We start from the raw sequence: 57671 nt of genomic DNA, 5'->3' as shown, positions 1-57671 counted from the left end.
CGCCATAATCTTCTGGTACCTCAATGCCTAATAATCCAAGTTCCCCAGCTTTCTCAAATAATTGACGAGAAACTTTATAGTTATGTTGTTCAATATTCTCCATTTGTGGAACAATTTCTTGTTTAACGAATTGTTCTGTCGTTTTTGCGATTAAATCTTCATCACCTGAAAAATCTTCTGGTGTAAAGTAAGTATGATTTATATCTTTATTAAGTGAAAAAAATTCATCCCATGGTAACTTCGTTTTCTCCATATGTATCCCCCTATCATTCGGCTTTCATAGCTTTTTGCTTATGCTCGTCTACGATGAGTGGAATATCTTTTTTGAAAATAGAAGGCGATAATTTTTCACATCAAGCATTTTATTTTGCCAAAGATGTATTTTCATCGCCTTCGCTGCTTTATCTATTGATCTTCTGATAATACTGTTTTTGCAATACCAGTATCTAACTCTTCAAAGTCATGATATGAAATTGTTTCGTATAATTCACTTCTCGTTTGCATATTAGAAAGTGCATCTTTTTGAGAACCTGTTTCTTTAATTAAAGCAAACACATTTTCATATGCTTTCGCTGCAACGCGAAGTGAAGTTACAGGATAAATAACCATTTGGAAGCCCATATTCGCAAATTCCTCTGCACTATAATATGGAGTTTTTCCGAATTCAGTCATATTCGCAAGCAAAGGTGCATTTACCTTACTATTAAATAGACGGAATTCTTCCTCTGATTGAAGCGCTTCGGGGAAAATTGCGTCTGCACCTGCTTTTACATATGCATTTGCTCTTTCAATTGCTTCATCTAATCCTTCAACGCCGCGAGCATCAGTACGTGCTACAATGTATAAGCTCGGTGCAACTTCTTTAATCGCTTTAATTTTTTGAACCAATTCTTCTGTAGTAACAAGTTTCTTACCATTTAAATGTCCACATTTTTTTGGTAATTGCTGATCTTCAATTTGGACAGCTGCTACTTTCGCTTCCACCATTTCTACAGCTGTTCTCGCCACATTTAGTACACCACCAAATCCTGTATCAATGTCAACAAGAACAGGTAAGTCTGTAGCTCTTACTAAATCTCTTGCTCTCTCAGCCACTTCAGTAGACGTCACGATACCTAAATCTGGTAAGCCTTTACTTGCAGTATAAGCAGCTCCTGATAAATAAAGAGCTGAAAAACCTGTATTTTTTGCAACAAGAGCTGCCATTGCATCATGAGCACCTGGAATTTGCAAAATTTCATTTGCTTCTACTAAAGCTCGGAATCGATTCGCAAGCTCCTCTTGTGTTGACTGCTTTTTCACAACCCAAGCCATTCTAAATTCCCCCTATTATTAAATTAAGAATAGATCTACAAATTCGTTTACATTCATATTTTCTAGTTTTTCTTCATTTAAACAAACTTCATGAATTTGTTCTTGTTGCTTACTAGAATAATGACCTGCCATATTTGCAGTGAATTTTTGAACAACTTTTGGAATTGCTTCGTCTCTACGGAAGCGGTGACCAAGTGGATATTCACATTCCACATTTTCTGTTACTGTGCCATCTTTAAAGTGAACTTGAACAGCGTTGGCGATTGAGCGCTTGTTCGGGTCAAGGTAATCTAAACTGTACTGTTTGTTTTCAACAACAACCATCTTATTACGTAATTCATCTACACGTGGATCGTTTGCTACTGCATCTTCATAATCGTCTGCAACGATATCTCCTTTTAATAAACCAATTGCCGTAATGTATTGTAAGCAATGATCACGATCAGCTGGGTTATTTAATGGACCTTCTTTATCAATAATACGAATTGCTGATTCATGAGTTGTAATTGTAATACGGTCAATTTCATCTAATCTCTCTTTAATTTCCGGATGCAACTTCACTGCACATTCTGCAGCCGTTTGTGCATGGAATTCTGCTGGATATGACACTTTAAATAATACATTTTCCATTACATATGACTCTAGTGGTCTTGCTAATTTTAATTCTTGTTTATTGAATAATACATCTTGGAATCCCCATCCTGGCGCAGATAATGCTGTTGGATAACCCATTTCACCTTTTAGAGCAGTCATTGCAAGATGAACACCGCGGCTCGTTGCGTCACCTGCAGCCCATGATTTACGTGAGCCCGTATTTGGAGCATGACGATATGTACGAAGACTAGAATTATCAATCCACGCATGTGATAATGCATTAAAGATTTCTTCACGTGTTCCGCCAAGCATTTTCGCAATTACTGCAGTTGTTGCTACTTTTACATATAATACATGGTCAAGACCAACTCTGTTTAAGCTGTTTTCTAAAGCAAGCACGCCTTGAATTTCATGTGCTTTAATCATCATTTCTAATACTTCACGTACTTTTAAAGCTTCTTTTCCTTCTGAAATACGAACACGGCTAATATAATCTGCAACTGCTAAAATTCCGCCTAGGTTATCAGATGGATGTCCCCACTCTGCTGCAAGCCAAGTATCGTTATAGTCTAACCAACGGATCATACATCCGATATTAAATGCACCTTTTACTGGATCTAGTACATAAGACGTACCTGGTACACGTGTACCATTTGGCACGATTGTTCCTGGCACAACTGGTCCTAGTAATTTCGTACATTCTGGATATTGCAGTGCTAAAATTCCACATCCAAGTGTATCAAGTAATACGTAACGAGCTGTACTGAATGCTTCTGCACTAGTAACCTCTTTATTTAATACATAATCGGTAATCTCTTCTAATAATGCATCTTTTTGCTTAATTTCATTTGTTTTAATCATGCTATTCTTCCCTTTCTGTCGAAAATTCGTTATTATTAATGATGGGTGTCGGTCAAACACCCATCTGGCGGGCGGCGCTAACAACTCCCCAGTTGTTCTTATTTACTAAGTACATGTCGCTCGCCAATATAATTTACACGTGGACGGAACAAACGATTATTTGCATGTTGCTCAATAACGTGCGCACATAACCCCACTGTTCTAGAGCTAAAGAAGATTGGTGTGTAAAGTTGAATTGGAATACCTAGCATCCAATATACTGGAGCTGCATAATAATCAAGATTTGGATAAATTCCTTTTTCTTTTTCCATAATCTTTTCTCCAGCTTCACACATTTCATATAGTGTATAATCACCTTTTACATCACATAACTGTTTTAAAGCTTCCTTCATCATAAGTGCTCTTGGATCCATCTTCTTCATATAAACACGGTGTCCAAAGCCCATAATTTTTTCTTTGTTATATAGTTTCTTCTGTAATAACTCTTCAAATTTCTCAACATTACCAGCTTCTAAAAGCATGTACATAACCGCTTCATTTGCACCGCCATGTAAACTTCCTTTTAAAGATGCAACTGCACCTGTTAGAGCACCGTATAAATCTGATTGTGTTGATGCAATAACGCGAGCTGTAAATGTAGAGTTTGGCATTTCATGCTCACTATATAAAACAAGGGAACGATCAAAGATCTTTTCCTCAAGTTCAGTTGGTTTTTTACCAGTTAACATATAGAAGAAATTCGCACTATAAGATAATTCTTTAAGAGGTTCAATTGGCTCCTCATTATTTAAAATATGATAGCTATTCGCTACAATGTTTGGCACTTTACTTAACAGCTTGTACCCTCGGCTTTTATTCACTTCTAACGAGCGGTTTTCGATATCATTATCGTAACCAGCTAACGCTGATACACCTGTACGTAATCCATCCATGGGATGCGTCTCTTTAGGCAATGCCTTTAGTACGTTGAATACACCTTCTGGTACTGCATATTCTTCTTTTAATTTCTTTTCAAGTGTTGCTTTTTCATCTTCATTCGGTAGATGTTCCTCCAATAAAAGGTGCACAATGTCTAAATACTCTTTTGTTTTTGAGAGTTCGATTAAGTCATACCCTTGAATTACAATTTCACCTTTTACTGTGTCAAGAAACGAGATTTTCGTCTCCGCTGCCACTATACCATCTAATCCCGGGGAAAATTTTTCTTCAGCTTTCATCATTATTTCCTCCAATCCTAATAGATCTTCGTGCACATAACTGTAAGCCTTTACAATATTGTGAAACTACATTTCTATTTCAATGTATCAGAGTTTTTAGAAGATTTCAATTTATTTTATAATGATAAGTTTCCTACACTTTTCTTACTGTAACAATACAATTTTCTGAAAATAATTCTTATATTTTATAAAGAAAGGATAGACTTCTTTGCGTATTTTCAAAAACAAGATATAAAGATTTTTCATATAACACCGCCAAATATACAATTATTCTAATTTTATTTGAGAAATAGAAAAAACGAGCTGTACATAAATACAGCTCGTTACTATATGATATTTATTTCACTATCTCTTAAATATAATTTTTATATAAAACTTATTCATTTTTAATAAAGTTATTATTTTACATAATTAAATTAAATTTCTTCCATTTCCTCATGATAACTTACAAATAAATCATAGTTTTGAAAATACCAAAGATCATCAGAATCTACAAAAAATATAATACCTTCCTTCTCAACTGACACTATTTCGCCATCGGGTTTCTCAGCAACAACCCCTAAAGAATATCCGGGCTGAATTGAACTATCCCCTCCGTACCTTACAGTAAAACGTACAGATGCACCGTGCTTTATACGTAATTCTTCCTGGAACCATTGCAGAGCTTTACGATCAATTGAAATTCTCATCTTTATTCCTCCAGTTTACGCAAACTCTTTTTTTCCTAATCGTTGTTTTACAAAGAAGACGAAAATAATTAAGGCTATCAATGCTGAAATTGCACTCCCTGAAAATAAAATACGATAACCAAACATTTGTGAAACAACTCCAAGTAAAATAGCACCTAATCCGATTCCTAAATCAAACGCTGTAAAAAATGAAGCATTTGCAACTCCTCTTTTACTCGGATCGACAATTGTAAGCATTGCCGCTTGCAAAGCTGGCTGCGCTGAACCAAATCCAATACCGTATAATGTTGCTGCGATAATTACACCTATCAAACCATTTGAGATAGTTAAAACAACTATAGCTAAAATAGTAATACATAATGCTGGAAGTATGATGAATACTTCTCCATACTTATCTAATAGTTTCCCTGAAATTGGTCTTACAATTGTTAATGCAATTGCATATACAAGAAAGAAAGTTCCCGGATTCACATGAATTGATGATGCAAATAACGGTAAAAAGGTTGTTATTCCTCCATATGCAAACGATAAAAAGAATACTACAATCGTGATTGTTAATACGGATTTCTCAAATAGCTGCATCTTCCCTTTTTCTTTTTGTGGCGTAAATGGCATCTTCGTTATTAATGATAATACGACTGCCATAAAAGATAACAACGTCGCTAATAAAAATAGACCATCAAATGAATAATTTTGCACAACCCATAATCCAATCATAGGTCCGATCGCCATTGCAATTGTCATCGCCATCCCATACCAACCCATACCTTCACCGCGGCGTGAATCTGGAATAATATCCGTTATTGCTGTTCCAACAGCTGTTGTAGAAACAGCCCATGTTACTCCGTGAATAACACGTAAAACAGCTAAAAGGACAATAGTCGATGCTATATTATAGGAATACATCGTTAAGCCAAAAAAGATGAGTCCGAAAATAATAAAGGATCTTCTACCATATTGATCTAACATTCCTCCAATAATCGGTCGTATTACAACCGCAGCTATTGTAAACATCCCCATCATAAGTCCAACTTGCGATTCATTGCCACCTATCTCTTTAATAAAGAGCGGGAGCGTTGGAACAAGTAAATAAAATCCTGTAAATAAAAATAACATTGCGAAAGTCATTTGAATAAATGATTTCGTCCATAATCGTTCCATAAAAATACCTCCATACACTCGTAAAATATTACGATTAACACCTTCATTGTATATTTTTTTATCTATTTTCCCTCCGCAAATAGACGTATCTTTTCATATTAAATAGTCCACCATCAGCTTACATTAGTCTTAAGACTTTGTACGCATGTTTTAAACGAAAGTCCTATATATGTACCTTTATACGTGTGAAAAGAATATACTAATTTATTAACTCAACTTAGGAGTGAATATTTCATGTGGGTATTATTAAGAGTAACTGCCGTAGTTCCTTCGACTCCTGGGATACATGTTCCTGCAGTTCATACAGCTAGCTCCGATGTAGGAATTGAACTTCCCGCAACTTGGCAGCAATATCAAATTCCCGGTCAAGTTACCCCATCATTTTGGCATCATGGTACACACCCCAGTAGTACTCCCATTCATAGCCATAGTTATCCTCCACTACCTCAGGCTCAAGTCTTTTATCATTTCCCATCAATTTATTTTCAAAATTTTCATGGTACGTTTAACATTTAAAACACATCATTTCATAGCTACTACATTTAAACGAAAAAAGCACTTAAGATTGTAATTTCCACAAATCTTAAGTGCTTTTTAATATTTTTTATAAATTTTTCTTATTGCCCATTATTAGCAGGGGTCTCTCCTGCATTACCGCCAGTCTCTGGTGGTGTGGTCGCTGGTGGAGTTGTATTTCCTTGACCTCCTCCATTATTTGCCGGAGGTGTCGTATTTCCTTGACCTCCTCCGTTATTTGCTGGAGGTGTCGTATTTCCTTGACCTCCTCCATTATTTGCTGGAGGTGTCGTATTTCCTTGACCTCCTCCATTATTTGCTGGAGGTGTCGTATTTCCTTGACCTCCTCCGTTATTTGCTGGAGGTGTCGTTCCTTGGCCATTTCCATTATTTTGTTCTTCTTGTTTCTTTTGCTCTTCTAGTTTCTTTTGTTCTTCTTGCTTCTTAAGTTCCTCTTGTTTCTTTTGTTCTTCTTGTTTTTTCAGTTCTTCTTGTTTCTTTAATTCTTCTTGCTTTTTCTCTTCTTCAGTTTTTTGCTGTTGATCTTGTTTTGGTTGCTCCGTTGTATCTGGTACGCTAGTATTTGGCGATGAATCACGTTTTTCACCTTTTATACGTAGCTCACTACCTTCTTGAATAACACTACTTGGCATTTTAAAGCGTGATTTATCTGTAGCCATTTCGCTCATCATTTCTTTAAAGATCAACTGTGCAATTTTCGTATTTTTACTACTAATATACTCGTCTTTACCATCTTTCATATACCCAGTCCATACTGCCATCGTATATTGCGGTGTATATCCAGCAAACCAACTATCACGAGTTGCACTTTCTGGAATTTTATATTGAGCTAATTGCTTTGATGAATAGTTTGTCGTACCCGTTTTACCAGCTACATCTAAAGAGCCTACATTTGCCGATGTACCAGTACCCGATGTAACTACAGAACGAAGCATATCAGTAATCATGTATGCGGTAGAATCTGTCATAACTTGTTTTGGTTTTTGTCCAAAACTTTGTGACTTACCGTCTGGATAAACGACTTTCTTAACAAAATGCGGTTTCGTATATTTACCTTCATTACCAAATGCCGCATAAGCACCCGCTATTTCAGTTGGCGATACTTCATTTGTACCAATCGCTGTCGATTCCGTCGGTGCTGTATTAAATGTAATACCTAGTTTCTCAGAGAATTCTTTTGATTTACTAATCCCTACTTCTTTTGCAGTTTTAATTGCAGGAATATTACGCGACATTTTTAATGCTTCACGCATCGTAATTGGACCCATATGACTTCTATCTGCATTTCGAACTTCTTGACCCGTTGAATACTTAAATGGAGAGTCATCGATTTGATGATACGTAGCCCATTTTAAATATTCAATTGCAGGAGCATAGTCGAAAATTGGCTTCATCGTTGAACCAGCTGCACGATCTAATTCAATTGCCATATTATGCCCTTTAAATACAGCTTTATTTTCTCCACGGCCACTACCTATAGCACGAACTTCTCCTGTTTTCGTATCCATAAATGTGAATGCACCTTGGAATTTATCGTTTGGATAATCAATGATATTATTATTTAAAATATTATCAGCAAGTTTCTGTGCTTTCGGATCTAACGTTGTATAAATTTCTAAACCGTCAGAACCAATATTAGCATCTGGCAATTCTTTTTCTACTTCTTTCACAACTGCATCCATAAATGCAGGGTATGGCATTGTTTGTAGTTGAGCTGCAGGCTTGAGTCCCTTTTCTACGTCAACTTTTATTGCTTCTTCCATTTCCTGTTTTGTTATATATCCATGTCGATTCATTAAGTTTAGAACAACATTTCTTCTTTCTGTTGCTTTTTGAACATTTTCTTTTTTCGTTGGATCATAGTTATTCGGTGCTTTCGGTAAACCTGCAAGCATCGCAACTTCTGGTAATGTTAAGTCCTTCAATTCTTTACCATAGTAGTTTTGTGCTGCTGTTGCGATACCATATGAACGATTACCTAAGTTAATTTTATTTAAGTACATCTCTAATATTTCATGTTTTGAATACTGTTGTTCTAGCTTATAAGCTAAATATATTTCTTGCGCCTTACGCTTTGGTGTTTTGTCCATTGATAAGAAGTAGTTTTTAATAACTTGCTGCGTTATCGTACTTCCACCTTGAGAGCCATAATCTCCTTTAAGACTCACTAAAACAGCACGGGCAGTACCTTTAAAGTCTACTCCGCTATGCTCATAAAAACGTGAATCTTCTGTCGCTAAAAATGCATTTTCTACTAATTTAGGTATTTGATCATACGTAACATTCGTCCTTTTTTCTTTTCCATATTCATATACCAAATCCCCGTTTTTATCATAAATTTTTGAGGATAACGGATTAACAAGTTTTGCTTTTTCCAGTTTTGGTGCGTCCTTAATCATTACGAAAAAGGTAGCAACTCCCGCCACTAAACCTACAATACCAAGTAATAAACAAGTAATTAAAAACTTGCGGAAAAATGATGTTTTACCTTTTGGTTTTTGTGTTTTAGAAGCTGGTTGTTTTTTCTTTTTAACTTGTCGTCGCTCCTCGCGAGAACGATAATTTTCTGACATGTTACTTTCTCCTGCCTTTCAATTCTCCCGTTGATTTAATTTAAAATATTGAGGTCACTTTCGTAAATACGTTTAGGCAAGAAAGTGTACTGACCTGGAGCATTCAATATTTTCCCAATTCACAGATTACAAATTTTAGAATGGCTCTTATACATACTATTTTCACTTCTAATTTTCTAATAATGCTGCCCCTTTTAGCATAATAATGAAAGAAGTGAATTTTTATTACCTCGTATAAATAATATACCTTTTTTTCAAATGGTCAATATTTTCTTATTAATAAATCAAAGGTGAAATAAAAATAGCATATCGATATGAACTTCGTGTGAACTTACTTATAATTACGTATAACCAATATTAAATATATTGAATATAGGTATAATACCTCTTTAATTATAAAGATTTCAACACCACAATACCGTTACCTACAAAGAATTATTAAAAATGAAAAATAAGGAGTTGCATAATAATGAAGCTATCTCCGGTTACCTCAAAAAATATAGTTGCTGTTGGTTATAATCCTTTTTCTATGATTTTGCGAATCCAATTAAAGCATGGTATGTATGATTTCTTTAATGTACCAGAAAGCATTTATACTGGCCTATTACATGCACAATCTAAAAGTTATTATCATAATACTTACATTAAAAATTCTTTCCGCCACACAAAAATTTAAACTTAACACCCACTAAAAAAGAAAGGAGGTTAATCCTCCTTTCTTTTAAAAACATTTGGCAGATGAATTATCTTCGATTTCTCTTATTAATTTCATCATATGCTTGAATTTGTTTTTTCAAACGCCGATCAGCTTTTTTATCATGCACTACAAGAATTGCGTGTATAACTCCTGGAACCCAAAATATTAATGTTAATATGAAATTTATGATTGCCTGAATTGGTTTTCCACAAAATAATACAGCAACAGGTGGAAGAAAAATTGCTAATAAATACATCATCCCTTGAAAACTCCTTATTTTGTATTTTATATATCACTTTTCAAAATATACGCAAAAAAACCTACTACCATTTTAATCTTAACCTGCCTCTAAAATCAATGTATCTCCTTCTATTTATATAAGTATTTCAGACTTTTCATTGTTTTCTAACCTATTTTCTTCCTCTATTGCAGTTATTCCAATTGCGGAAATTAACGTTCCTATCGCTTGTATCCAAATACCAATGAGTGCAATGATTCTCTCATCCTTCTTATCAAAAATACTATCTTTATTTTCTTTCTCATCTTTCAATACATTTAAAACACCTTGATACGCTTGTAATCCAGCTCCTAAACTTTGCGTGGAGTTACCCAGTATAATAATTTTCTGTAATACATTTATATCCACCAAAGCTGCTTCTACTCCTAAAAAAGCACCAATCGATTGTAAACTGTTCCCTGTAATGATAAGATAATCATTTTCTTTCAATTGTTCATTTATATTAAAATATATTCCTATTACATTTGATATATTTCCTAATGCTAATAACTCAATTCCTATTTGATCAAGTAATTTACTTTGATTCTCTCTTTTTTCTTCCCCATAATCATAATTACTCGCAATGATTTGTAATATATACCCGAGGGCTTGTAATGAGCTTCCTACAATAACAAGTTCCGATTCAACTTTCTCTTCTCCAATAAATCCTCTTGTCGTTCCAATAGCAGCTGTAAGATTCCCCCCTACTTGAAACCATGCCCCTGTCACTTTTAAACTGCTTGGATTCATTTTTATCACCTATTCAAATATTTTCTAAAGCTTTCAAAACAAACAAATCTCACCCTTAATCTTTTATTTTATTTTTCAGATGTAATTTTGTGAATGATATAATGTGCTACTAATATAAAAAGCACCTTAAAGGTGCTTTTTATACGCATGCTGGGCATGTCAATGAATCTCCATTTTTATCTATTGTTATATTCAATATATATTCAATCGCTTTATGTGACCAAGTTTCAGGTGTAGGCGATTCATTTATATATTGTGGCGCACATGACTTCAGCATTGGAGTACTAATACTCCCTCCAGGATCTAAAGCAACTACAGCCATGCCATGGGGTAATTCCAGGGCCATAGATTTAGTGATACCTTCAATTGCAAATTTCGAGGCACAATATGGCGCAAGCTCAGCTTCACCTTCTCTCCCCCAACTAGAACTCATATTAATGATAATTCCTTCTTTCCTAGCTACCATTGCGGGAACAAACGCTCTTATTACATTTACTACACCATTCACGTTTACATTCATTACATTTTCGAATTCTTGAGCCGTAATTTTCCAAAGTTGTGCATTTTGATTTACAATCGATGCATTATTTATTATCAGATCGGGAGCCATATGTCTATTAAGTATATAATTTGCCCAATCGTTAACTTGCTGAGAATCTGAAACATCAATTACTTGGAAATCATGTATTTTACTGTACTGTTTTTTTAGTTCTTCAATTTTATTTTTTGAACGTCCACAACCATATATGTTCCACCCTAATTCATGAAATCGATCAACCATCGCACGTCCTAACCCTTGTGTCACGCCTGTAATAATTACAGATTTACTAATTTCTTTTCGCTTCATTTCTCTCATCCTCCTTCCCTATATCTTACTCTCTTCATTTTTATTCAGCGATTTACTATAGTATCAACTCAACTCATACTTTAGTAATGGTTTTGATATTGCATACATAAGCAAAAAAAGTAACCATCATGGTTACTTTTTGCTATATATCTAAAAATTCATTGTTTATTTCATTATTGTTTTTACATTTCAACTTCTCTTTTCCACATTTCTCACACTGGTAAATATAAACTACACCTAATATACCTTTTTTAAAATCCTCATTATCCTGCATCTTAATAAAAATATATTTATGTTTACAATACGATTCACCCAAATAATTTTTAAACCACTTTTTCAACACAACACATTCCACCTTTATGATAGAACCTTTATTTAGCTGCTTTATTATATACTTTTATTTAAATGTTCAATCTCATCTTGCAATTTTTTAAATTGCTCAAAATGCATGGTAATAGATTGGCTACTACCATAATCAACATTTTGTTTCACTAATATAACACCCGTATCATGAAAAAGCGCTTCAAGTTCTTTCCTAATAGACACTTTCGCAATATGGGCTGTTTTAATTGCAGATAAAATTGCAATTTCATTAAACTTTAATTTTATTTCATTTGGACAAAATGCGTCTTCAACTAATATAACTTCATTACTATAAATTAATGCAACAAGATTACTTGATTTGGCATCTGTTAAATCAACTTTTTTCATAATATCTTTCATTACATTTTGCCTCCTTTATTTTCATATATATCAATTATACAAATTTTTTAAAAAAATTACTCAACTTTATTATATTAATTTTAACACACTTTTATTGAAATCCACGCTCCAAACGTTTTACTATTCCACAATTTTTATTGTATGAACCATCTGAACTATAACTCCATATAGTAATGTTAACAACTTATTATAAAGCAGGTGAAAATTATGCCATCAGTTGTAGGAAATTTAGTTGTACAAAATAGCAATGGATCATTTAACTTAGGTGATTTCTACAACGTATCTCCGAAAGAAAATACGAAAGCTTATAATGGTTCCGGCGCATCAAACGTTGGTTTTGTTGTTAATACTTTTAGCGGTGTTAGCGCGACCAATACATTTGATTCTGACCTTGCAGATCAAAACCAAGTGGGTACAGCCTAATCTTATGTTCAACTTTCTGTATAGAAAATTTTAATTTGTCTATACTATAATCAGGCTGTTTGACAGCTCTTGTCGATTTTGGAGTACCCTATCTTTTTCTCCCTTTCCCTGGGGCTCAGCAGCTAGCACGAAGCTAGCTGCTTTTTCTTGTATTATTTGTCTCATAAATCAGAAATAAAAGAAGCTGCCATTTAATACTCAGCTTCTTTTACGTTATTTCAATAATATCCATAGCGTTAAATACGTAAGTTTTATAAAAAGCGTCTGTACAAATTACAATTTGTTTTACCGGATTGATATGTACAACAGTCATGTAGCTTGTTAGTATGTAACCATCTTCAAAATATGTTACCAATATTTCTTTCTCAGACAGTAATGACGTTAATAATTTATCAGAAATTCTCTCTTTTGCTTCATTTGTTAAAAGCGGTTTTTGTACTTTTAATTTCTCTCCAATAATCTTTCTCATATTTAAAAGTTGTTCGGACATTACTGTAAACGGAACCCACTCTCTTTCTTCTTTTTGTATCTTTACATCGTTCATTTTTTATCTCCTTGATTATTTATACATTTATTTAGCCATACTATCCCTTAGTTATTTTTAATACTTACTAAACTCGAATTTACTTCTAAACTATAATTAGGTTACTTCTTAAAAGAACATTCGTTCTTATTATACACGAACTTACGTTCTTTTGAGAAGAGCCATACTTATTATTTCTTAACAAAAAACATAATTTTATTTATCTCCATACTTTTTTCCTTTATCAAATAAACTTCTCATTTCTTATATAACATGCATATAACAACTAAAAGGCGACTTCACCCAAAGTGAAATCACCTTTTTCTAAAAAATATTTCAAAGCTTATTTTTCTATCCTAACTAATGTTCTTTCTGGAATACATAATTCATCTATATTAAAATGATTTATTTTTAAGTTCAATTCCCCTACTCGTTCCTTATCTTCATCACCAACCCAACAACTAAATAATTCTAAATAGTCTCTATCTTCCGAATAACCTTCCATAAAGTTAAAAGTTTTTCTTTCGCTTCTTTTTTTCCTTTACATTTTGCCACTCGACAAGTTCAATTCCCCAACTAGTTGAAACCTCATATGTGTAATTTGTTTGGAATTGATAATCTTGTACAATTTCAAGCATACTTTCATCTGAAAAACACGGTCCAAAAACAATTAGATTATTAGAATCCGGATCCGTTAACGGAATTTCTACATTACAGCCTATGTAACTTGCTAAACTCATTTTATACTCCTCCAGTATTCGTATAAAAAATACTTCATAGTATATTTATTTACTCAAATATAAAATCCCTGCCTAAACGAAAAAGTTTTAAATTTTTATCGTTTATTAACCATCTATAACTGAAAACATATACTATGATGAACGAACTCACAAAGCATAAGAAAAGAGAGCATTTACAACACTCTCTTTTCTTACATACTCTATGGAACTTTACAAAACTGAATCAATGATTTTTATTATTATATTTTATTATATATACTTAGGTTGTACTATTATATGTAACTCTCTCTCTGTATCCGCTTTTTTCGGATGACGAAAATAATTAAGTTCGTACTTTAACACTTTATACTCAACCATCCCGATTTTAATCCCTTTCGTTTCTTTTAATATAGCTAATAAATCACTTACATTTTCATCATATGACTCAAAAATTTTCGCGCCGCCCTCTCCTTGAAAGATTACTTTCATATATTCTCCACCACCTTAATTTATTGATGTGGTAAATGACGCGTTTAAAACGATTCATTCTTTATCCTAAAATTTTCATATGAAAAAGAACATCCTTTTCAATCGAATGCTCAGCTTTTTACTAATTATCCATGTTAAATATTTATTCAAAAACATTATATGTATTATTTTTTAAATTATGTTCGATATCCATTATTAAAGAGTAAATATATGTAATAAACTTGCATAATGAAAACCGTAGAATATTCACTTTCGTTGAAATAATTATAATCCATAATTTTCCATTGTAATTCTTAATATTTAAATGTAATATTGTATTGTCTTACTATCTATTTATAACTCACACACTAATTAGAAAAAGGGAACTCTATATGAGTTCCCTTTTCTAATTATGATTACAGTCATTATTTCTTTTCTAGAAATTTAAATGTATCTTTAAATTCTTTATTATTCACTTTAATATCAGCATCTTTCAATAAATCATTGACTACTTGTTGTTTCCATTTACCTGTCGTATCTTGTAGTCTTTGTTGTTCTATATCTTTACGTATTTTATCCTTTACTTCATCAAATGGCTTCAATTCTTTTTTATCCGTCACTTTAATAATATGGTAACCGTAAGTTGTTTTAACCGGCTCACTTACTTGGCCTGCATCTAATTTATACGCAGCTTCCTCAAATTCTTTCACTGTTTGCCCAGGGGCAAAACCAGATATTTCCCCGCCCTGTTCCTTTGAACCAGTATCTTCTGAATACTGTTTTGCTAAGGCAGCAAAATCTTCACCATTATTTACTTTCTCCTTTATTTCTTTAGCCGTTTTTTCATCTTTCACTAAAATGTGACTTACTTTCATTTTTGGTTTATAGTTATCTTTCACATCTTTATCTGTAACTGTTGCTTTAATCGCTTTCTCAAATGCAATTTCTGGCTTCATTTTTTCTTTTAATTCATCTTCATTTTTCAACCCAAGTTGTTCTAAAGTCGATTTAAAGTTTTCACCCATTTTATCTTTTGCTTCTTCTACTTTCTTTTTTGCTTCCTCATCTGAAACTTTATATTTATCTAGCAATGCCTTACTTAACATCATTTGATATAAAGTACTTTCTCCATATTGTTGTCGTAATTCTTTACTTAATTCTTTCTCTGTAACATTTCCTACTTTTGATGTTACTACGTTGTCTGAGGAACCACATGCAGATAATGCTAGCATCATGCATGAAATAATTGTTCCAATAAATATTTTCTTCTTTTTCAATTCAAATACCTCACTTTTATCATTATGCAAATTAACTATACACAGTCATTGTGAAAACAGTGTGTTTTCTACATGTAATTCATTTCATATGAGTTGACTATGTATCATGTATTTTCATTTTTAAATATAAAGAGCCTTCTTACTATGCATAGTAAGAAGGCTCTTTATATAATTCTCAAAAAAATATAGCTTCTATAGTTGCTTAATAATTACATATTTTTCAGGTATCCAACTATTCTGTCCGATATCTACCGCATTTCCCACTCTACCCCACACTCGAAAAGATGTCGATCCATCTATGTTTCCTTTATAATTCATACATTCAGGCTCTTCATAATAATTTACTCCGTAACCGACAGGATATTTTGAAGTTGCATAAAACCATTTCACATTAAAATGTTTTAAATATACCCACTGCTTATCGTTCCCTAAACAAATCATATCTTGCTCACCGCCTCCCCAATAACCTGCTAAGATTAAATATGGAATTTTCTGAGTGAGTGTACCTGTAAATTGGGGATTCATGGGGTTTTCATATAAATTTATTCCATATCCATCAGGATATTTCGAAACTGCAATACCAATGCCATTCGGTTGCTGTGTATACACTATGTTAGATTGATTTGCTTTGTTCGAATTTATAAACCAAGAAAGTGACTTATTTCCTACTAATCGATTCAGATCACATTTCCCAATCCCAGGAACATTCCCTGAATCCGTATATTGCCACATATCGCATGGATATGCTGGCTTATTCCCTCCATAGCGAGGGATCCATACGAAATCAGCTTCAATATTACGTGCTCCAAATGATAGATACGTGTGATGCCCTACATATAATCCTACTTTTTCCGCACCTAAACGGCGTAATTCATCAATAAATGCCTGTGTCCCGCCTTGCATATCTACCATCGTTTGAACTTCTACGTCCGCTACCCAAAACTTAGCAGATTGATCACCACGATTCCAAAAATCTTGTGCCTCTTTCTTTGCATCAGCAATAGATATAAAACGGCAAAAAGCATAATTACCGAATGGGATACTATGCTTTTTCATTTCACTAACATAATTTTGATACATAAAATCCACCGTATTAGAGCCATCTTGAACTCTAGCAATCACTAAATCTAGCTGAGATGCTGCAATATCCCAATTGATAGTTCCATTCCATTTTGAAATATCTACAATATACCCCATACATTCCAGCTCCTTTTTAATGTCTTATTCATAGCTTGTTTTATTGTAAGCCTCCTCTCTCTAAAACTAGCTATCTATAATATAAATAAAAAGAATCTTTACCGTTTTTCAAAATATATTCTCTTTCAGAAATATTTCTATTAGCTTTAACATGTATGTCACAAAAAATATTCTCATATTCGAAATATACCTTACTATTTGTTATGTAGTCTCATCCTATCAATTTAGGTATTGAACATTTTTATAGATATTAGAAAAAATCCTCTTATATTATTAACTTAAAACTTCCAGTATCAATTCCCTTTCAGTTAATAAAAATCACTACTCATTTTCTATATATTATTAAGTCAAATGTTGAATTTTTTAATTCATTAAAATATGTGATCCACGGTGGCGAAAGCTGAGCTTGTACATTTTCTTCCAATATTTTATACTACCTCCTTATACCATTCTTACTAACATAATATGTAACAAACTAAAAAATGCATTAGTTATATTAATTAAACATTTTATTTCACATTCTCAATTTCCCCTTTACATCTTTAAGCACTTTTACTACTATGAAATTCTTTATTATAAGCAAATCCACTGAAATTTCATATTATACTAATACGACTCTATATCCTTTAAATTATAATACTCAATATTAGGAGCTGATTTCATGGAAAAAAAACCTATCGTGTTTAAAATTCCACCAAATTCAAAACTAAAAGTTACATTTTTCGGTCCTTGTAACGAAGTAATTACAAATGTGTCTATAATTAATCAACTATGCACCCCTAAATGTCAAACTATCACGCAATATCCAGACTTTCAGAAATATGTAACTGAAGTACGATCGTTATCCCGTTGTTAGTCCGCATAATGCACGATTTTCACAACTTTGTTACCTAAAGATAACTGAGAAAGAAAATAACTGCATTCCTAAATTAAAATTACTCATTTTATGATATTCCATTGATAATTCATTGATTTTTTACACGTTTTTATTAATAGAACATATATTATCGTATGGAGATTATCCACTCATAAAACCTATCTTTCTTTGGAGCATACTTTTTATGTATGCTCTTTTTTTATGTAACCGTCCCCCTTCTAAATTGACCAACAATATATCAAAATTCTTTATATACTCAAGGAGGTCAAATATGTTCAAGTTGCATCCAATACTACTCATCTTAGGATTGATTTTGTTTTTATATAGTGTAATCGCCTTTATGTTATTCTTTTCAGTGTATTAGGATTCCCTACACAAATCTATGTTCAATATATAATTTCTATATAGTAAAGAAAAAACGTAATGATACGATCTTTTATGTATTCCGTCTTTCTTGTTCTATAAGAAAACTAGCAAACTTACTAACAATGAGTTTTCACAAGCATGTTACTTATTATTCTGTTTAATTATCTGAAGAAGATTGAAACCTCTACAAATTAAACTACACTTCACCTGTTTACTTATATATTCTAGAAAAACAATAGTAATCCCCCACCATTTGGTAAGGGGATTAACTAAAACTACTAAAAAACATTTAATGATCAGTTTTATTTAGTTGGAGAAGGAAATCTTGCCGCTTCAAAATGTGCCCCATCTTCTAAAGGACTTAAAACCCCATCTATACTACTTTGTGCATAAATCTCAACTTCATCCCCTGCATTCAATTGAACAATCGTCGAAACACTTACGACATTTCCAAAACTTATTGGACCAAAAAAGTCATTATCTATAGCTATCGCTGCGTTTCCATTCACACGAATTTCTACACGCGCTCTATAATTTAAAGTTGGATCATTTGGAAAGAAACCAATCGTTCCAATAATAGAATATACTCCTTTAGTCTTCGGCGTAAAAATAGATGTTGCTGGATTATACTCATTCGCTAAATCAAATTGTTCATTTTGAAATAACACTTTCACAAAAGTATTAGCAGGAACATTTTGATTCACAGTATTTCTAGCTCTAAATGCCGATGCTCTAACAAGATTGTCCTTATTATCATGACACTTACTAATGTTCTTACAACAATCATGATGCTTCTTTTTATACTCCTTACAATACTTACAGTAGTAATAACAAGACATACTAATTCCCCTTTCAAACTTATTACTACATATTATGTAAGATTGATTTATAAGGTTTGGACTAGCTATTTTTCTTATTCATAAGGGCGCTATTAATCTGCACCCTTATTTATATAAACCACTTCATTCCTTACTAGTTATAAGTTGTATATAGTTCCATATGGAATAGTAAGAAAAGAACTTCCGTACGGTGTAACATGATGTACTGGATAAAAATACTCTACGGATGAGTAATATGGTTGTACTCCTTGCTGCTGCATTTGTTGTTGCATTTGCAATGCTTGTTGAATAGCTTGAACTGTACTTTGTGCTCCACTATACGTTATAGACGTACCATACGCTGGTCGCATGCCAGCTTCAGAATTAATATATGAATAAAACATAATTTTCAACTCACTTCCGTATAATTTGTTACACATTATATTATGATTCTTTATTTCATTGGTACTATAATGCTAGTTCGCTCGCTTATATTCAAATGATAAAATAAAAAAGTAGCTGCTAGACTACTTTTAATTCTTCTTATTACCAAATGAAATGATATACATATTCTCCGTTTACACGCTCATCAATTCCAGCAACCCTAACGAATCTAAGTAAATCCGCCCCTTGAAGAAAATATACCGACATCGTAACCGGTACTTGTGACCACATGAATTGATAAAGCTCATTCACTCTCTGATTCGTCGTAACGATTAAATCATTTACAGGTCCATGATTCCATGCAGAGGTTTGAACTGAAGTGAAAGAAAGGTCTTTCCCATTAACCACTATTCTTGCCACGCTTTGAGTTATGTCCACAATACTCCCCTCCAACATTACAAAAATTGGACCTTTTTTAGTTCATATTATTATAAATATTCTTGACTGTAATAAATGTTTAAGGCAAATCCCTAATAAAGTGAAACTTTAATCAGTGGAGGTCTTACTGCCCGTTAATGCGGGATACAATTTTTTTATTCATATCCCTCAATTCCCATTACAACCATATAATTTCTAACCTGATTCAATTTTTGTAATTAATATAAAAAGCATCTTAATTAGATGCCCTTTACTTATCTTCCACTACAATTCTACTATTAAAATAGCAACGCCAAATCCGATGCAAACCAATCCTATTAACATGAATAGCAATCGGAATCCCCATAAATCACTGATTATTTCTATAATATGAACCAGCACAATAATAATAAAATCTTTAAATCCACTGAAACCATGTTCCTTTGTCTCTCTGATTCCATCGATTACAGTCAGACAAACAATAAAAATACCTAAACCAATTAATATAAAACCTAATACAAGCATTCATATATCCTCTTTTTTCTTTTATCTCGCATTAACGAACATTTCCACTTTAAAATTCAGTACATACGAGGACGTAAGGTGAAAAATTAACTACCCGTAAAACCTGATTAGTGCATGCTAATAATTAGAGGGAGGTGGTCCTCTCTTCACTTTATATTATCATGAAAGGATATGAGCTTCGGAGTTATTTCTTTATAAAATAAAAAATAGCTAATTCACTACTTAAAAAGTAAAAAAGCATCAGATTGACTAGTATGTAGATTGTTAAATGCATGTAAAATGTTTTTAAATTATCTACTCTTTTTTTAGCTCGGAAGTAACTCTCATCTCGTTCCATCTTTATACACCACTTTCTTACTCACACTGAACGCAATATTCAATTGATGAGTTTGTCATTTCGTTACCTCCAATTAACGCTTTTGTTCAATGTTGTAATTTTCTTGTATAATAAAAGTTAATTAATCTAGAAGGTACTCTGAGAAAAAGCGAAAAATCAGCTGGAAAGCTTATCGATTTAAATATTTATTCGAAATTAATAAGCAATTAATTTTAGTCACTCTGCCCATACTCAATCAAAGTTTGGGCTTCTTTAATTTCTGTATAAAATTCAAAAGTTTGACACAATCCTGGAAAAAGCTTATAAAGAAAAGTGAGGTTCCGTTATTTTCACACTTAGTAGCGCAGTCATGTTACATACAATTTTATAAGTGTGAACGAACTACAAAACTAAAAAACAAATAATAAGTTTGCAACATGTTTGCAAATACGAATTTTGCATATAAATTCGTGTGATATTGAAAGGAGTTTTACTTATGAAAGAAATTAAAACAGAACAAGAATTCAAAGACATCATCGCAAGCGAGGAGCCAGTAGTTGTTAAGTTCTTTACTACATGGTGCCCAGATTGCGTACGTATGGACAACTTTATCGGAGATGTAATGGAAGAGTTCAATAAATTTGAATGGTATTCTATTAATAAAGATGAGTTTCCAAGTATCGCTGAAGAGTATCAAGTAATGGGTATTCCAAGTTTACTTGTATACCAAAACGGTGAGAAGCTAGGCCACTTACATAGTGCTAACGCAAAAACTGAAGAGCAAGTTACTGAGTTTTTAGAAGCATACTAAGATGAAAGCCCTCTGGAAAACATTTTCCAGAGGGCTTTCATCTGTTTTCATAATTATCTTTTGACGTTTTTCCTCGTTTAATGAATTACACCTTGTCATGATAAGAATAATATGTAGTAAGAAAAGTATTCGTTTCTTGATCCATCTACCCTCCTATCTCTTTAGTAAATAGACTCTAATTAGGTTTACACCCTGACTTTGTACTTTTCAACATATTTTTCCTTCACGAAACTTTGTTACCCCCTTCTTAAAAAGCTATAAAACGTCAACAATGTTTGTATAGACCCACACGACTTTCGTTTGATACTCTATTTATAGAAAGAAATTACCTTTAAAGAAAGGTGAGTGATTAAAATGGATACTCTTTCTCATAAAGAAGCTGATAAAGGCGCTATTGTCAGCATTATGGCCTACATATTTTTATCCTCTATGAAAATCATCATCAGTTATATTACCCTCTCTAGCGCATTACGCGCTGACGGTTTAAATAACTTAACGGATATCGGTGCTTCTTTAGCAATATTAATTGGTCTAAAAATATCTCGTAAACCTCGTGACCCAGATCATCCGTATGGGCATTCGCGTGCCGAACAAATCGCATCACTTGTTGCGTCCTTCATTATGGCAACAGTCGGATTAGAAGTTGTTATTAGTGCCATTCAATCTTTCTTAAATCCGAAACAAGCAGCGCCCAATGTACTCGCTGCATGGGTTGCTTTATTTTCTGCTGTCGTTATGTATTGCGTGTATTTGTATACGAAAAAAATTGCAGCACGAACAAAAAGTAAATCATTAGAAGCCGCTGCAAAGGATAATTTATCAGATGCGCTCGTAAGTATTGGTACTGTAGTAGGTATTGTCGGTTCTCAGTTCCAAATGCCTATTTTAGACCCTATTGCCGCTTTAATTGTCGGTCTTATTATTTGTAAAACTGCATGGGAGATTTTCGTAGAATCTTCTCATATGCTTACAGATGGAATTGATCCTGATAAAATGGAAGAATACGCTGATGCTATTGAGCATATTGGCGGTGTGGAAAACATTGTAGATATTCGAGCACGTATGTACGGGAATCAAACGTACGTTGATATTACAATTGAAGTAGATGCTCGCATGGATGTTGGAGAAAGTCACTGTATTACCGACAACATCGAAGCTATGCTTCGCAAAAAGTTTGGAATTTACCATGCACACATTCATGTTGAGCCAATGAAAAAAGAACCTATTATGACATAGGTTCTTTTTTATGAACGTTTTATGGAATATAACACATAAAACGAGCCAGCTACCACCAGCTGCCCATCCTGCTAATATGTCAGATGGATAGTGCACGCCAAGATATATTCGGCTAACTGAAATAGATAATACAACAAAGCTTGCTATAAGAATAATTAATAATTTTTTATGCAATGAAATACGATCTTCAGTAATTGTGACGTATGCAATAAATCCTAAAAAAGCAGTAGCATTCATCGTATGACCGCTCGGAAAACTATATCCAGTTGCAGTAACAAGCTGCGTGACATCAGGTCTTGCTCGTTCGTACCATAGTTTAAGCATACTGTTTAAATAACGAGATCCGTAGTAATTAATTGTTAGAAGTAACGCACTAAGCAACTTTTTTCTAACGAGAAAATACATTACAAGAATAATGAGTAATGGAAAATATATTCTTTTGGAACCGATAAAAGACACCCAAGTAAAATAGGTCGTCAAATAATCGTTTCGAAAGCTTTGAATAAAATGTGCGACTATATTGTCAAAGTTCTCAATACAAGCGGTATGATACGAAAGTGATAATACGACAAAACAAATGAGTAACGTAAAACTTAGCAAGTATAAATGTCGATATCGTTTCACATACATAACCTCACTATGCAAAAAAATGGAGCGGTTGTTTTAGTTTTCCTCTCCATTTCTTTTTTATGCATAGTTTATTAAAAAATATAATTATTAATTTTTTGCTTCATCTCAGGGATATCTTCTCTTGTTACGGTAAAACGAATCACCTTCTCATCAAGATCAAGCGCCTCAGCGAATAATCCAGCTAAACCACGGGATTTTCTATCTACTTCCATAATAATTTCTAGTCGGTCGTATGCACGTGGCAAGATTAATAATTCTAATTCATCTAATTTCCCATAATGCTCTCCAGAAACCGGAATAAACTCAAATTCTTGTGCGAATGGAACTTGCTTACGTAATCGATGCGGTAATTCTTCACATTCTATATGACGTACTTTAAACCCTAATTCATTTACACTATCTAAAACACTACTTAATAATGCATTGGGTAACACTTGAACGTAGTCGCGGTCACTTGGGTCTATACTACGTTTAATATCAAGACCTGTATGAATCCAAACCGTTTTCATACCAAGTGTAAGTGGTGCTTCAATTGGCATTGGAAAAGAAAATGGAATTTCAACTTTTTCATTCGGTTCTACAGAAAAAGGTTCTGTTAAGCGTACTCGCTCTAAATCATATGTTGCTGTTACTTTTTTATCATCCACTTCTCGTACATACGACGTCGATAATGTTAAGTAAATGCTTTCAATTTGTTGGCTAACTGAACCTCCAGTTATATGAACCTTTCCAACTATTTCTTCCCCAACAATATACTCATCTTTTTCAAGAACAGTATCTACCTTTGCACTTCCAATACCAACGCTTGCTAAAAACTTTTGAAACATGGAGTCTCCATCCTCTCTAAAGCAGAAGCTACATCTTGTTTTAAATCTTGTACATTCTCATAGTACGGCGTTTTTATTTGTAACATTCGCATAAGCATTTCGCGATTATAATTTTCCAAAGTTAATTCTTCGTACCATGGTTTTTCCTTTTTTTCATTAGATTCATATCCTGCATATAATAAAAATAATGAGAAATGACCGAGCGCATAAAAGTCACTACGAAAGTGAACTTCTCGCATCAAAGCTTGTTCACCTTCGTAAGTTGTAGCTCGCTCATCATCCTCACCTTTCCATTTAGCCAATCCAAAATCAATAATACTAATTTGATTTTCTTTCATTAGTATGTTTGGAATGCGTAAATCTCGATGAATAATGCCTTCACTATGAAACACCGATACACTTTCTAATATTTCATATAAAATCTCAAAAACTTCACGTTCTGTATATACATACCCATCTATGAAAATATAATCTTCAAAATTTTTACCAGGCATGTACTCCATTACAAAGAAGCTCTTTTTCTCCCATATGAAATGATCATATAGACTAGGAATTGCATGATGATTCAATGTTTGTAAAATTATTTTCTCTTGTTCAAATGATTTTCTACCAGACTCATATCTTTGTTTACTTTGTCTTAATTGTTTTAAGACTTTATATCTATTTATTTGTAAATCATTAACGACATATGTAACCCCATAACTGCCCATTCCAATTACTGATTCAATTTTATAACGTTCTGCAACAATTGTATTTTTTCGCAGTGGTCTATCAAATAAAGCTAGTACACGACGCCATTTCATCAGCTACTTGAAAAGAAGCTACGGCTTTTACGTTTTCTTTTATAATGTTGATGTCCATAACCAGATGAACGTCGTTTATAATCGCTACTTGAATAAGAGCGCCCTCTACGACGATAATCACTACTTGAATACGAACGATATTTTTTCTTTCCTAATAAAGAATCAATAATTTTTTTGAACATTCCTTCACCTCTTGAGTAAAATTTCCTTTTCATTATACCAATAATTATTGACTGTATTTGTGACAGGTTTGTAAAGAGTAAAAAACGACGAGTTATGCCCGTCGTTACTTTCATTCATCCTCTTCATCAAAAACTTCATCAATCATACATTTCTCTAATAAATACTCAAATGTAATATCTGCGAGATCTTCAATTTCTTCTCGTTTTGGGACGTACCCTCTTTCAATTAGTTGCTCATAAAAAAACTCCGCAATCTCTTCCGTATCAATCACGACTTCAATTTCCTTCATGAGCATCACTCCTTTATTTCTGTTTTATGAAAAAATCTCAAAATTATGTATATGAGATTAGAAAAATAGATTTTATTTTTTTATAGGTCATAAGCTTTGGACGAGATGCATACGATTGTAGTACAAGCTATTCAAAGGGGGAAATAATAATGGAAAATCAATATGAAGTAGGACAAACAAAAGAAGAGTTCATGCATGAAGATCAATGGGCAGACTCTCTTATAAAGTGGCTTTTTATTTTTTTAATAGTTGTAGGCATACCTTATACTGCATATGTTGTTGTTCAATTTATTCTCTCTTTCTAGTTAACTACTTTTTCTCTGTCAATTTAACTAAATAATTATGAACAACATCCATTACAATTTTATATTCTTCATCTTTAAATGTATCGAACAATAATTGATAATCGTTATAAATGTCAAGTAATCCATCAATGATTTCTTGACGATTCGTCTTAACACTCACTTTTTTCGAGTTGTTAATTGACTTTAACTTACCTAAATCTAATTTATTCATACCTGCTTTATCTTGTTTCATTTTCTTCAAAATTGCATTTGCCGTTTGAGCATTCGCAAGTAACGTTAAATCTGATTCATCCGCTTCTAACCATTCACCATCCGTAATCCGTGACAATTCATAAATTGTATCTTCCCATGCGTCATTCTTATATCTCCATACTTCTGTACGAAAACCAACAATACGGAAAACATCTTTATCATATCCAGTTACTTGCACAAGATCACCAAACGTGAAATTATAATTTAATTCAATCCACTCCGTATCGCCCTTTTTCATATCCTGCTCTGTAACGTGCTGCAATGTTTGCTCTACGTAAAATCCATCGTGATTATTGACTTCGTATACATAAACCCCATCTAAAACCTTCATATTTGTGATTTTCCCAACGGTTCCATATAGCGTAATCACGACTATGTCCCCTACGTTGTATTTAGGTTGTTTTTTTCTTGCCATCTCTATCTCTCCTTTTTTTGACGTCGTGATTTTGATATCAGTATATGCAACCTACATAAAAACGCTTATCACAGAAGCTTATATTCATAAATTTTTTCAATAAAAAATATAATCTTATAAAATTTACATTACACTCAAACAAAAGCTAGTAACTAGACTAGCTTCAAATCAACAAATTTCATAATAAAAAAACATACAGAATACTTCACTTTAAATAAAGTAATGTATTCTGTATGTTTTCAAATAGTTTTTATCTATCTTGTATGTATAAATCCCAGGCTTCATCAAATATAGACATACTTTCTAGCATTCCGCTCAACTCTAAGTATGAACTAATTTCATCATAGTCTTCAGATTGCTTCGGAAAACTTAAATCATCATACATCGCCTCTGCTAAATCTGAAATTTCATTTCTAAATAAAGCTGCACGATGCTTCATCATATAATGGTAAAATGTCTTTTTCAAAAATATTCCCTACCTTTCTAACTTGGGTACATTATACAAGGCAAAAAAGAAAAAACCAGCATAAAAGCTGGTTAAAAGTCGAAATAATTTCTTTTTAATAGACGCGGTCTTCCCATTAATTCTTCATATGTTAGTTGTTTTGGTAAATCTTTCGTGTAAATTAAGAATAATTGATCTTCAATTTCTTTTACTGTATGGTCTGATTGATAGTCCATCCCACACGAGGAACAAGAAATACATGGTGTCTCTTGGATTTCAATGGCTTTCGTACCATCTGGTAATTCCCAATATACAGTATTCAAGCTTTCTTTCGCTTCTGTACTGTCACACCACATACAATTCATACTGCATCACCCTCAGTTTTTTTGTCGTTTTCTTCTAACTTAGCCATTTGTGCTTGATATTTTTTATCTTTTAATTGATCGCGCTTATCACGTTTATCTTTTAAAGATGCATGAGTATCATTATCTTCGTAGTCTTTACGACGGTTCATACGCTGTAAGTCGTCTGGAACGAGGTTAAATTTCTTATCGCTCATAAGACCTGCGATACCAACATCTGAACGTTTTTCTTCGTAGTTCGGATAAATCTCTTTAAAGTATCCTTCCGCTCTTCCTGGAATATAGCTCTCTGGCTCTGGATACGTCGTAATAACACCTTCAAAGTTACGAAGTACAACTTTATCTGCACTTTGTGAGATTAAATAGTTTGGTTGAAGTGCAATTTTACCGCCTCCGCCTGGCGCATCAACAACGAATGTCGGAACAGCATAACCAGATGTGTGTCCACGTAAACCTTCAATAATTTCAAGACCTTTAGATACTGGTGCACGGAAGTGACCGATACCTTCAGATAAGTCACATTGATAAATGTAGTATGGACGTACACGGATTTTTACTAAGTCATGCATAAGTTTTTTCATAATTGGAACGCTGTCGTTAATACCAGCTAAAATTACTGCTTGGTTTCCGACTGGAACACCAGCATTCGCTAACATTTCACATGCCTTTTTCGATTCTTCAGTAATTTCAATAGATGTATTGAAATGTGTATTTAACCATACTGGATGGTATTTTTTAATAATGTTACATAAGTTTTCTGTAATACGTTGTGGGAATACTACTGGTGCTCTCGTTCCGATACGAATAATCTCAACATGCGGAATCTCTCGTAAATTTTTTAATACATATTCTAAAATTTTATCGTTAATTAGAAGTCCGTCACCACCGGAGATTAATACATCTCGTACTTGTGGCGTTTCACGAATATAAGCAATTGCATCATCTAATTGTTTCTTCGGTACACCCATTCCAATTTGTCCACTAAAACGACGACGTGTACAGTAACGACAATACATAGAACATTGATTTGTTACTAAGAATAGTACACGGTCCGGATAACGATGTGTTAGCCCTGGAACTGGTGAATCTTCGTCTTCGTGAAGTGGGTCTTCTAAATCATATTTTGTTTTATATAACTCTTCCGAAATCGGTACTGATTGCATCCGAATCGGACAGCGTGGATCATCAGGATTCATTAGCCAAGCATAGTACGGTGTAATGTTTAACGGGATCGTTTTCGTTGAAATTTTAACGCCCTCTTCTTCTTCAGGTGTTAAGTTAATCACTTTTCTTAAGTCATCTAACGTTTTGATCGTATTCGTTAATTGCCAAACCCAATCATTCCATTGCTCTTCAGTAACATCTTTCCATAATTCGATATCCTTCCAGTGACGATTTGGTTTGTATACATCATGTAACATTGCTATTCCCCCTTTTTATACGCTCATCCTTTATATAAGCAATAGTTATGCCAACTTTACATTGTTGATAAGTAAATGTGCGGAGAATCCTATTACATAAGCAAAAAAATATTTTTAAGCGTTGTATGAAATCAATACTTAACATCATATTCATTACTTTTTATATATGTAAACGCTCTTTTATTGGTGCAAACACACAAAAACCGCCGATTATTCGGCGGTTTTGTCGTACTTGCTCAGTTTATATTGAAGCGTTTGACGAGGGATACCCAACATTTTTGCGGCTTGTAATATATTCCCTTCCGTTTCAATCAACGCTTGATCTATTAATTCTTTTTCTGTTTGATGAAGTGCTTCTCTAAGTGGCATTATACCCTTCTTCTTCGAAAACTTCTCTTTCCGAAATGTACGTGGTAAACAATTGGCTGTTAATGTATTCCCTTCTGCAATAATAACAGCATGTTCAATCGTATGTTTTAACTCCCGGACATTTCCAGGCCACTGATAAGCTTGCAGTCTATCTTTCGCTTCCTCATCAATTTGAAGTACACCTTTTTTATAACTTTTATTATATTCTTTCAAAAAATAAGATGCTAATAATAGTACATCCTCAGTTCTTTCACGAAGCGGTGGGATATATAATGAAAATACGTTTAAGCGATAATATAAATCAGTGCGAATTTTATTCTCTCGTAAACATATTTCTGGAGGCTGGTTCATTGCGGTAATAACACGAACATCTACTTTTCTCGTCTTATTATCACCAATTCTTCTAATGACTCCATCTTCTAACACTCGTAACATTTTTGCCTGCAAATCAAGAGGCATTGAATTCAGTTCATCTAAAAATAATGTACCACCATCAACAAGTTCAAATAGCCCAGCTCTTTCAATCGCTCCCGTATAGCTTCCTTTTGTCGTTCCAAACAATAAACTTTCTAATAGCGACTCTGGTAAAGCTGCACAGTTTTGTGCAATAAATGGCTTGTTTTTTCTTTTAGAAGCTTCATGAATTGCTTGTACAAACAGTTCTTTTCCTGTTCCTGTTTCACCATATATTAAAACATTCGCGTCTGTTGGTGCTACTTTTTGTGCTAACTCTTTCGTCTGTTTAAACCGCGTATCATTTGTCACTATCGTCTCAAATGCAGCGTGCTTTTTAATCACTTTTTTTCTAGATGATCGCTTTATTTTCGACTGTAAGTCAACAATTGTGTCAGTAAGTTTTTGAATTGTAGAGTAATCCTTTGCAATTTCAACAGCCCCAGCAATATTACCATCTATAAAAATAGGTAACGTCGTATTTACTGTACAAACATCTTCACCATTTAAATTTTGATAATGTTGTACCTGATGTACGATAGGTTTTTTTGTATCTAGTACTTTCATCAATGTACTCGTTTCCCTTGATAAAGACGGGAACGCTTCTAACAGATGTTTCCCTAACACTTTTTCAATCTTGGATCCATCGTGTTTTGCAGCTACAGAATTATAAAATATTGTAATTCCATTTTCATCTACAGCGTGTATAGCCTCATCAATACTGCCCAAAATCGCTTCAATGACTTCTTGTGTCGAAACTGCTAGCAATGTCATCCCCCCTCTTGCCGAAAATCCGGCAATTACATGCCGGATTTTCGGCACACCTATGTGCGATTGTAAGCATGACGATTCCGTTCTATAATTTTGACCAATTTTATATTTTAATTAGATAACTCGAAACTCTAATTAGTACAGCTTTTCGAACACCCAGCTCCACCTAACTGTTTTGCTTTACAACCAAATTTTGAGACGGAAGTTTTACTGCTTTCGAATAACTAGATAGATCTTTCACCCATATATTCATATCTTCCAACTTATCGAAAATGTAGCAATTATTCGCCAGTCTTCCTGTATACGTATAGCCTAATTGATGAAAGGCAGCATTCATTCCGAAAGAAAGGGATCGAGCAATTGTATAGGAGCAGAAAATAGATCTTTCTCGAAGCTCTTCCTCTAATTTAATTAGTAAACTTTTCATAAATCCATGTTTACGATATTCAGGTAAAGTAGCACAATTCGTTAATTCTGCATTCCCTTCCTTTATGTTCATTTCTGCAGATGCTGTACTAATAATTTTCCCCTCAAATTCATACACGTAGTAAATTGTATCGTCTTCTTTCATCGTCTGTAATACATAACTCGCTTCATTTAAAGGTGTCGGATACACTTCAAATACTTTTCCGAAGACAGTTGCTAATTCTTCTGCATCTTCTTCAGTCGCTTTTCTCAGCAAAAATTTCTCTGGAACTACTTTTTCTTTTATTTCTTTTCCTTTTACACCGCTTAATATAGTATCTTCCTCAGTCCAATGCATACTATTTCGTCTTTGATCATTATTATATTTCACAAAAAAGTATGCATCGTGTCCTTGAAAATAATGAGGTATCGTTGCTTCCAACAAAAAACCGAAAGAGAGCCATGTTGAAACATGCTCTCCCTTTCCTTTAATAATACATTTAGTGAAAGAATGTTTCTCTGCTAGTTCGTCAATTGTCTGTATAATACTTTCAACATTTCCTGTATAGTGATCTACCCGGATACGTTTATTAAAATAATCTAAAACGCCTTCTACTGTATAACAATTCGTCTGTTCTCTAAAAGATTCATAGTATTTCATTTTTTCACCTCACACCAATCTAGTAATGTACATGCAATAATTTTTGCGGCAGCTATCATTTTATCAACTTCTATATATTCGTTTGGATAGTGTGCTACTTTCGTCTCTCCTGGACCAAATACTATTGTTGGTACGTTTGCAATTTGTGTAAATAAACCTCCATCAGTCCCCCACGGAGATGCTTCAATAATTGGTTCGTTCCCTTCGATTTCAACAAAGTTATGATGAAGTGTTGTAATGAGTTCATGATTTTCTTCTAATTCACCAGGAACCCATCTCGCTCCAAACCATTCTACTTCTACCGGATTTTCAACAAACCAATTGTCCACATCATTTAATTCAACAATCCAATTCTCAAACTCTTCTTTTGCCGCCTCTATAGTCTCATTCGGCGCAACACCGCATCTTCCTTCTAAAATTAATTCATCGGGAACAGAACTTGGCCAACTCCCTCCTTCAATTTTGCCAATGTTAATTGGAATTGGAATTGGAATTCCTTTAAATAACGGATCTGTAATTCGACTATTTCTTTTCTCCTCTAGCTTTCTTACATGTTCTATAACAAACATGCTTTTTTCAATTGCACTAACCCCTTCATAGCGCGTTCCACCGTGTGCAGCTTTCCCTTTTACACGTAGACGAAACCACATGGAACCTTGTTGTTTCGGGAAAAACTTCATATTAGTAGGCTCTGGAATAATGACACCATCTGCTTTATATCCTCGTAATATAGTTGCTAATGTCCCTGCTCCGCCACTTTCCTCTTCTATTACACTTTGAAAATAGATGTCTCCTTTTAATTCAATATTAGATGCAATGATCGCTTCCATCGCAAGCATAAGTGCGACATTTCCGCCCTTCATATCCGTCGTTCCACGGCCATATATACGATTCCCTATTTTCTCACCGCTATAAGGGTGATGTTCCCACTGATTCACATCCCCTTCTGGAACTACATCAATATGCCCATTTAATATCATAGATTTCCCGTCGCCACTTCCTTTTAAAGTTGCTACAATATTTGGGCTATCTGAAAAACTTGTACGGGGTGATACAAAATAAGGATGATCTTTCATTTTAGAAAAGGAGGGCTCCCATATATCGAGATCTAAACCTAATTCACGTAATTTTTCAATCACAATTGCCTGCGCACCGCTTTCATCACCAGATACGCTCTTTTCTTGAATTAATCGTTTTAAAAATTTCACACTTTCCTCTTCATGGCTCTCAATATAATCACAAACTTGCTTTTTTAATTGCTCCATATATTACATCTCCCTTCATTCAATTACTAGTAAGTTAGAACTAATTTGAAAATCAGCTTCTGTATGTCGTTTTACATCTTCTACTGTGTATGGGCTCATTAATTCTTGTAATATAAGTCCACTCGGAGTTACCTCCATGACTGCCATATCAGTAATAATTAAATCTACACATTTCTTTGAAGTTAATGGCAATGTACACTCTGAAACAATTTTTGCATTTCCGTACTTATCAACATGATTCATCACAACAACGACCCGCTTCGCTTTTTGTGCTAAATCCATTGCTCCACCAATACCTGGAACACGTTTTCCAGGTACAATCCAGTTTGCTAAATCGCCATTTTCACTTACTTGTAATGAACCAAGAATCGTTATGTCTAGCAAACCTTTTCGAATCATCCCAAACGCTGTGCAGCTATCGAAATAACTCGCTCCTGTTATAAGAGAAGTTGGTAAACCTGCTGCATTACACAAATTTTCGTCTTCATTCCCTTTACTTGGCGTTGGTCCCATGCCCACGATTCCATTTTCGGCATGAAACATAACATTTATATCGTCAAGCAAATGATTTGGTACAAGCGATGGTATGCCAATACCTAAATTTACAATCATACCATTTTGTATTTCTTTCGCCGCACGCCTAGCAATCTTATCCCTCACTTCTACGCCCATACCCATTTCCAGTTCACTCCTTCCGACGGTACAATATAATTTACGAAAACACCTGGAACGACAATTTCCTCTGGATCTAAACTTCCAAGCGGGACTATTTCTTCCGTTTCTACAATTGTTATATCCCCAGCCATCGCTACGTGAGGATTCATATTTCGTGCACTTTTGTCAAATACAAGGTTACCAAACGGATCTGCCTTTTTTGCATATACAATTGAAACTTCAGCAGTTAATGCTGTTTCAACTAAGTAGGTCTTACCATTCATTTCAACTGTTCGTTTTCCCTCTTCCACAATCGTATCAACACCAACATCAACTAAAACACCACCAAGACCAACGCCACCAGCGCGAATGCGCTCTGCTAATGTTCCCTGCGGAGAAAACTCAATTTGTAATCTTCCCTCGTTTAGTTGCCTTCCTGCATTTGGATTGGAACCAATGTGAGAAGTAATTAGTGATTTAACTCTTTCATTTGTAACAAGACGACCGATACCTACATCAGGAAATCCAGTGTCATTTCCAATCAAATTTAAATTTGTAACGCCTTTTTCTAAAATTGCCTGTATTAAAGATGGAGGGGATCCAATCCCTCCAAATCCCCCAAACATTAATGTCATATCATCATGGAACAAAGAAATTACTTCCTCAATTTCTTTTAATTTACCGAATGTATTTGTAATAGTTGTCATGCGATACTATGCCCTCCTTTTTGCATCATCTCTTCCACACTTTTAGAGAAAATTGAAAGTAATTCATCTAACTCGGAATATGTAGTTGTCATTGGCGGTGCTACAAGCAGTGCACTATCTTCTTTTCCTGCTTGCCCTGAAACTGCTTGATATAAAAGCAGGCCGTTTTTAGCTGCAACTGAAATAAGCTCTGACGCTTTTGTAAACGGTTGCAATTCTACTCCGATTAGCAACCCTTTTCCGCGCACATCAGCAATGATTGTCGATTGTTGCTGAACTTTCTGTAAGCCTTTTATTAAATACTCTCCCTTTTCTGCTGTTTTTTCAGGAAGATTATGTTTCTCCATATATTCAATAACAGCTAAAGCCGTTGCTGCAGACAATGGATTTGCACTTAACGTATGACCGCTCATTACTGAACGTGATCCACGTAATATTGGTTCCATAACACGATCACTTACAACTGTCGCTGCCATCGGTGTATATCCCGCTCCTAACCCTTTACCAAGTGTCATAATATCCGGCTCTACGCCCCAATGCTCCATCGCAAACCATGCTCCAGTACGACCAAGCCCAGTCATTACTTCATCCGCAATAAATAAAATATCGTAATGATTACAAATCTCTTTAATGACTTTATAATAGTCTTTCGGCGGAACAACCGCGCCTCCAGCTGCTCCGATAATCGGCTCAGCAATAAAAGCAGCAATATGCTCTGCACCAATTCTTTCAATTGATCTTTCTAGTTCAGTCGCACATGCCAGCTGACAAGTTGGATATACCTTTTGAACAGGACATCTGAAACAATATGGAGCTGGTATAGTCGGATAATCTTCCAAAATAGATACGAAACGTTGTCTACGTAGTGGATGCCCAGACATTGATAAAGCACCCATCGTAATACCGTGATAACTCATCCATCTTGATAAAATTTTATGTTTCCCTTGAATACCTCGCTCTTGAAAATGCTGAATTGCAATTTTCATAGCTGTTTCATTCGCTTCCGTACCACTATTTACAAAAAAACTCCAGTTCAAATCTCCTACACTTAAATCACTTAACTTCTTCGCTAATTTTTCAGCTGGTTCACTCGTAAACTGTGATCTATAAACGAAAGCAATCTCCTCAGCTTGCTTTTTAATAACGTCTGCAATCTCCTTTACGCCATGCCCAATACCTGCCGTAATTGCTCCTGACGAACCATCAAAATATTTATTGCCATTTTGATCATACAAATAAACACCTTTTCCATGTGAAATCATTGGATACGGCTGACCAACAAGTGGTTTAATTAAGTAATCGCGCATAGCGCTCCCCCATTTCTCCAATTTGTATATATATATGAAGAAAATTGACGTTTCTTTCATAAAAAAGAATCCTCTGCAAAAGCAGTGAATTTATCAAAAAACTATTATAAAATATACAAATGAGTGCTTAAAAAATTTTATAAAACAGAAAATTCAGAACTAAAAAACCGAAGACCAACCCTTTTCTATACGCCCAAATGACCCTCCTTATATGAAATGAATGCATCACCAAATGTTTTTATAGCATAATGCCAGCTGTCCTTAAATACCGACATTCTGTACACTTCGACGGAACTCCCGTTAAACTCCTTCCTATTATCCTACTTTAAATTGCATATTTTAAAACAAATTTCGACACCCACCTTACTAATCAATTCAGATTCCTATTCATTATGTAAACTTTTCATTTTTAAACTATAAAAAAAGAACCGATTAACCACACTAATCAGTTCGTCATGACGCTCTCTTATGGGTTAATACTGTCAATTGCTAAAATAAATAGAAAAATGAAGTTTACAAATTCATCCTACAGTCTATAACACAAAACCTTTTCATAACTTCATTCACAATTACTATCGGGATATCCCTATCCCGAAGTGGCACTCCTTTCCTCAGATTCAAAGTATCTTTCCTTTATAATTTATGTAGGACAATTATCACTTTGTATGTGTATTTGCCTATAATTAAAAAAATCCCTAGTTTTCTAGCGATTTTTGGACATGTATTCAATATGTTAATTGAAATGCACTTTCAATTTGGCATTTATTTTACTTTCGTACAGTCATATGTACTGCTTTACTCTGTGAAATTCTCGTAAGCACCAGCACCTCTTTATGAAAACATATTTGTTGTCACTTTTTAATTTTCCCTTTATAAAATCATTTTTTTTGCATAACCGCTTTCTTGCTTCGCATATAGTTTTAATGATGACAAAGGAGGAATGTTCATGTCTCAATCTGAAATCGAAAAATATGGACAAGAAGTTACGCAATACGAACAGCTCGCACGTTACTATCAGTTTCGTAACCCTAAAAAATATATAGAATTATATATGAAATATTACGATGCACTATCAAAACTTGTACAGGCGTATGAAACAAGAGAATCACAAGAAGCTGCTTTACCATCACATATAAGAATTTTTCATGCCGATCCAAATATACCGGCGGTTGACATTTTAGTAAACGGACAAAAGGTTATTAAAAATATTTCATTTAAGCAATTCAGCCCTTATTTATCATTAGTGCAAGGTAAATACCGTATAGATATTGTTCCTGTCGGAAATGAAACTCCAATCTTTTCAGCGTTGGTACCAATAATGGGAAATCATACTTATACTCTTGCTGCAATAAATAGTGATAATCACCTACAATTACAACCTATACTTGATAATACACATTTACCAGCTGGTCAAGCAAAAATACGCTTTGCACATTTCTCTCCAGATACCCCTGTTGTAAATGTAGATTTAAAAGATGGAGATCATTTATTTGAAAATGTACTCTTTAAACAAATAACCGATTTTTTGCAAGTTAGCCCTGGTACAGCAGATATTGAAATTTCACTCGCAGATAATAAAAACATTTTATTGACTATACCGAAATTCAATGTTGAACCAAATGTTATTTATACAATTTCAATAGTAGGTTATTCAACTAAAGATCCTAAATTAGAAGCCGTTATACTCACAAATTAAAACAGTCTACACCATTCATTTGGTGTAGACTGTTTATTTTTGAAATGCAATTTGAAATTCTGTCCAATCGTTATCTGATCGACACATAATGGATCCATTATGTTTTTCCACAATTTGTTTACATACAAATAATCCAATACCAGTTCCTAACTTTTTAGTAGTTACAAATGGTTCAAAAATCGTTTCTACATTTTCAGCTGGAATCATTGGTCCATTATTTTTTATCACAATTCGAATAGCTTGATCTTCTTCAAATACATCAATGATAATTTTTCGTTCTTCTTTCATTGATTCAAGAGCATCAATTGAATTCATTAATATGTTTAAAAATACTTGTCTCACTTCACTCCGATAACCAACAAGCGGAATTGGATACGGTAAATTCTTTTCAATCAAAACATTCGCATTGACCAAACTCGGATATAAGAATTGTATAATGTCTTGAAACAAGTCATTAAGCCAAAACCGTTCCGATTCATTCCACATTTCTTTTTTTGATACGAGTAAAAATTGCGAAATACGAAAATTTAATTGATCTAATTCATGCGAAATAATATCTAAATACGATAAACTCGGATGATCTGCCTTTAATAATTTGACAAACCCCATAATGGAAGTAAGCGGATTACGAAATTCATGTACAAAACTAGCTGACATTTGTCCTAAAATCGTCAGTCTTTCTTTATGTGTTTCGTTAATATATTGCTGTTTTTCCTCTAAATTCTTCGATATAATTTCCGAGTATTTTAAAACGGTATAATAAATTAATTTGTCAAAACAAGTATGTATTTTTGCCATAATTGGTTTCAATTCACGAGCGCTAACATCTAATTCACACATCGCTTCGAAAAGTTCATTTCTTCCCACGTTTGCGTTATAAACAAAATCTCCAATATTCGCATCTGCTCCAGCACGTTCAATAGCAATTTTCTCACATAACGGTTGAAGATAATTTATATCTTTATCTTCCATAGTAAGTTCGATAATTAACTCTAGTAAATCCTCTCCATTTTGAACTACTTCTAGTTTAAATGGATCTTTTTCGGAAATTATCATTTTGTTTTTCCAGTTCTCTACGAATTGGTGCCTATTGTTTTTCAAGTGTGAACAAAATATTTCTTTAATATCCTTATCGATTGGAAAAACCTCCATTCCCTCCATTTCCATACGACGAATACCCTTTATATTTTGAATATTAACACAAAAAATACGATTCGTTAATAGATTTTTGTCACATTTTGTTAATTTCTGTTGATAAAATTATTTTTTCTTTCTTATTTAACTAATTGTATGCAAATCCCCTTTTTCCTTCACATATTTTCATTATTTCCGTAGTCAAAACGACTTTTTTTGCATCATTTTTAATTCTTGCGTACAATAGAAAATGAAAGGTGTGAAAAATATGGTAAATAAAAATGTGGAAGATTATCTCCAAGAAGGCATTTACGGCCAAAAGCAAAACAAACCAGAAGAACGTAATATGTATTTAACTACATTACGTGAGCGTGTGGAAATCGCTTTAACGATCGGTCAAGTAATGCAAAGTAATGTATACTCTGAAGTGGCGGGTAGCATGCGCCCTTCTCAATCATTACAACTCCTCCTAAATGGTGGCATTGCTTACCCACATTTATCAAAATACATTAAATTAGCAAACGAAAAAAATGTTCCTTTTACAATTGTTCAAAATAAAGATACAAAAACACCAATCGGTTTAGTATTAACTCATGCTACTGCTGTAGATAAAGAACAAATTTATGTAGAAGATACTATTTTCAAACAAGAAATGAAGTAAAAGTTACACTTAATTAAATAGTTACTAGAAGCGTAAAAAACGAGTATGGAATCGTAAACATTTCCTACTCGTTTTTTAGTGCAAGTTTTAAGTTTTTCTACTTTATTTTTTAATACATACTAATTTCATTTCTGTCATTTCTTCTATTGCATATTTAATTCCTTCACGCCCCGTACCACTTTCTTTCACACCACCATAAGGCATATGATCTACTCTGAACGTTGGGATATCATTAATCATGACACCACCAACCTCTAGCTCATCAATTGCACGCATTGCTTTAACTAAATTATTTGTAAATACACCTGCCTGTAAGCCGTAACGCGAATTATTTACTTGTTCAATCGCTTCATCAAATTCTTTAAATGTATTTACTGTCATGAGTGGGCCGAATACTTCTTGGCACTGCACAGATACATGATCTGGAACATTTGTTAATACAGTCGGTTCAAAAATTCTTGCATCCCGCTTCTTACCACCGCATAAAACAGTTGCTCCTTCCTTAATTGCTTCTTGAACCCACATATCAATTCGCTCTACATCTTTTTTTGAAATTAAAGCTGATACATCCGTTTCCTCAAGCAGTGGATCACCAACAACAACTGATTCCATCGCTTTCTTCAGCTTCGAAAGAAATTCATGCATTTTCGTTTCATGTACAAAAACACGTTGTACGGAAATACAAACTTGTCCATTATTAACAAATGCTCCCCATTTTACACGTTCAATTATTTCATCTGTTAACTCTACATCTTCATCAATGATAACAGCAGCATTTGATCCTAGTTCCAACGTAACTCGTTTTAGCCCAGCCTTTTGTTTTATTCCAATTCCAACTTTTGGACTTCCGGTAAAAGTAATAGAAGCAACGTAATCATTTTTGACGATGGCCTCACCAACCGTGGAGCCAGGGCCAGAAATGATATTTAAAGCTCCATTTGGCAATCCTGCCTCTTCAAATAACTCAACTAATACATAAGATGATAATGGCGTTTGATCAGCTGGCTTTAATACAACTGTATTTCCGGCAGCAATTGCTGGTCCAACTTTATGCGCTACTAAATTTAATGGGAAATTAAATGGTGTAATAGCCCCTATAACCCCAATCGGCTTTCGGATTGTATATGCGATACGCCCATCCGCACCAGGTGCGGCGTCTAATGGCAATGTCTCACCATATATACGCTTCGCTTCTTCAGCTGCAAATTTGTACGTTTGAACAGTACGATCTACTTCTCCCCTTGCAGCACGTATTGGTTTTGCAGCCTCTTTTGCAATAATCTCTGCAAATTCTTCTCTTCTTTCATCCATTTTTTGTGCAACTTTCTCTAAAATAGTCGCACGATCATATGCAGATAATGTATTCATTTTTGTCATTGCATTTTTTGCAGCAGTAACAGCCTCTTTTACATCTTCTTCCGTTCCTTGTGCAATTTCCGCTAATGTTTCTTCAGAATATGGTGCGTACAATGGTTTATACGTGTTTACAGATTTCCAGTCTCCATTTATATATAAATGCTTTTTCATACTTCTTCTCCTTCCAAATATATGTATACAACAATACTTCACCTAGTGAAATGTTTGACTTATGTCATTGTATCATAGCTCCTATCCCTCAAAAAACATTATGCTCAAAAAAACTCTGCTATATAGCAGAGTTTACGAGCTAATTTGCTCTTGTAACGAAATTTGTTTTTCATCTTCTAAAATAACAATCGATTCTACTATCTTTGTAACTTCTAATCTTTTTATATAATGTCCATCTAATTCTTTCACACAAAACTTATAATTTTCAATTTCAATGGAATCCTCTTCAGCAATCTCTATATTCTTCGTTAAAATCCAACCACCGATTGTATCAACACCATCATCATCAATCCCTAAACCAAATAACGTATTTACTTCACTAACAAGTACTTTTCCCTCTAGTATCGTCTTCGTTTCACTAACCTTTTGAATTTCTGGCTGCTCATCCGTATCAAACTCATCCTGAATATCTCCAACAATTTCTTCCAGAATATCTTCAACAGTAACAAGTCCAGATGTTCCACCATATTCATCTATCAATATAGCAATATGTGTTCTTTCTTTTTGCATTTTCAAAAACAAATCATGAATTGGAATAGAATCGATAACTAAAATAATTGGTCTCATATATTGCTCTACTGTCTTCTTATTAACAGCTTTATGTTGTACAAATTCAGTAAAAATATCTTTGAAATTCACAAAACCTATTACGTGGTCTTTGTCGCCATCAACAACTGGATACCTTGTATATTTTTCACGAGACATTTTTTGCAGAGCTTCTTCAGCAGACATCTCTTTACTTATAATATTCATTTCAGTTCGAGGTACCATTATTTCTTTTGCAATGCGATCATCAAATTCAAAAATTTTATTCACATATTTATATTCAGATTGATTAATCTCACCATTTCTATAACTTTCTGAAACTAACAACCGTAATTCTTCTTCTGAATGAACCTCATCATGTCCCTTCGGCGGTTTCAGCCCTAGCAGCTTCGTAATGATTCGAGCTGAACCATTTAATAGCCAAATGAATGGGAATGCAATACGATAAAAGAAAATTAACGGCTTAGAAACAAGTAAACTCACTTGTTCAGATTTTTGAATTGCAAATGTTTTTGGGGCCAATTCACCTATTACAACATGTAAAAAAGTAATTAACAAAAACACTAAAATCACAGCAAAAATGTCTGCTAGTTGAGTAGAGATATTCCAATTTGCAAAAAGCGTATCAAACATTTGCTTTAACGCAGGTTTACCAAACCACCCAATTCCTAAAGCTGTAACAGTAATTCCTAGCTGACAAGCAGATAAATATTCGTCTAAGTTTGTAATGACTGTTTTGACCGATGTTGCACGATTATTTCCTTCTGCAATTAAATAGTCAATTCGTGAACTTCTCACTTTAACAATTGCAAATTCTGCTGCAACGAAAAATGCCGTTAAAGCAATTAAAACAATCACTATACTTATACTATATATGTCCAAATACTTTTCCTTACTTACATTGTAAGCAAGGAAGCCACCTCCTACTTAATTTTATTCAAGTGAAGTAAGCATTCTAATACTCTAACAAAATTCTACATTAGCAACCACCTTTTTATATATTATATGCATACATAAAAAAGATATTTATCATTATGATAATCTAATTCATTTACACTAGTCAAATTATTCTAAATGTTACGATAAAACATTTTTATTTAAACGAACTATTCTTCTCAACTCAATTTCGTGAAAAAACACTTTCTTTGCCGATTCCACACTTCTTTTGTCGCACTAGAAGGGAACTTACTTCATAGCTCGAAATCATTCAACAGGATATATATAGGAGGGATTATTTTGGAATATAAAACACCATTTATCGCAAAGAAATTAGGTGTTAGCCCAAAGGCTGTTGTCCGGATCGCACAACAATTAAATCTTACGATAGAGAAAAACAAATATGGCCACTTTATTTTCACACAAGAGGATGTCGATCAAATGTTAGAACACCATCGATTTCAAATAGAGCAATCTCAAAATTCTCAATCTACTCAAAAGGCTTCCTCAAATGAAGTTGAGGAATTAAAAACTCAAGTTAATACAATTGTTCAAAACATATTACCCAATGATTTTGAGCAATTAGCTGATCAATTAAACACTATTACGAGAAGACTTGATCGAATGGAAGAACAAATGCAAGATAAGGCAAATGATGTCGTCACGTACCAACTTTTACAACACCGTCGTGAAATGGAGGAAATGTTAGAGCGAATTCAAAAGTTAGAAGCTGCCCTAACGAAAGAAGAACCCATTTATATTACTCCTGATTCAAAACCAACATATGAACGAGAAAAGAAACCGAAGCGCCGCAAAATGATTTTTAGTATATTTGGATTATAATTTTTAGACCCTTATTAAAATAATAAGGGTCTTTTTTAATGAAGAGTTATATCCTATACAAATATTATTCTCTTTATTATACATATTCACTTCGCTTTATTTCGTTAACATAATATTTTTACTGTATTCTGCAATTAATGCCTGTGCATGAGCATTCCCTTGAATCACATCACGAAATTCTTTTAAAGAATACAAATGCGTAACCCCTTTTCGAGCATGAATTCTTACTGGTACACCTTGTAAAGTATCATGAAACTGAAAAGGATTATCTATTGGTTCAATTGGAAAACCAAGTGTAAGTAAATACATATACATTCTTTTTGTTACTGCTGCAATGTACCATTCAGCTTTTGTTTCTAACGCATGTATAAATAAAATAGCTGTTAGCCTTTTGAAATGTCCTCTCCCACGAGACGTTTTCGAAATACTTAACTTACCTATTTCATACACATTCTTCAAATCTTTTACTAAATCATTTTTAGAAAACGGATAGAAAAACTCAGAATTTGATTGTTCAGGTATCGTATACTTAATACATTCTACTGTACCAATAGGATGTTCATCTTCTATTAATAAAAATCGTGATGGATTTAAATTACGTTCTACGAACATTAAGTTTCTTTCTTCACAAAAATCTCCCCATAGTTGCTCGAACCCAAAATGTTCTTCCTTTGTTTGAACACGCTGGAACATATTTAACCGCCTTTCCCATCGCCGCTCTGTTTTTGATAACGCTTTCACTATCTATCATATAAGAACAAATCTTCGTATGCAACTAAAAATATTTATGACTTATTATATTCTGCAAAATGAATTAGATTCCAATTTAATCGACTTTTATCCCGCGCTCACATTCCTTTTAATAATACATTTATAGCACTTTTCAAATCTAAATTACATTATGTTTCTTTCCATACAGCATATAATTCTTCTTAATCTAAAGAAATCCTTTATGAAAAAGGATTTCTTTTACTTCTTAATGCTTTTTAACCATTTTTCAAAAATTTGTACCATCCCATGTTTTCCAGCTAATTTCTCTTCCCCTTGTTTCGTCTTATATGGATATAACTGCAAGAAAACACCGCATCCAGACTCAATTTTTTTACTATGCATATGGCTTCCTGGATATACACAAATGACTTCATAAATTGACCTTCGATAATAGACTCGCTTTCCATCCTGTTCTTCTACATACTTTATAGACCAGTACTTATACATTTGCTCAGTTGCTTTCGTATTTCCGACGTGCTGAAAAATATTGTACATTGGACTATACTTCACTTCAATAATAATAGAAGATTTATATACGTATTTCCCATCTTCTTTTACATAACAGTCTAAGCGAATATCTGGCTTCTTCGTATCCTCACCATTGTAAAAATTACTACCTTTACTTAATGCAATAAGAGGATGTGTTTCAATTAAGTCATTAAATGCAACATGCACCTTTATATCCTCTCGTTCTAAAACTACTGTCGTTCCATCTTGTAATCCATCTACATAAAAATGTTCTTGTATTTGTTCACGGATAGAGTTTCTAGCTTCAAAACCAATTTGCTCTAAAATTGAAATAACGATAAAAAAAGCGTAATATTCATACACTAAAAACGTTGGCTTATAAACAAATAATAACGATGGAGATTGATCCGTATATTGCGGGAGTACTTCTAAATGATGTAGTAATTGTTGATGTGGTATCGGTAAATCATGTAAGTTCATGTTACTTGTTTCGGTAACTTCCCTCCAAAACGAAGAATGCATTAACATTTGAAAGTATTGTACATTTTCATGCACAATATGCGCCAATATTTTATATTCTTGTATTTTCATTGAGCTCTTTCGTAAATCGGCTTCTTTTAGTAAATGTATATTTTTATATTTTTGCTTCTCTCTATCAGTTACCGATCCATTACGCTCAATTGTTTGTATAATCGTTTTTACGGCTTGAAACTCTTCTGATTTTTTCTTTTTTCTCTTTCTAAGATTTCAATTGTTTGACGTAAAAAACTTTTTGCTTCAATTAAATAATGATAAAATTGCATCGCTTTATATTTAAGAAATGCATTTTCCTTACTATTTTTTTGTTCCATAAACTTACGATTATAATGTTTGGCATAAGGTTTTCGTTCTGCCACTATAGTTCCTTTTCTTGTTGGCCTTCGCTCTTTTCCTTCCCATTTATATTCATTTATAAATTTTGAGCTTGATTCTATTTTCTTAAAGATTTGCTTTATCATTTTCATTTTTTGGGGTAACTTTCTAAGTAACACTAAATAAGAAGAATCCTCAATATCGCTAAGTGCAGAGAAGGTCTTTTTATAGTAACCTCTATCCAAAATCAACTCATTTAAAATTGACTTCACATAGTCTTGAATCATTTCAAATTGATCATCAAAAAAGTTTTTCGGTACGATTTGAAATGCGCCATAATACGTTGTCTCTTCTATACGCACTTCAAAATGGTATAAACCACAACGCCATGGATAAAAGAATTCTGTTTTCCCATGTTCATATATTAATACTCTTTGTTTTTTTTCATTTATTTCATATTGAGCCTCTTTTATATTTTTCTGTCCCTCATATACTTTATTCCATATAAAAGTAATATTCATTGGAATTTCATAATTGTACTGCAATCTTATTGGTTTTAATTCTTGTACTTTATAAATACATTGAACTAATGCTGTAGTAGATGTACAAAGACGATTTAATAAAATATAATCTCCTTTCCCCTCATTTCCAATGATTAACTTTAATACAAAAGGGAGCGTTTCATTCGTATCAACGATTTTTGTTTCGTAACGCCCTTCATTTTGCATATCCATACAGCTCCAGTTCTCTACGTTTTTCTCGTATATATGCTAAAGAGTGTTCAAATGTAGATACTCTGTTTGCAAGTGCAGATTGCAAAAGAGGTACTAAGGTCGCCCCCCTTTTTGCTTCTTCAGAAAGTAAAGGCCCAACCATCATTTCGGTCCCTCTGATTTTCGTCAATACACGTTGCTTTATTTGTAAATCAAACCCCTCTTCTCTACTGATCATATAGGTATGATTATTTTGGAACGGTATGTTTTGCAAATAAGTCGCAATTGCATTTGCACATCGGAAAGAAATTCCCTTAGACGCGTCATGTGATGACAATACGACATGCAACTTATCTAATAGCTCTAATTCTTCTTCAGAAAACACTTCAATCATCGCTTTATTTCTCATCCAATTTATCCGAAATTCTCCCGCTGTTACTTTCAAAGGTGGATGTAATACGACTTTCCCCTGTTCCATGTCCATCTCACAAAACGGAATTTTCTGTAACGTTATTAGGTTCGTTCGATCTAATAATCGATCAGAGAGCTCTTTTGTTGTTTCATCAAAATTCACAGTACCTACAAATATAATATTTTCTCCAATTTCAATTGTTGATGGAATTGAATTCTCTATGTCCTGTACACCCTCATACAAGTTTAAAATACGATTTTTTGTTTCAAGTTCAAGAACAGATAGAAACGGAGTAAACCAATGCTCAATATAAGACATGTTCATTTCATCAAAAACGATTATATACAGTTGATTGGGATTTTCTTTCGCCTTCATTAACGTTCTAACTAACTTCGTTTCACTTTCAATAAAAGTACCATTTGGATGAAGGTAACCAAGTAAATCATGTGGTTCTTGATACGATGGCGAAATCGGAATCCAAACCAACTCTTCCCCATACTGTAACCCTAATGCTTCTGCATAAGTTTGCACAAACCGTGATTTCCCAACGCCCGGTATACCACCAAGAATCGTTAACATATTTGTTTTTACACTTATATGGAAATTATAAATATCCGTTTCATCCAAATATAACCCTTTATTATGCACCATACTTTGTACATACTGTAAAAAAGACGATTCACGCTCATCCCATTCCCATTCATCTTTTTGTACTTTTATATCCTCTACTTCAACTAGCTTACCTTCTTCATGCATTCGTTTTTTTAATTGCTCATACACATAATCACTTACAAAATATAATTGATCTTCTACCGCTATTTCTACATACTTCGTCCAGTCACTGCAGTTTATATATTTACATTCACGTTTCTGTTCAAAATAGGCGATTGAGCTAATTGATGACTTTAGGGATATGTTTCCGTAAAGTCTTCCATCGTGCCACAATAATTCGGGAGGCTCAAAGTCTTTCGGAAATTTTGGCATAAGAAATGATAAATAACCGTTGCTAAGTTTTCGTTCTAAAGATTCTCTTTTTTTATTATTTGTAACTTTAGGTGCCGGAATCATTTTATAGCTGCTTGCTATTTCTTTCGGTTCTTCTGTACATATTAACTCCACGTATACATTTCCTCTTTCATAATAAAGACGAAACATTACTAGTTGCTTTTCTAATTTCCTCTTCTTTAATTCCGAAAAGATTTTTTCATTCTTTTTATTGCTACATAACCCTTCAAATACATATGGTTCATTTGTAAATTGTTCCTGTAAAGTGAATGGTATTGGCGATAAGCATTGTACAAAGAAATTCTCTCCACTCTTCTCTTTCTCAGCTTTTGTAAATTTCCCTAAAAATCTCATATAGTACATTCGTTTTATAAAACTTGGCTGAAGAGCTTTATGTAATTTCACCTTAGTCACCTTCTTTTTTCATACTATTCTTAGTGTATGAAAGAAACGAAAAACTAGAAATAAAAAACCTGACGTTATCCGCCAGGTTCAAAATAAAAACTTATATTAATGAGAAGGAAATGCTTTTTTCTCTTGTAAAATTGCATTATGAGCAATTTTCATTTTCGCAAGTACGTAACGTAATCGATCTTCAGCGTTTTCATCTTTACTTATTTGTAATTCCGCCAAATTTTCAACAGAACTTGCTAAATTTTCAATGACTCCTCTCAGTTCAGGATGATGATTAAAAAAAGATTCTTGCACTAATACTTTCCTTAACTCACTAGCTAAATCAATTATTCTAGACAACTGTTCTTTTTTTTCCATTCTCATCCCTCCTGAATATCTTATGTAGTAAATATTCTCTAAACAAAGAAAAAAGCCCTTTAAATAAAAAGGACTTTTTACATTTTTATATTTCCAGTTAATAACATATATATGGATGTGATAGCCGCAACAATAATTGCCCACATCACATATTTCTCTGCACCTACAAAGCAACGGTTCCCTTGTTCTTTTCTTGCAAACGTGTAAACAATAATTCCAATTCCATACACAATTGAAACGAGTAGTAAATTCTTTAAACCAGCTGCATAAAGAAGCCATACAGAGTAAATAGAAGCAATTAAAGCCAACGCTCCGTTTTTTAATTTTGCGTCTTTTAGCTCGTTTGTAATGACTAATTTAAATTGGAATAACGCTGATAATAAATATGGTAATAAAATTGATGTTGATGCAATGAAATACATAATTTGATATGTTGATTCCGAAAACAAAACGATGATAAATATAATTTGGGCAACACCATTTGAAATCCATAATGCCATGTGCGGTGTTTGCTTTTTATTTGTTTTCGTAAAGACTTTCGGAAATACGCCATCTTTTCCTGCTACATGAGAAATTTCAGAAACAAGTAAAAACCAGCCAATTAATGTACCGACAAGTGAAGCAACTAATCCGATGTTAATCGCAACTGCACCCCATGGACCAACAACGTGCTCTAATACATGTCCCATTGACGGAGTTTCTAACACAGAAAGTTCGCCTCTTGTCATAGCTCCCATTGACAGGACAGAAATTAAAATATAAATGGACATTACTAAAATAAGTCCCAATACTGTTGCCTTACCAACATCTCGACTATTCTTCGCTCTTCCAGATAATACAACCGCTCCTTCAACTCCAATGAAAACCCAAAGTGTTACAAGCATTGTATTTTTCACTTGACCAAGTATAGCGGAAAGTGAGATCGTTCCTTCTCCCCAAAAATCATGTGTAAATGTGTCCCAGCGAAAGGCTGTTACCATTACAACAATAAATAAAACGATTGGAACTAACTTCCCTATTGTTGCGATAACATTCATAATAGAAGCTTCACGGATCCCAAATAAAATTAGAAAATGAAGTGTCCATAATAAAAGTGATGCCCCAACGATAGACGCAACATTATTTCCTCCTTTGAAAATTGGAAAGAAATAACCTAATGTACTAAACAGTAACATAATTGTTGCGACATTACCTAAGATTCCTGCTAGCCAATATCCCCAAGCACTATTAAATCCAATATATTCACCAAAACCAGCACGTGCATAACTATAAATTCCACCTTCAAGTTCCGGTTTTTGTCTTGCTAACGTTTGATATACGAGCGCAAGGGGAATCATTCCCATCGCTGTAATACACCAGCCAATTATTATTGCACCACTGTTTGCTCCTACTGCTAAATCATGCGGTAAACTAAAAACACCGCCACCAACCATTGTTCCAACTACTAATGCGATTAATGGAAAAAATCCTAACTTCTTTTCTATTTGTACCACCCCATCTGTCATTCTAGGTGTTATGTTCGTTCAACTATTAAAGTCACCTTTTTCTCTAATAGACGTTTCTCTTATATTTTTTCAGGAAAACATTACTTATTCTAAAAGAAAATGAGCAAAAATGGAATACTTTTTTGAAAAAATGTATAAGTATGCACAAAAAAACCGCTCATTTTGTAATGAACGGTCATTTCAAACATATAAATTTGTATATTTTTGTAAATTTAACGAAGTAAATTCTCTTTTTGTAAAAATTGTTTTGCGACTTCTTCACTACTTTTACCATTTACGTTAACTTCATAATTCATTTTTCGCATTTCTTCATCTGTAATCTTTCCAGATAATTTATTTAATACCTTTTCAAGTTCAGGATATTTCTGTAACGTTTCTTTTCTTAATAATGGTGCTCCTTGATAAGGTGGGAATAACCCTTTATCATCTTTTAGCACTTTCAGTCCGTATTGCTCCAATTCACTATCTGTTGAATATGCATCAATTACGTTAACATCTCCAGATTCAATTGCGCTATAACGCAGCTTCGGCTCCATCGTTTTAACATTCGAGAACTTATAGTTATATAATTTTTGCATTCCTTTATAACCATCTTCACGATCAGCAAATTCCAATGTAAATCCTACTTTGGCTTCCTGCGCAACATTCCCTAAATCAGAAATTGTATTTATATTCTTTTGATCTGCTATTTTTTTCGGCATGGCTAGTGCATATGTATTGTTATACTCCATTGGCTTCAACATAATCATATTATATTTCTTTTCCATTCCAACGCGAGCCTGCTCATATACTTCATCACGATTTGTACTCTTTGGTTCTTCTTTCACGAAAGTAGATAAAGCTGTTCCTGAAAATTCTGGGTATATATCTACTTCCCCTGATTTCAACGCTTCAAATACAAATGCTGTTTTCCCAAGACCTGGTTTTAATTGTACGTGTAAATCTGTATCTTGTTCAATAAGCTGCTTATACATTTGAATTAAAATTTCAGGTTCTGATCCAAGTTTGCCCGCAATAACAATATCTTTCTTTTCGGTACTCCAAAGAAGTGGAGAAGCAATCATTATACAAACAATACATATCGTCAATATAACACGCTTAGAAGAGCGTTTCGGTCGTTCAAGTATGCGAAGTACTATATCAAAGAATAAAGCGAGTAACGCGGCTGGTACGGCCCCTAAAATGATAAGTGCATGATCATTTCGATCTATACCTAATAATATAAGCTTACCGAGCCCACCAGCACCAATGAGAGCTGCTAATGTAGCCGTTCCAACAATTAATACCATCGCTGTACGAATACCGGCCATAATAATAGGCAATGCAAGAGGAAGTTCTACCTTCCACAATCTTCTCCAACTATTCATCCCCATAGCTTTCGCGGCTTCTATTAGAGATTCATCTAATTCCCTTATTCCTGTATATGTATTTCGTAAAATAGGTAATAGTGCATACACAACTAATGCGATAATCGCTGGAAGTTTTCCGATTCCTACTAACGGAATTAAGAGTCCAAGCAATGCAAGTGATGGCACTGTCTGCATTACTGCAGAAGTTCCTATTATAAATTCAGCCATTCGTTCTTTTCTTGTTAATAAGATGCCAAGTGGCACTGCTATAATTACTGCAAAAAATAATGAAATAAGCGATATTTGTAAATGCTCACTTAATGCAGTTAGTAATTCTATTTTTCGTTCTTGGAACGTTTGTATAAAATTAGTCACTGTTTAGCCTCTTTCCTTCATTTGTTCAACAATGTAATTGACAATATGACGACTTGTTAACGCTCCAATATATTGACCGTTTTCTTCAACTGGAACGACCTCTTCATCACGCACACGAACTAGTGCTTCTTGTAAGGAAGAATGTAATGATAGCGCCTGCCCTTCTAATTGCACACTTTGATCAAGTGGCAATACATCTGCTACACTTTTCCCCTCATACCAAGTTCGCCCATGATTTCCAATGAACTCCTCTACAAATTCATTTTTCGGATTATGTATAATTCCTTCTGGTGTATCTAGTTGAACAACTTTTCCTTCTTTCATAATACAAATGCGATCTCCAAGTGATAATGCTTCTTGCATATCATGTGTTACGAACACGATTGTTTTTTGAATCTTTTTTTGCAACTGTACAATATCCTTCTGAAGCTGTTCCCTACTTAATGGATCTAACGCACTAAATGGTTCATCCATAAGAACGATTTTCGGGTTTGCGGCTAATGCTCGCACGACACCGACACGTTGTTTTTGTCCTCCTGACAATTCATCAGGCATACGATCTCGATATATATCCGGCTCTAATCCAACCATATGTAACAAGTCATCGACGCGTGCTTTAATTTCTTTTTTGCTCCATTGCCTCATTTCAGGAACAACTGCAATATTTTCAGCGATTGTCATATGAGGAAACAAAGCAATCTGTTGCAACACGTATCCTATATCCCAACGTAATTCGTTTATATTATATTGTTGAATATCTTTTCCATCGATTAAAATCGATCCTTCAGTCGTTTCGATTAAACGATTAATCATCTTCATTGTCGTGGTTTTCCCGCAACCACTCGGACCGATAAGAACAAAAAATTCTCCCTTTTTAATTTCTAAATGCAATGAATCCACTGCTTTCGTGCCATCTTCATACGATTTTGACACATGATTAAATTGAATCACAAATACAACTCCTTTACTGTTGTTTCCTTTATTTTGATGGAATATGGCATTCATTTCAAATGATACGCTTTTAAATTAAAAAAGAGCTCACATTTGAGCTCTAACGGTCGAACAATATTGTTTTCATAATAGCAGCATATTCGCGAACATACATTTTTCTCTTAGAACGAATTGGTGTTTCAGCAGCTAGTGCCTCCATCTTCATGCCTAAACGCTTTGCAATTATTTTCGTTCGATATAAATGATACGTATTACTTACAACTACCGCATGTTTCACATTATATAAATCCATACTAAACTTTAAGTTTTCATACGTATTTGTAGATTGATCTTCTATTAAAATACGACTCTCATCTATACCGCGCGCCATTAAATAGTTTCTCATGCTGTGAGCTTCCGGTATATCTTCATCTTCTCCTTGACCACCTGAAACAATTACTTTCGCTTCAGGATGGGAAAATAAATACTCCAACGCTACATCCAAACGATTTTGAAGAGATAAAGACGGTCTATCTCCAAATAACTTTGCACCCAGTATAAGAACGTACGGAGAGTGATAGCTCAACTTTTCACGAGCAACTTTGTTCATTCTAAACGTCATATAAATGATGTATAGTGGCGGTAATAATAAAATGATAAGAAAGATCCATTTGTTCATAAATAAGTTTGCACTCCCTTTCTTTTTATTATACAGAAAAAGAAAGGGCGGCAGAAGTGTTTTTTTAAACGATTGATTTATTAGAAACATTCGCCGCTACTTTACGTTGTGATAGTACATAATAAATAGCGATTCCTAATGAGAAGATCAATATGCAGCTTAATACGTAAAACGGAAGCATTACTCCGGCTTTAGATACACCCGCTGTAAACAGCATTAATAATACAATTCGTATTCCAGTACCAATTAGGCGAAATAAGCTGTCTACACGTCCCATTACTTCGTTTGGAATTTCCTCCATCATCAATACATTTCTCGCCACTCTTGTACCCGCATTTCCAACTGCTTGAAAAATTGCAAGTCCATATAAGAAAATTACGGAAGGTTCAATAATCATTGCGGTAATTGAAATTACATAAATGAACATCGTCATAACGATTGAAACTTCTGTTTTTACATATTTCATTATGAGTGGAATACAGATTCCTGCAACAACCGCTCCGACACCGTACATCATCCCCTCTATTGCGTATACAGAGGCATTGGCTTTAAGTATATCTGAAATATAAACTGGTATTAAATAATTTGCCATCATAACACCTATAAACGGCATATAAGTGGCCAGTAAGAACCAAAAGAGCTTAGGACGTTTTTTCATAAAGTGAATTCCTTCAAACAATTGCTTCTTAAATGTTATTTTTCTTTTCACTTCTTTTTTCTTTACGTACGGTATACATAAGAAAAGAAAAAATGCTCCAGCAAAAGTTAACATGTCTACTAACAAAATCCACTTCAAAGATACAATTTCAATTAAGAAGCTCGCGGCCGCTCCAGAAATAACTTGTGTTAACTGTCCTTGTATTTCCATCGTTCCACTTAAACTTTTATAATGTTCTGCTTGAAATATCTCTTGGTTGAACGCAAATATTGTAGGATAAAATAATAAATAGTAGAATGATCCGGCTATATAAATAAGAATATAGTGAATAGAATGATAAGGTTGCCCAGCAAATCCCCATATAGCCATTATTCCGATTACGGCTATTCCGATTCCTTCGTTACATAGCAATAAAGATTTTCTTGAAAAACGATCAATACTTTGCCCAATGAATGGTGTTAATAAAAACATAATGAGGGTTGCAATGATAGAAACATAACCAAATGTTGTCTCTCCTCCACTCTCTTTAATTAACAGCCAAGGAATCGTTATCATAACAATTCCGGAACCAATAGCAGATAGACTATTGGCTCCTAGAATGTAATACAAGCGAGAATCATGATAAAGTGAGGACATATCACTCCACTCCTAGTTGTTTTTTCACCTCTTTATATACGCTCATATATGCTTTTAATTCTTTAACTACATCATGAATTAATGGTTTTGCATCTTCCCCAAGTTCACCATCTTGCACATGTAATCCATCAAGCACAACTTGTTTTGGAATTGCATTTGCATAAACACCTCTAGCGACCGTTCGCATGCTGTTTAATGCATTTATTCCACCTTTACCGCCACCAGCAACCGCTAACAATGCAACTGGTTTATGAATAAATTCACTACTACTTAAGTAATCTAAAGAGTTTTTCAGCGCACCGCTCATCGCATTATGATATTCTGGTGTACATAATACAACCCCATCCGCAGCTTTCACTAACGTTTTTAATTTTTTTACTGCCTCTAAATCACGTTGCGACTCTTCTCCATTGTATAAAGGTAACTCCTCAATTGCTAAATCATATAATTCCCCTTCAAATTGATCCGCAATATATTTTGCCACCACGCGAGTTCTACCAAATTTTCTTGGTGTACCGTTAATAACGACTAGTTTCATGATTATTTCTCCCCTTTGTTTTCAAGTTCTACTTATATATTATCAGAAATTTCTATACAAAATACAATATAAAGAGTTAACTTGTTTCATAAAATAGTATGATAAACAAAAAAGAACTCATACTTTCGTATGAGTTTCGTACAATTACTTTGTTTCATCTCTCATGCTCAATGTACCTAAACTTTCATTTGCTTCAAAATGATTATATGCTTTTTCCGCTAATCTTTTCCGTTCTTCTGGTAATTCTATATATTTCATTACGTTTTCAATTATTTTTTCGTACGGAGTAAATACAATTCCTGGCCACTCTACCTCATCTTCTGGATTACTATTTTCGGAAATAATAAATTTCTTATTCGCGACTGCATAAGACACGCGAGGTGTTTCAAGAATTCCTGATAAGTAAAAATGAATATTTAATATAATTTTAGCTCTAGCAATCAATTCATTTCTAACAATTCCCCACGCATTATTTTTAAAAACTATATTTAAATTCGGGGCAATCGCTTTTAGATGATCAAAAATAGCTTGTCGCCTCGGATTAAGAGCACCTATAAACAGAATATCAATATCTTCAATAATCTCATCTTCAAACGCATCTTTTTTTATTTCCAAAGTTGGAGCATAGTTCATTTCTACATGTTTTATTTCTTTTCCTACCCCTTTTTGTTGAAGCCATTCTATATTTTGTTTACTATAATCCCAAATCACTCTATCTTTTAATAATATTAAATAAAGGGGATGCGCATATGGACTTCCTTCGTATAGCTGTTCTAAATTATAAATAATTGCATCTTTAGGAAGAAGATTCGGGTTATATGCGTATGTATGTGCTCCAAAAACAACTGTATTCTTTGCATTTTCCAGTATTGTTTCTGATATAATTACTGTATTTCCCTCCTGCTCCAACCGCCACTTTAAAGCTCGCGCAACATCTATGAAACTACCGTATGTCTTTGGGCATATAAAAAGACAATAATCATATTCTTTATTCAAATAAACTTCCATTAATCTTAAATTATTTTTATATAAATCTACATCTGGATGTTTAAGTACCAACTCATTTGCATGTTTTCTTGCTACTTTATATAATCCAGCATAATAAGCAGCGATGCATCTTCTTAATTCGATTCTTTCCCGGTCCTCATCTAATACATCCATGTTTAAAAGAAGATTTGCGATACAATACGCTTTTAAATGATCACGATCATAATAGTAGTCTAGTAGTGGCATCAATTCTTCATACGTATTTCCATGCACCGATTCTCCTAGTTCAATCGCCCATCGCATTAATTCCATGATTACTCCACTACTCCTTTAATCGAAAATGTATTTAATAAAATTTCGCATTATTCTCTACTATATTTGCTATATGAAATGGAATCTTTTCCTTTATCGATTCCAAATACTTTTGCGATACCGCCCCTAAATGTTTTTTATGAGGTATATAGAAAGCACTAATAGAAATTTCATAGTCAAATAAGTAATCATACACATGATAATCTACAAATAGTAGATCATCCTTTGGAAAAGGAATTTCCTTCCCTTGCAGAGCATACATCAAAGCAATATTGTTTTGAGATCGTAATCGATACAACCTTGCAAGTTGGTATAATGGTTCAGCCCGGGTTGGTCTATATTCCCACGCTTTTTGAAAATAAAAAACAGCTAATGCTAAATATTGCTCTTCTTGCCCTTTAACAGTTTCTTTTTCATCAGCATCTGTCACTTCATTTTGTTTATTTGCTGAACGATTTGCTAACTGCTCATAACAAAATCCTATTCGCAATAACGAATAGAATACCTCTTCAACCCATCCTCCTGCTTCCACTCGTTTTTTATACCATTTAATTGAATTCTCAAATTGACTTAAATGAAAATAAGTCTGAGCTAAATAAAATAAATATCTTATATGCAAATCTGGCGTTGTTTCTGGGTCGTTTATTCCTTGTAACAACAACCTCTCATCTCTTTCAAATTTATCAGCTTTGCTCCCGCCATCTCCGGGATCATTCACGACAAGAGTCTCTAACCGAGCTACCCTCGTATTGTAATTCGCTCCAACTTTTGAACGATCTATATCCCAATACTCATGAGTAACACCGACAGATTTCCATGGTAAAGAAGCTTTTAAAAGACGCGTAAGCCAATATTTAATATGAACATCATATTGTAATGTAAGATAATGATCTTCCGTTAAGCTCGTTTTATCGAAATTCGGATCAACCTCTAAAATCATATCCGCATCTAATATTAATAAATAATCTGCTTCTGGGTATGTTTTTTGCGCTAACGAAACAGCTAAGCTTCTGTTATAACCAAAGTTTTTAAACGGCTCATGATGAACCGTCCCAGGTATCTCATTTTCCTTACACCAATTTTCAATAATTTCAGGCGTATTATCCGTCGATCCAGTATCACAAATAGAAACAAAGTCTACAATTGATTTTGTTGCATTTAAACATCTTTCCATAATTCTAGACTCATTTTTGACGATCATACAAAGACATAACTTTTTTTCTTCCTTTACAGACTTCACTTGCTCATTTCCCATTTAACCACCTCATATTTTATTAACACGCTCTTCTCATATGTAACAACATTTCTTAGCTATACTGATGACATAAGCACCCTTTTACTATTTATGAAAACTTCATTTTATTTATTCTTACTTTTATGTTGGGACATATTTCATGCAGCGCTTTATATTTGATACAATCAATACAAAAAACATAATGCGGGAATCCGTACATTACAAAGTCTAAGAGGAGGTTATATTTTGTTGGATTACATTTGGCTAGATGACAAATCACCAATTTTAGAACAACTACCAAACACCTTTAAATCTGCAGCTATATTGCTACACCCTTTTGTCCAAATGCCTTTAGGATGGGAAAAGTCTGTGAGAAAAAGACCATATGAGCACATCTATCCTAGCGCTGAAGAAATCATTCATAATGGGAAATCCGTTTCTTGGAAGGAAATGATGTCTTATAGTGGATTACATTCATACGCAGAATTAGCAATAGCCATGTTGACTTCCATTGGTGCTTTTACAGAAGAATATAAAAGAGAGGATTTAGCTGAAAAGCTATATTCAAACTTAAAAAAAGATCTTTATTATCCAACAGAAGATTATACGTCTATATTTTTATTACATAAATTACTTAAACTCCTCGGTTCTAAAGGTGCAAAAAATTTATATTTCTCTGAACCGATTCTTGATACAAACGGATTATTAGCGGTAGATAATACTACTCCATTAGATATTTGGGACATTAGCAATAATGAGTTAATTATTACTGGCGAAGATAATGAGTATGCGTTTATGAGTATATTTGATTCCTTTACAACCTTATTATTAGCTAAAGAAGAAAATATAGAATATATTGTTCATTCAATGAACGTTGAAGCTGTCATTTGTGACAAAAAAACAATGATTAATTGGTATTTTTAAATTAGTAGTTTCTTTAAAACTATAAAAA

At 33.7% G+C, this 57671-nt stretch carries 60 protein-coding genes and 5 pseudogenes (1 of these 65 only partly in view); 12 read left to right on the top strand and 53 right to left on the bottom strand.

The genetic code is table 11. From position 1 onward, the window contains the following. The 6 genes from HMPREF1014_RS11510 to HMPREF1014_RS11485 form a co-directional block, all read right to left on the bottom strand. Positions 1-253, bottom strand: the 5' end (the start) of a protein-coding gene (locus HMPREF1014_RS11510; protein ID WP_000415985.1) for an acyl-CoA dehydrogenase FadE. It extends 1457 nt beyond the left edge of the window; the window shows 253 of its 1710 coding nt (coding positions 1-253); the start codon lies at positions 251-253; its stop codon lies off the left edge, out of view. A 152-nt stretch (positions 254-405) separates the two neighbouring features. Then, the gene (gene prpB / locus HMPREF1014_RS11505) at positions 406-1314 is read right to left on the bottom strand and encodes a methylisocitrate lyase (RefSeq protein WP_000312639.1); all 909 of its coding nucleotides are present in this window, start codon (positions 1312-1314) and stop codon (positions 406-408) included. An 18-nt stretch (positions 1315-1332) separates the two neighbouring features. Then, positions 1333-2769, bottom strand: coding sequence for a 2-methylcitrate dehydratase (prpD, locus tag HMPREF1014_RS11500; protein ID WP_000598121.1), 1437 nt, complete (start codon positions 2767-2769; stop codon positions 1333-1335). Positions 2770-2867: 98 nt separating this feature from the next. Then, positions 2868-3989, bottom strand: a complete 1122-nt coding sequence (gene mmgD, locus HMPREF1014_RS11495) for a citrate synthase (protein ID WP_001987369.1) — start codon at positions 3987-3989, stop codon at positions 2868-2870. Positions 3990-4402: 413 nt separating this feature from the next. Beyond that, entirely contained in the window at positions 4403-4675 is a 273-nt protein-coding gene (locus tag HMPREF1014_RS11490) for a HesB/YadR/YfhF family protein (protein WP_001222840.1), read from the bottom strand. Between the two features lie 15 nt (positions 4676-4690). After that, positions 4691-5836 carry an MFS transporter gene (locus HMPREF1014_RS11485; RefSeq protein WP_000440665.1) on the bottom strand — a complete coding sequence of 382 codons (1146 nt, stop codon included), beginning with the start codon at positions 5834-5836 and terminating at the stop codon, positions 4691-4693. A gap of 234 nt (positions 5837-6070) precedes the next feature. On the opposite strand from HMPREF1014_RS11485, the gene HMPREF1014_RS11480 reads away from it, so the two are divergent. Beyond that, positions 6071-6352 (top strand): hypothetical protein, encoded by a 282-nt coding sequence (locus HMPREF1014_RS11480; RefSeq protein ID WP_000270092.1) that lies wholly within the window; start codon positions 6071-6073, stop codon positions 6350-6352. A gap of 101 nt (positions 6353-6453) precedes the next feature. Here the strand turns inward: HMPREF1014_RS11480 and HMPREF1014_RS11475 are convergent, their stop codons facing one another. Continuing rightward, entirely contained in the window at positions 6454-8946 is a 2493-nt protein-coding gene (locus tag HMPREF1014_RS11475; RefSeq protein WP_001293943.1) for a PBP1A family penicillin-binding protein, read from the bottom strand. 469 nt (positions 8947-9415) lie between these two features. On the opposite strand from HMPREF1014_RS11475, the gene HMPREF1014_RS11470 reads away from it, so the two are divergent. Continuing rightward, positions 9416-9622, top strand: a complete 207-nt coding sequence (locus tag HMPREF1014_RS11470; protein ID WP_000777843.1) for a KTSC domain-containing protein — start codon at positions 9416-9418, stop codon at positions 9620-9622. Positions 9623-9689: 67 nt separating this feature from the next. Here the strand turns inward: HMPREF1014_RS11470 and HMPREF1014_RS11465 are convergent, their stop codons facing one another. From HMPREF1014_RS11465 to HMPREF1014_RS11445, 5 genes are all read right to left on the bottom strand, one after another. Continuing rightward, entirely contained in the window at positions 9690-9902 is a 213-nt protein-coding gene (locus HMPREF1014_RS11465) for a YqaE/Pmp3 family membrane protein (protein ID WP_000990219.1), read from the bottom strand. Between the two features lie 114 nt (positions 9903-10016). Then, complete coding sequence (locus HMPREF1014_RS11460; RefSeq protein ID WP_001070046.1) at positions 10017-10670, bottom strand: DUF6944 family repetitive protein; 654 nt, start codon at positions 10668-10670, stop codon at positions 10017-10019. A gap of 139 nt (positions 10671-10809) precedes the next feature. Further along, positions 10810-11517 carry an SDR family oxidoreductase gene (locus tag HMPREF1014_RS11455; protein ID WP_000823068.1) on the bottom strand — a complete coding sequence of 236 codons (708 nt, stop codon included), beginning with the start codon at positions 11515-11517 and terminating at the stop codon, positions 10810-10812. Between the two features lie 142 nt (positions 11518-11659). Then, on the bottom strand, positions 11660-11860 hold the full coding sequence (locus HMPREF1014_RS11450; RefSeq protein ID WP_000915149.1) for a hypothetical protein: 201 nt from the start codon (positions 11858-11860) through the stop codon (positions 11660-11662). A 44-nt stretch (positions 11861-11904) separates the two neighbouring features. Beyond that, positions 11905-12240 (bottom strand): hypothetical protein, encoded by a 336-nt coding sequence (locus tag HMPREF1014_RS11445; RefSeq protein ID WP_000651906.1) that lies wholly within the window; start codon positions 12238-12240, stop codon positions 11905-11907. Between the two features lie 207 nt (positions 12241-12447). Between HMPREF1014_RS11445 and gerPF the strand changes: the two genes are divergently transcribed. Further along, positions 12448-12663, top strand: coding sequence for a spore germination protein GerPF (gene gerPF / locus HMPREF1014_RS11440; protein WP_001141569.1), 216 nt, complete (start codon positions 12448-12450; stop codon positions 12661-12663). 208 nt (positions 12664-12871) lie between these two features. Here the strand turns inward: gerPF and HMPREF1014_RS11435 are convergent, their stop codons facing one another. From HMPREF1014_RS11435 to HMPREF1014_RS11415, 6 genes are all read right to left on the bottom strand, one after another. Next, positions 12872-13207 (bottom strand): YolD-like family protein, encoded by a 336-nt coding sequence (locus HMPREF1014_RS11435; protein ID WP_001999741.1) that lies wholly within the window; start codon positions 13205-13207, stop codon positions 12872-12874. 322 nt (positions 13208-13529) lie between these two features. Continuing rightward, positions 13530-13691 (bottom strand): hypothetical protein, encoded by a 162-nt coding sequence (locus HMPREF1014_RS31855; protein WP_009326910.1) that lies wholly within the window; start codon positions 13689-13691, stop codon positions 13530-13532. A 4-nt stretch (positions 13692-13695) separates the two neighbouring features. After that, positions 13696-13926 (bottom strand): KH domain-containing protein, encoded by a 231-nt coding sequence (locus tag HMPREF1014_RS11430; RefSeq protein WP_000050517.1) that lies wholly within the window; start codon positions 13924-13926, stop codon positions 13696-13698. 249 nt (positions 13927-14175) lie between these two features. Then, entirely contained in the window at positions 14176-14394 is a 219-nt protein-coding gene (locus HMPREF1014_RS11425) for a hypothetical protein (protein WP_000864278.1), read from the bottom strand. A 404-nt stretch (positions 14395-14798) separates the two neighbouring features. Next, positions 14799-15650 carry a peptidylprolyl isomerase PrsA gene (locus HMPREF1014_RS11420; RefSeq protein WP_000727345.1) on the bottom strand — a complete coding sequence of 284 codons (852 nt, stop codon included), beginning with the start codon at positions 15648-15650 and terminating at the stop codon, positions 14799-14801. Between the two features lie 192 nt (positions 15651-15842). Next, on the bottom strand, positions 15843-16847 hold the full coding sequence (locus HMPREF1014_RS11415) for a glycoside hydrolase family 25 protein (protein WP_000540660.1): 1005 nt from the start codon (positions 16845-16847) through the stop codon (positions 15843-15845). A 661-nt stretch (positions 16848-17508) separates the two neighbouring features. Here HMPREF1014_RS11415 and HMPREF1014_RS11410 point away from each other — a divergent pair. After that, positions 17509-17703, top strand: coding sequence for a hypothetical protein (locus HMPREF1014_RS11410; protein WP_000412559.1), 195 nt, complete (start codon positions 17509-17511; stop codon positions 17701-17703). 689 nt (positions 17704-18392) lie between these two features. Here HMPREF1014_RS11410 and HMPREF1014_RS11405 read toward each other — a convergent pair. The 5 genes and pseudogenes from HMPREF1014_RS11405 to HMPREF1014_RS29870 all read right to left on the bottom strand — a co-directional run. Then, on the bottom strand, positions 18393-18929 hold the full coding sequence (locus HMPREF1014_RS11405) for a C1q-like domain-containing protein (RefSeq protein WP_001278086.1): 537 nt from the start codon (positions 18927-18929) through the stop codon (positions 18393-18395). Between the two features lie 137 nt (positions 18930-19066). Next, on the bottom strand, positions 19067-19312 hold the full coding sequence (locus HMPREF1014_RS11400; protein ID WP_000500112.1) for a DUF3947 family protein: 246 nt from the start codon (positions 19310-19312) through the stop codon (positions 19067-19069). A 142-nt stretch (positions 19313-19454) separates the two neighbouring features. Further along, a complete protein-coding gene (locus HMPREF1014_RS11395; RefSeq protein ID WP_000355691.1) occupies positions 19455-19730 on the bottom strand; it encodes a hypothetical protein in 276 nt (91 codons plus the stop codon). A 264-nt stretch (positions 19731-19994) separates the two neighbouring features. Continuing rightward, on the bottom strand, positions 19995-20234 hold the full coding sequence (locus tag HMPREF1014_RS11390; protein ID WP_000960638.1) for a hypothetical protein: 240 nt from the start codon (positions 20232-20234) through the stop codon (positions 19995-19997). Positions 20235-20466: 232 nt separating this feature from the next. Further along, a pseudogene (locus HMPREF1014_RS29870) lies at positions 20467-20571 on the bottom strand (2TM domain-containing protein); the annotation flags it as partial. A gap of 129 nt (positions 20572-20700) precedes the next feature. Here HMPREF1014_RS29870 and HMPREF1014_RS32450 point away from each other — a divergent pair. From HMPREF1014_RS32450 to HMPREF1014_RS11380, 3 genes and pseudogenes are all read left to right on the top strand, one after another. Then, a pseudogene (locus HMPREF1014_RS32450) lies at positions 20701-20781 on the top strand (GNAT family N-acetyltransferase); the annotation flags it as partial. Between the two features lie 265 nt (positions 20782-21046). Beyond that, the gene (locus HMPREF1014_RS11385) at positions 21047-21361 is read left to right on the top strand and encodes a thioredoxin family protein (RefSeq protein ID WP_000658787.1); all 315 of its coding nucleotides are present in this window, start codon (positions 21047-21049) and stop codon (positions 21359-21361) included. Positions 21362-21715: 354 nt separating this feature from the next. Next, the gene (locus tag HMPREF1014_RS11380; RefSeq protein ID WP_000380385.1) at positions 21716-22597 is read left to right on the top strand and encodes a cation diffusion facilitator family transporter; all 882 of its coding nucleotides are present in this window, start codon (positions 21716-21718) and stop codon (positions 22595-22597) included. 3 nt (positions 22598-22600) lie between these two features. Here HMPREF1014_RS11380 and HMPREF1014_RS11375 read toward each other — a convergent pair. The 5 genes and pseudogenes from HMPREF1014_RS11375 to HMPREF1014_RS11355 form a co-directional block, all read right to left on the bottom strand. Beyond that, positions 22601-23221 (bottom strand): annotated as a pseudogene (locus HMPREF1014_RS11375) (phosphatase PAP2 family protein); the annotation flags it as partial. A 77-nt stretch (positions 23222-23298) separates the two neighbouring features. Beyond that, entirely contained in the window at positions 23299-24054 is a 756-nt protein-coding gene (locus tag HMPREF1014_RS11370; RefSeq protein WP_000486629.1) for a sporulation protein, read from the bottom strand. Next, on the bottom strand, positions 24036-24857 hold the full coding sequence (locus tag HMPREF1014_RS11365; RefSeq protein ID WP_000872055.1) for a serine/threonine protein kinase: 822 nt from the start codon (positions 24855-24857) through the stop codon (positions 24036-24038). The genes HMPREF1014_RS11370 and HMPREF1014_RS11365 overlap by 19 nt, the downstream gene beginning before the upstream one ends. Further along, positions 24857-25039 carry a hypothetical protein gene (locus HMPREF1014_RS31205; RefSeq protein WP_000473371.1) on the bottom strand — a complete coding sequence of 61 codons (183 nt, stop codon included), beginning with the start codon at positions 25037-25039 and terminating at the stop codon, positions 24857-24859. The genes HMPREF1014_RS11365 and HMPREF1014_RS31205 overlap by 1 nt, the downstream gene beginning before the upstream one ends. Positions 25040-25149: 110 nt before the next feature. Continuing rightward, on the bottom strand, positions 25150-25329 hold the full coding sequence (locus HMPREF1014_RS11355) for a YozD family protein (RefSeq protein WP_000658451.1): 180 nt from the start codon (positions 25327-25329) through the stop codon (positions 25150-25152). A gap of 149 nt (positions 25330-25478) precedes the next feature. Between HMPREF1014_RS11355 and HMPREF1014_RS11350 the strand changes: the two genes are divergently transcribed. Then, on the top strand, positions 25479-25634 hold the full coding sequence (locus tag HMPREF1014_RS11350) for a DUF3930 family protein (protein WP_000431486.1): 156 nt from the start codon (positions 25479-25481) through the stop codon (positions 25632-25634). 4 nt (positions 25635-25638) lie between these two features. Here HMPREF1014_RS11350 and yodN read toward each other — a convergent pair whose 3' ends face one another. From yodN to HMPREF1014_RS11300, 10 genes are all read right to left on the bottom strand, one after another. Then, positions 25639-26301: a germination protein YodN gene (gene yodN / locus HMPREF1014_RS11345; RefSeq protein WP_000101499.1), complete on the bottom strand. Its 663-nt coding sequence runs from the start codon at positions 26299-26301 to the stop codon at positions 25639-25641. Between the two features lie 250 nt (positions 26302-26551). Continuing rightward, positions 26552-26767 carry a YozE family protein gene (locus HMPREF1014_RS11340; protein WP_000750717.1) on the bottom strand — a complete coding sequence of 72 codons (216 nt, stop codon included), beginning with the start codon at positions 26765-26767 and terminating at the stop codon, positions 26552-26554. A gap of 71 nt (positions 26768-26838) precedes the next feature. Beyond that, the gene (locus HMPREF1014_RS11335) at positions 26839-27111 is read right to left on the bottom strand and encodes a YokU family protein (RefSeq protein WP_000995763.1); all 273 of its coding nucleotides are present in this window, start codon (positions 27109-27111) and stop codon (positions 26839-26841) included. Beyond that, positions 27108-28529, bottom strand: a complete 1422-nt coding sequence (kamA, locus tag HMPREF1014_RS11330) for a lysine 2,3-aminomutase (protein ID WP_000902142.1) — start codon at positions 28527-28529, stop codon at positions 27108-27110. The genes HMPREF1014_RS11335 and kamA overlap by 4 nt, the downstream gene beginning before the upstream one ends. A gap of 210 nt (positions 28530-28739) precedes the next feature. Next, complete coding sequence (gene rocR / locus HMPREF1014_RS11325; protein ID WP_011110073.1) at positions 28740-30125, bottom strand: arginine utilization transcriptional regulator RocR; 1386 nt, start codon at positions 30123-30125, stop codon at positions 28740-28742. 163 nt (positions 30126-30288) lie between these two features. Then, entirely contained in the window at positions 30289-31188 is a 900-nt protein-coding gene (gene ablB, locus HMPREF1014_RS11320; protein WP_000878606.1) for a putative beta-lysine N-acetyltransferase, read from the bottom strand. Further along, positions 31185-32453 (bottom strand): peptidase, encoded by a 1269-nt coding sequence (locus tag HMPREF1014_RS11315; RefSeq protein ID WP_000436689.1) that lies wholly within the window; start codon positions 32451-32453, stop codon positions 31185-31187. Before HMPREF1014_RS11315 ends, ablB begins: the two co-directional genes overlap by 4 nt. A gap of 15 nt (positions 32454-32468) precedes the next feature. Further along, positions 32469-33131, bottom strand: coding sequence for a CoA transferase subunit B (locus HMPREF1014_RS11310; protein WP_000525264.1), 663 nt, complete (start codon positions 33129-33131; stop codon positions 32469-32471). Beyond that, positions 33116-33814: an acetate CoA-transferase subunit alpha gene (gene atoD / locus HMPREF1014_RS11305; RefSeq protein WP_000208108.1), complete on the bottom strand. Its 699-nt coding sequence runs from the start codon at positions 33812-33814 to the stop codon at positions 33116-33118. Before atoD ends, HMPREF1014_RS11310 begins: the two co-directional genes overlap by 16 nt. Then, positions 33811-35121: an aspartate aminotransferase family protein gene (locus HMPREF1014_RS11300; protein WP_001205884.1), complete on the bottom strand. Its 1311-nt coding sequence runs from the start codon at positions 35119-35121 to the stop codon at positions 33811-33813. The genes atoD and HMPREF1014_RS11300 overlap by 4 nt, the downstream gene beginning before the upstream one ends. 946 nt (positions 35122-36067) lie before the next feature. Between HMPREF1014_RS11300 and HMPREF1014_RS11295 the strand changes: the two genes are divergently transcribed. Beyond that, a complete protein-coding gene (locus HMPREF1014_RS11295; protein WP_000083287.1) occupies positions 36068-36817 on the top strand; it encodes a DUF4397 domain-containing protein in 750 nt (249 codons plus the stop codon). A gap of 33 nt (positions 36818-36850) precedes the next feature. On the opposite strand, the gene HMPREF1014_RS11290 is transcribed toward HMPREF1014_RS11295, so the two are convergent. Next, on the bottom strand, positions 36851-37984 hold the full coding sequence (locus HMPREF1014_RS11290) for a BA2291 family sporulation histidine kinase (protein ID WP_000425086.1): 1134 nt from the start codon (positions 37982-37984) through the stop codon (positions 36851-36853). Between the two features lie 235 nt (positions 37985-38219). Here HMPREF1014_RS11290 and HMPREF1014_RS11285 point away from each other — a divergent pair, with 235 nt between their 5' ends. Beyond that, positions 38220-38612 (top strand): YueI family protein, encoded by a 393-nt coding sequence (locus tag HMPREF1014_RS11285; protein WP_000247557.1) that lies wholly within the window; start codon positions 38220-38222, stop codon positions 38610-38612. Positions 38613-38714: 102 nt separating this feature from the next. On the opposite strand, the gene HMPREF1014_RS11280 is transcribed toward HMPREF1014_RS11285, so the two are convergent. Together HMPREF1014_RS11280 and HMPREF1014_RS11275 are read right to left on the bottom strand one after the other, a co-directional pair. Continuing rightward, positions 38715-40139, bottom strand: a complete 1425-nt coding sequence (locus HMPREF1014_RS11280; RefSeq protein WP_000716463.1) for an aldehyde dehydrogenase family protein — start codon at positions 40137-40139, stop codon at positions 38715-38717. 132 nt (positions 40140-40271) lie between these two features. Continuing rightward, the gene (locus HMPREF1014_RS11275; RefSeq protein ID WP_000356251.1) at positions 40272-41627 is read right to left on the bottom strand and encodes a hemolysin family protein; all 1356 of its coding nucleotides are present in this window, start codon (positions 41625-41627) and stop codon (positions 40272-40274) included. 354 nt (positions 41628-41981) lie between these two features. Between HMPREF1014_RS11275 and racA the strand changes: the two genes are divergently transcribed. Further along, positions 41982-42524 carry a chromosome-anchoring protein RacA gene (gene racA / locus HMPREF1014_RS11270; RefSeq protein ID WP_000456021.1) on the top strand — a complete coding sequence of 181 codons (543 nt, stop codon included), beginning with the start codon at positions 41982-41984 and terminating at the stop codon, positions 42522-42524. A 96-nt stretch (positions 42525-42620) separates the two neighbouring features. On the opposite strand, the gene HMPREF1014_RS11265 is transcribed toward racA, so the two are convergent. From HMPREF1014_RS11265 to HMPREF1014_RS11210, 12 genes and pseudogenes are all read right to left on the bottom strand, one after another. Continuing rightward, on the bottom strand, positions 42621-43217 hold the full coding sequence (locus tag HMPREF1014_RS11265; RefSeq protein WP_000487794.1) for a hypothetical protein: 597 nt from the start codon (positions 43215-43217) through the stop codon (positions 42621-42623). Between the two features lie 276 nt (positions 43218-43493). After that, positions 43494-45343 (bottom strand): annotated as a pseudogene (locus tag HMPREF1014_RS11260) (hypothetical protein). Further along, complete coding sequence (locus HMPREF1014_RS11255) at positions 45333-47150, bottom strand: DUF8727 domain-containing protein (protein ID WP_000766199.1); 1818 nt, start codon at positions 47148-47150, stop codon at positions 45333-45335. The pseudogene HMPREF1014_RS11260 and the gene HMPREF1014_RS11255 overlap by 11 nt, the downstream one beginning before the upstream one ends. A 105-nt stretch (positions 47151-47255) precedes the next feature. Next, the gene (locus HMPREF1014_RS11250; protein WP_000412089.1) at positions 47256-47516 is read right to left on the bottom strand and encodes a hypothetical protein; all 261 of its coding nucleotides are present in this window, start codon (positions 47514-47516) and stop codon (positions 47256-47258) included. 77 nt (positions 47517-47593) lie between these two features. Beyond that, complete coding sequence (locus HMPREF1014_RS11245; RefSeq protein ID WP_000129444.1) at positions 47594-49021, bottom strand: basic amino acid/polyamine antiporter; 1428 nt, start codon at positions 49019-49021, stop codon at positions 47594-47596. A gap of 212 nt (positions 49022-49233) precedes the next feature. After that, positions 49234-50745 carry an ABC transporter permease/substrate-binding protein gene (locus HMPREF1014_RS11240; RefSeq protein WP_000181018.1) on the bottom strand — a complete coding sequence of 504 codons (1512 nt, stop codon included), beginning with the start codon at positions 50743-50745 and terminating at the stop codon, positions 49234-49236. Between the two features lie 3 nt (positions 50746-50748). Beyond that, on the bottom strand, positions 50749-51696 hold the full coding sequence (locus HMPREF1014_RS11235) for an ABC transporter ATP-binding protein (protein ID WP_000614082.1): 948 nt from the start codon (positions 51694-51696) through the stop codon (positions 50749-50751). Between the two features lie 100 nt (positions 51697-51796). Further along, entirely contained in the window at positions 51797-52354 is a 558-nt protein-coding gene (locus tag HMPREF1014_RS11230; RefSeq protein ID WP_001987388.1) for a YdcF family protein, read from the bottom strand. Positions 52355-52418: 64 nt separating this feature from the next. Then, positions 52419-53648, bottom strand: a complete 1230-nt coding sequence (locus HMPREF1014_RS11225) for an MFS transporter (RefSeq protein ID WP_000097153.1) — start codon at positions 53646-53648, stop codon at positions 52419-52421. A 1-nt stretch (position 53649) separates the two neighbouring features. Then, positions 53650-54186 (bottom strand): NADPH-dependent FMN reductase, encoded by a 537-nt coding sequence (locus tag HMPREF1014_RS11220; protein ID WP_000780355.1) that lies wholly within the window; start codon positions 54184-54186, stop codon positions 53650-53652. Positions 54187-54330: 144 nt separating this feature from the next. Next, positions 54331-55485 (bottom strand): CgeB family protein, encoded by a 1155-nt coding sequence (locus tag HMPREF1014_RS11215; protein WP_000422325.1) that lies wholly within the window; start codon positions 55483-55485, stop codon positions 54331-54333. Between the two features lie 34 nt (positions 55486-55519). Then, the gene (locus HMPREF1014_RS11210; RefSeq protein ID WP_000526219.1) at positions 55520-56740 is read right to left on the bottom strand and encodes a glycosyltransferase; all 1221 of its coding nucleotides are present in this window, start codon (positions 56738-56740) and stop codon (positions 55520-55522) included. 139 nt (positions 56741-56879) lie between these two features. Between HMPREF1014_RS11210 and HMPREF1014_RS11205 the strand changes: the two are divergent. Next, positions 56880-57643 (top strand): annotated as a pseudogene (locus tag HMPREF1014_RS11205) (DUF2711 family protein). The last annotated feature ends 28 nt before the right edge of the window (positions 57644-57671 follow it).

Source organism: Bacillus sp. 7_6_55CFAA_CT2 (assembly GCF_000238655.1).
GTDB classification, from domain to species: Bacteria; Bacillota; Bacilli; order Bacillales; family Bacillaceae_G; genus Bacillus_A; species Bacillus_A cereus.
Note: the sequence above shows the minus strand (reverse complement) of the source record. Positions and strands in the feature narration are given on the sequence as shown.

What these genes read in the sequence shown, in the direction of transcription:
- HMPREF1014_RS11425 (WP_000864278.1), bottom strand. Translation starts at nt 14,394, where the DNA reads ATGAAAGTAATCTTTCAAGGAGAGGGCGGCGCGAAAATTTTTGAGTCA.
- prpD (WP_000598121.1), bottom strand. Translation starts at nt 2,769, where the DNA reads ATGATTAAAACAAATGAAATTAAGCAAAAAGATGCATTATTAGAAGAG.
- mmgD (WP_001987369.1), bottom strand. Translation starts at nt 3,989, where the DNA reads ATGATGAAAGCTGAAGAAAAATTTTCCCCGGGATTAGATGGTATAGTG.
- HMPREF1014_RS11455 (WP_000823068.1), bottom strand. Translation starts at nt 11,517, where the DNA reads ATGAAGCGAAAAGAAATTAGTAAATCTGTAATTATTACAGGCGTGACA.
- kamA (WP_000902142.1), bottom strand. Translation starts at nt 28,529, where the DNA reads ATGTTACATGATGTATACAAACCAAATCGTCACTGGAAGGATATCGAA.
- HMPREF1014_RS11310 (WP_000525264.1), bottom strand. Translation starts at nt 33,131, where the DNA reads ATGGGTATGGGCGTAGAAGTGAGGGATAAGATTGCTAGGCGTGCGGCG.
- HMPREF1014_RS11300 (WP_001205884.1), bottom strand. Translation starts at nt 35,121, where the DNA reads ATGCGCGATTACTTAATTAAACCACTTGTTGGTCAGCCGTATCCAATG.
- HMPREF1014_RS11245 (WP_000129444.1), bottom strand. Translation starts at nt 49,021, where the DNA reads ATGACAGATGGGGTGGTACAAATAGAAAAGAAGTTAGGATTTTTTCCA.
- HMPREF1014_RS11265 (WP_000487794.1), bottom strand. Translation starts at nt 43,217, where the DNA reads ATGTTCCAGCGTGTTCAAACAAAGGAAGAACATTTTGGGTTCGAGCAA.
- HMPREF1014_RS11225 (WP_000097153.1), bottom strand. Translation starts at nt 53,648, where the DNA reads ATGTCCTCACTTTATCATGATTCTCGCTTGTATTACATTCTAGGAGCC.
- HMPREF1014_RS11460 (WP_001070046.1), bottom strand. Translation starts at nt 10,670, where the DNA reads ATGAATCCAAGCAGTTTAAAAGTGACAGGGGCATGGTTTCAAGTAGGG.
- HMPREF1014_RS11370 (WP_000486629.1), bottom strand. Translation starts at nt 24,054, where the DNA reads ATGTTTCAAAAGTTTTTAGCAAGCGTTGGTATTGGAAGTGCAAAGGTA.
- HMPREF1014_RS11475 (WP_001293943.1), bottom strand. Translation starts at nt 8,946, where the DNA reads ATGTCAGAAAATTATCGTTCTCGCGAGGAGCGACGACAAGTTAAAAAG.
- HMPREF1014_RS11230 (WP_001987388.1), bottom strand. Translation starts at nt 52,354, where the DNA reads ATGAACAAATGGATCTTTCTTATCATTTTATTATTACCGCCACTATAC.
- HMPREF1014_RS11365 (WP_000872055.1), bottom strand. Translation starts at nt 24,857, where the DNA reads ATGAAATGGCGTCGTGTACTAGCTTTATTTGATAGACCACTGCGAAAA.
- HMPREF1014_RS11280 (WP_000716463.1), bottom strand. Translation starts at nt 40,139, where the DNA reads ATGAAAAAGCATTTATATATAAATGGAGACTGGAAATCTGTAAACACG.
- HMPREF1014_RS11410 (WP_000412559.1), top strand. Translation starts at nt 17,509, where the DNA reads ATGGAAAAAAAACCTATCGTGTTTAAAATTCCACCAAATTCAAAACTA.
- HMPREF1014_RS11290 (WP_000425086.1), bottom strand. Translation starts at nt 37,984, where the DNA reads ATGGAAATGGAGGGAATGGAGGTTTTTCCAATCGATAAGGATATTAAA.
- gerPF (WP_001141569.1), top strand. Translation starts at nt 12,448, where the DNA reads ATGCCATCAGTTGTAGGAAATTTAGTTGTACAAAATAGCAATGGATCA.
- HMPREF1014_RS11430 (WP_000050517.1), bottom strand. Translation starts at nt 13,926, where the DNA reads ATGAGTTTAGCAAGTTACATAGGCTGTAATGTAGAAATTCCGTTAACG.
- HMPREF1014_RS11295 (WP_000083287.1), top strand. Translation starts at nt 36,068, where the DNA reads ATGTCTCAATCTGAAATCGAAAAATATGGACAAGAAGTTACGCAATAC.
- HMPREF1014_RS11400 (WP_000500112.1), bottom strand. Translation starts at nt 19,312, where the DNA reads ATGTTTTATTCATATATTAATTCTGAAGCTGGCATGCGACCAGCGTAT.
- yodN (WP_000101499.1), bottom strand. Translation starts at nt 26,301, where the DNA reads ATGGCAAGAAAAAAACAACCTAAATACAACGTAGGGGACATAGTCGTG.
- HMPREF1014_RS31855 (WP_009326910.1), bottom strand. Translation starts at nt 13,691, where the DNA reads ATGGAAGGTTATTCGGAAGATAGAGACTATTTAGAATTATTTAGTTGT.
- HMPREF1014_RS11285 (WP_000247557.1), top strand. Translation starts at nt 38,220, where the DNA reads ATGGTAAATAAAAATGTGGAAGATTATCTCCAAGAAGGCATTTACGGC.
- HMPREF1014_RS11435 (WP_001999741.1), bottom strand. Translation starts at nt 13,207, where the DNA reads ATGAACGATGTAAAGATACAAAAAGAAGAAAGAGAGTGGGTTCCGTTT.
- ablB (WP_000878606.1), bottom strand. Translation starts at nt 31,188, where the DNA reads ATGAAATACTATGAATCTTTTAGAGAACAGACGAATTGTTATACAGTA.
- HMPREF1014_RS11485 (WP_000440665.1), bottom strand. Translation starts at nt 5,836, where the DNA reads ATGGAACGATTATGGACGAAATCATTTATTCAAATGACTTTCGCAATG.
- HMPREF1014_RS11350 (WP_000431486.1), top strand. Translation starts at nt 25,479, where the DNA reads ATGGAAAATCAATATGAAGTAGGACAAACAAAAGAAGAGTTCATGCAT.
- rocR (WP_011110073.1), bottom strand. Translation starts at nt 30,125, where the DNA reads ATGACATTGCTAGCAGTTTCGACACAAGAAGTCATTGAAGCGATTTTG.
- HMPREF1014_RS11465 (WP_000990219.1), bottom strand. Translation starts at nt 9,902, where the DNA reads ATGATGTATTTATTAGCAATTTTTCTTCCACCTGTTGCTGTATTATTT.
- HMPREF1014_RS11480 (WP_000270092.1), top strand. Translation starts at nt 6,071, where the DNA reads ATGTGGGTATTATTAAGAGTAACTGCCGTAGTTCCTTCGACTCCTGGG.
- HMPREF1014_RS11385 (WP_000658787.1), top strand. Translation starts at nt 21,047, where the DNA reads ATGAAAGAAATTAAAACAGAACAAGAATTCAAAGACATCATCGCAAGC.
- HMPREF1014_RS11390 (WP_000960638.1), bottom strand. Translation starts at nt 20,234, where the DNA reads ATGCTTGTATTAGGTTTTATATTAATTGGTTTAGGTATTTTTATTGTT.
- HMPREF1014_RS11470 (WP_000777843.1), top strand. Translation starts at nt 9,416, where the DNA reads ATGAAGCTATCTCCGGTTACCTCAAAAAATATAGTTGCTGTTGGTTAT.
- HMPREF1014_RS11380 (WP_000380385.1), top strand. Translation starts at nt 21,716, where the DNA reads ATGGATACTCTTTCTCATAAAGAAGCTGATAAAGGCGCTATTGTCAGC.
- HMPREF1014_RS31205 (WP_000473371.1), bottom strand. Translation starts at nt 25,039, where the DNA reads ATGTTCAAAAAAATTATTGATTCTTTATTAGGAAAGAAAAAATATCGT.
- HMPREF1014_RS11250 (WP_000412089.1), bottom strand. Translation starts at nt 47,516, where the DNA reads ATGGAAAAAAAAGAACAGTTGTCTAGAATAATTGATTTAGCTAGTGAG.
- atoD (WP_000208108.1), bottom strand. Translation starts at nt 33,814, where the DNA reads ATGACAACTATTACAAATACATTCGGTAAATTAAAAGAAATTGAGGAA.
- HMPREF1014_RS11210 (WP_000526219.1), bottom strand. Translation starts at nt 56,740, where the DNA reads ATGGGAAATGAGCAAGTGAAGTCTGTAAAGGAAGAAAAAAAGTTATGT.
- HMPREF1014_RS11335 (WP_000995763.1), bottom strand. Translation starts at nt 27,111, where the DNA reads ATGAATTGTATGTGGTGTGACAGTACAGAAGCGAAAGAAAGCTTGAAT.
- HMPREF1014_RS11220 (WP_000780355.1), bottom strand. Translation starts at nt 54,186, where the DNA reads ATGAAACTAGTCGTTATTAACGGTACACCAAGAAAATTTGGTAGAACT.
- HMPREF1014_RS11415 (WP_000540660.1), bottom strand. Translation starts at nt 16,847, where the DNA reads ATGGGGTATATTGTAGATATTTCAAAATGGAATGGAACTATCAATTGG.
- HMPREF1014_RS11445 (WP_000651906.1), bottom strand. Translation starts at nt 12,240, where the DNA reads ATGAAAGATATTATGAAAAAAGTTGATTTAACAGATGCCAAATCAAGT.
- prpB (WP_000312639.1), bottom strand. Translation starts at nt 1,314, where the DNA reads ATGGCTTGGGTTGTGAAAAAGCAGTCAACACAAGAGGAGCTTGCGAAT.
- HMPREF1014_RS11405 (WP_001278086.1), bottom strand. Translation starts at nt 18,929, where the DNA reads ATGTCTTGTTATTACTACTGTAAGTATTGTAAGGAGTATAAAAAGAAG.
- HMPREF1014_RS11355 (WP_000658451.1), bottom strand. Translation starts at nt 25,329, where the DNA reads ATGAAGGAAATTGAAGTCGTGATTGATACGGAAGAGATTGCGGAGTTT.
- HMPREF1014_RS11215 (WP_000422325.1), bottom strand. Translation starts at nt 55,485, where the DNA reads ATGGAATTAATGCGATGGGCGATTGAACTAGGAGAATCGGTGCATGGA.
- HMPREF1014_RS11490 (WP_001222840.1), bottom strand. Translation starts at nt 4,675, where the DNA reads ATGAGAATTTCAATTGATCGTAAAGCTCTGCAATGGTTCCAGGAAGAA.
- HMPREF1014_RS11315 (WP_000436689.1), bottom strand. Translation starts at nt 32,453, where the DNA reads ATGGAGCAATTAAAAAAGCAAGTTTGTGATTATATTGAGAGCCATGAA.